Annotated in this window: 47 protein-coding genes (1 of these 47 cut by a window edge); 21 read left to right on the plus strand and 26 right to left on the minus strand. The window is 71.8% G+C overall.

What is annotated here, in order from left to right; all coding sequences use genetic code 11:
* Positions 1-205: 205 nt before the first annotated feature.
* The 4 genes from FHS22_RS01210 to FHS22_RS01225 all read left to right on the plus strand — a co-directional run bounded on the left by FHS22_RS01210 (position 206) and on the right by FHS22_RS01225 (position 4,130).
* Positions 206-1,234 carry an acyltransferase family protein gene (locus tag FHS22_RS01210; RefSeq protein WP_184937523.1) on the plus strand — a complete coding sequence of 343 codons (1,029 nt, stop codon included), beginning with the start codon at positions 206-208 and terminating at the stop codon, positions 1,232-1,234.
* Between the two features lie 191 nt (positions 1,235-1,425).
* Positions 1,426-1,626 (plus strand): hypothetical protein, encoded by a 201-nt coding sequence (locus FHS22_RS01215; protein WP_184937525.1) that lies wholly within the window; start codon positions 1,426-1,428, stop codon positions 1,624-1,626.
* Positions 1,627-1,656: 30 nt separating this feature from the next.
* Positions 1,657-3,159, plus strand: coding sequence for an SPFH domain-containing protein (locus FHS22_RS01220; RefSeq protein WP_184937527.1), 1,503 nt, complete (start codon positions 1,657-1,659; stop codon positions 3,157-3,159).
* A gap of 716 nt (positions 3,160-3,875) precedes the next feature.
* Positions 3,876-4,130, plus strand: a complete 255-nt coding sequence (locus FHS22_RS01225; RefSeq protein WP_184937529.1) for a hypothetical protein — start codon at positions 3,876-3,878, stop codon at positions 4,128-4,130.
* A 314-nt stretch (positions 4,131-4,444) separates the two neighbouring features.
* Here the strand turns inward: FHS22_RS01225 and FHS22_RS01230 are convergent, their stop codons facing one another.
* The gene (locus FHS22_RS01230) at positions 4,445-5,260 is read right to left on the minus strand and encodes an HAD family hydrolase (RefSeq protein WP_221473079.1); all 816 of its coding nucleotides are present in this window, start codon (positions 5,258-5,260) and stop codon (positions 4,445-4,447) included.
* 410 nt (positions 5,261-5,670) lie between these two features.
* On the opposite strand from FHS22_RS01230, the gene FHS22_RS39110 reads away from it, so the two are divergent.
* The gene (locus FHS22_RS39110; protein WP_184937531.1) at positions 5,671-6,471 is read left to right on the plus strand and encodes a DUF559 domain-containing protein; all 801 of its coding nucleotides are present in this window, start codon (positions 5,671-5,673) and stop codon (positions 6,469-6,471) included.
* A 151-nt stretch (positions 6,472-6,622) separates the two neighbouring features.
* Entirely contained in the window at positions 6,623-6,877 is a 255-nt protein-coding gene (locus FHS22_RS01240; protein ID WP_184937532.1) for a hypothetical protein, read from the plus strand.
* Between the two features lie 663 nt (positions 6,878-7,540).
* Here the strand turns inward: FHS22_RS01240 and FHS22_RS01245 are convergent.
* Genes FHS22_RS01245 through FHS22_RS01255 form a run of 3 tightly spaced genes read right to left on the minus strand, consistent with a single transcriptional unit; the run spans position 7,541 to position 9,698 of the window.
* Positions 7,541-8,344: an MBL fold metallo-hydrolase gene (locus tag FHS22_RS01245; RefSeq protein ID WP_184937534.1), complete on the minus strand. Its 804-nt coding sequence runs from the start codon at positions 8,342-8,344 to the stop codon at positions 7,541-7,543.
* Between the two features lie 26 nt (positions 8,345-8,370).
* A complete protein-coding gene (locus tag FHS22_RS01250) occupies positions 8,371-9,108 on the minus strand; it encodes a maleylpyruvate isomerase family mycothiol-dependent enzyme (RefSeq protein WP_184937536.1) in 738 nt (245 codons plus the stop codon).
* A complete protein-coding gene (locus FHS22_RS01255; protein ID WP_184937538.1) occupies positions 9,105-9,698 on the minus strand; it encodes a TetR/AcrR family transcriptional regulator in 594 nt (197 codons plus the stop codon). Before FHS22_RS01255 ends, FHS22_RS01250 begins: the two co-directional genes overlap by 4 nt.
* A gap of 199 nt (positions 9,699-9,897) precedes the next feature.
* On the opposite strand from FHS22_RS01255, the gene FHS22_RS01260 reads away from it, so the two are divergent.
* Positions 9,898-10,704 (plus strand): SDR family NAD(P)-dependent oxidoreductase, encoded by an 807-nt coding sequence (locus FHS22_RS01260; RefSeq protein ID WP_184937540.1) that lies wholly within the window; start codon positions 9,898-9,900, stop codon positions 10,702-10,704.
* On the opposite strand, the gene FHS22_RS01265 is transcribed toward FHS22_RS01260, so the two are convergent.
* From FHS22_RS01265 to wecB, 3 genes are all read right to left on the minus strand, one after another.
* Positions 10,691-11,212, minus strand: a complete 522-nt coding sequence (locus FHS22_RS01265; protein ID WP_184937542.1) for an SRPBCC family protein — start codon at positions 11,210-11,212, stop codon at positions 10,691-10,693. The genes FHS22_RS01260 and FHS22_RS01265 overlap by 14 nt on opposite strands.
* Before the next feature lie 89 nt (positions 11,213-11,301).
* Positions 11,302-13,374, minus strand: coding sequence for a glycosyltransferase family protein (locus FHS22_RS38875; RefSeq protein ID WP_184937544.1), 2,073 nt, complete (start codon positions 13,372-13,374; stop codon positions 11,302-11,304).
* Between the two features lie 61 nt (positions 13,375-13,435).
* Positions 13,436-14,617 carry a non-hydrolyzing UDP-N-acetylglucosamine 2-epimerase gene (gene wecB, locus FHS22_RS01275; protein ID WP_184937546.1) on the minus strand — a complete coding sequence of 394 codons (1,182 nt, stop codon included), beginning with the start codon at positions 14,615-14,617 and terminating at the stop codon, positions 13,436-13,438.
* Positions 14,618-14,674: 57 nt separating this feature from the next.
* On the opposite strand from wecB, the gene FHS22_RS01280 reads away from it, so the two are divergent.
* From FHS22_RS01280 to FHS22_RS01300, 5 genes are all read left to right on the plus strand, one after another.
* Positions 14,675-16,351, plus strand: coding sequence for a glycosyltransferase family 4 protein (locus tag FHS22_RS01280; protein WP_184937548.1), 1,677 nt, complete (start codon positions 14,675-14,677; stop codon positions 16,349-16,351).
* Between the two features lie 129 nt (positions 16,352-16,480).
* Positions 16,481-17,755: a nucleotide sugar dehydrogenase gene (locus FHS22_RS01285; protein ID WP_338047547.1), complete on the plus strand. Its 1,275-nt coding sequence runs from the start codon at positions 16,481-16,483 to the stop codon at positions 17,753-17,755.
* A 20-nt stretch (positions 17,756-17,775) separates the two neighbouring features.
* The gene (locus tag FHS22_RS01290; RefSeq protein WP_184937550.1) at positions 17,776-18,864 is read left to right on the plus strand and encodes a glycosyltransferase; all 1,089 of its coding nucleotides are present in this window, start codon (positions 17,776-17,778) and stop codon (positions 18,862-18,864) included.
* Positions 18,865-18,933: 69 nt separating this feature from the next.
* Positions 18,934-20,769 (plus strand): DUF4434 domain-containing protein, encoded by a 1,836-nt coding sequence (locus tag FHS22_RS01295; protein WP_184937552.1) that lies wholly within the window; start codon positions 18,934-18,936, stop codon positions 20,767-20,769.
* A 19-nt stretch (positions 20,770-20,788) separates the two neighbouring features.
* Positions 20,789-21,463 carry an NUDIX hydrolase gene (locus FHS22_RS01300; RefSeq protein ID WP_184937554.1) on the plus strand — a complete coding sequence of 225 codons (675 nt, stop codon included), beginning with the start codon at positions 20,789-20,791 and terminating at the stop codon, positions 21,461-21,463.
* A gap of 26 nt (positions 21,464-21,489) precedes the next feature.
* Here the strand turns inward: FHS22_RS01300 and FHS22_RS01305 are convergent, their stop codons facing one another.
* The gene (locus FHS22_RS01305) at positions 21,490-22,137 is read right to left on the minus strand and encodes a Uma2 family endonuclease (protein ID WP_184937556.1); all 648 of its coding nucleotides are present in this window, start codon (positions 22,135-22,137) and stop codon (positions 21,490-21,492) included.
* 61 nt (positions 22,138-22,198) lie between these two features.
* On the opposite strand from FHS22_RS01305, the gene hisC reads away from it, so the two are divergent.
* On the plus strand, positions 22,199-23,260 hold the full coding sequence (gene hisC / locus FHS22_RS01310) for a histidinol-phosphate transaminase (protein ID WP_184937557.1): 1,062 nt from the start codon (positions 22,199-22,201) through the stop codon (positions 23,258-23,260).
* A 95-nt stretch (positions 23,261-23,355) separates the two neighbouring features.
* On the opposite strand, the gene FHS22_RS01315 is transcribed toward hisC, so the two are convergent.
* The 7 genes from FHS22_RS01315 to purD form a co-directional block, all read right to left on the minus strand.
* A complete protein-coding gene (locus FHS22_RS01315) occupies positions 23,356-24,315 on the minus strand; it encodes an EamA family transporter (RefSeq protein ID WP_184937559.1) in 960 nt (319 codons plus the stop codon).
* Positions 24,316-24,501: 186 nt separating this feature from the next.
* Positions 24,502-25,791: a GTP cyclohydrolase IIa gene (locus tag FHS22_RS01320; protein ID WP_184937561.1), complete on the minus strand. Its 1,290-nt coding sequence runs from the start codon at positions 25,789-25,791 to the stop codon at positions 24,502-24,504.
* A 224-nt stretch (positions 25,792-26,015) separates the two neighbouring features.
* Positions 26,016-27,284: a UDP-N-acetylglucosamine 1-carboxyvinyltransferase gene (gene murA, locus FHS22_RS01325; RefSeq protein ID WP_184937563.1), complete on the minus strand. Its 1,269-nt coding sequence runs from the start codon at positions 27,282-27,284 to the stop codon at positions 26,016-26,018.
* A 116-nt stretch (positions 27,285-27,400) separates the two neighbouring features.
* Positions 27,401-28,237, minus strand: a complete 837-nt coding sequence (locus tag FHS22_RS01330; RefSeq protein WP_184938381.1) for a phosphoribosylaminoimidazolesuccinocarboxamide synthase — start codon at positions 28,235-28,237, stop codon at positions 27,401-27,403.
* Between the two features lie 22 nt (positions 28,238-28,259).
* On the minus strand, positions 28,260-29,447 hold the full coding sequence (locus FHS22_RS01335) for a HipA domain-containing protein (RefSeq protein ID WP_184937565.1): 1,188 nt from the start codon (positions 29,445-29,447) through the stop codon (positions 28,260-28,262).
* On the minus strand, positions 29,444-31,018 hold the full coding sequence (locus tag FHS22_RS01340) for a DUF262 domain-containing protein (RefSeq protein WP_338047548.1): 1,575 nt from the start codon (positions 31,016-31,018) through the stop codon (positions 29,444-29,446). Before FHS22_RS01340 ends, FHS22_RS01335 begins: the two co-directional genes overlap by 4 nt.
* 260 nt (positions 31,019-31,278) lie before the next feature.
* Positions 31,279-32,511 carry a phosphoribosylamine--glycine ligase gene (gene purD, locus FHS22_RS01345; RefSeq protein ID WP_184937569.1) on the minus strand — a complete coding sequence of 411 codons (1,233 nt, stop codon included), beginning with the start codon at positions 32,509-32,511 and terminating at the stop codon, positions 31,279-31,281.
* A gap of 377 nt (positions 32,512-32,888) precedes the next feature.
* On the opposite strand from purD, the gene corA reads away from it, so the two are divergent.
* Complete coding sequence (gene corA, locus FHS22_RS01350; RefSeq protein ID WP_184937571.1) at positions 32,889-34,007, plus strand: magnesium/cobalt transporter CorA; 1,119 nt, start codon at positions 32,889-32,891, stop codon at positions 34,005-34,007.
* Here the strand turns inward: corA and FHS22_RS01355 are convergent.
* The 6 genes from FHS22_RS01355 to fbaA form a co-directional block, all read right to left on the minus strand.
* Entirely contained in the window at positions 33,974-35,773 is a 1,800-nt protein-coding gene (locus FHS22_RS01355) for an ABC transporter ATP-binding protein (RefSeq protein ID WP_184937573.1), read from the minus strand. The genes corA and FHS22_RS01355 overlap by 34 nt on opposite strands.
* Positions 35,774-35,940: 167 nt before the next feature.
* Positions 35,941-38,700: a class IV lanthionine synthetase LanL gene (gene lanL / locus FHS22_RS01360; RefSeq protein WP_184937575.1), complete on the minus strand. Its 2,760-nt coding sequence runs from the start codon at positions 38,698-38,700 to the stop codon at positions 35,941-35,943.
* Between the two features lie 324 nt (positions 38,701-39,024).
* The gene (locus tag FHS22_RS01365) at positions 39,025-39,966 is read right to left on the minus strand and encodes a glycerophosphodiester phosphodiesterase family protein (protein ID WP_338047549.1); all 942 of its coding nucleotides are present in this window, start codon (positions 39,964-39,966) and stop codon (positions 39,025-39,027) included.
* Between the two features lie 88 nt (positions 39,967-40,054).
* Positions 40,055-41,338, minus strand: coding sequence for an adenylosuccinate synthase (locus FHS22_RS01370; RefSeq protein WP_184937577.1), 1,284 nt, complete (start codon positions 41,336-41,338; stop codon positions 40,055-40,057).
* A 128-nt stretch (positions 41,339-41,466) separates the two neighbouring features.
* On the minus strand, positions 41,467-41,886 hold the full coding sequence (locus tag FHS22_RS01375; protein WP_184937579.1) for a DUF3151 domain-containing protein: 420 nt from the start codon (positions 41,884-41,886) through the stop codon (positions 41,467-41,469).
* Positions 41,887-41,998: 112 nt separating this feature from the next.
* Positions 41,999-43,021 (minus strand): class II fructose-bisphosphate aldolase, encoded by a 1,023-nt coding sequence (gene fbaA / locus FHS22_RS01380; protein ID WP_184937581.1) that lies wholly within the window; start codon positions 43,019-43,021, stop codon positions 41,999-42,001.
* A gap of 206 nt (positions 43,022-43,227) precedes the next feature.
* Here fbaA and FHS22_RS01385 point away from each other — a divergent pair, with 206 nt between their 5' ends.
* Entirely contained in the window at positions 43,228-43,692 is a 465-nt protein-coding gene (locus FHS22_RS01385; RefSeq protein WP_184937583.1) for a hypothetical protein, read from the plus strand.
* Between the two features lie 61 nt (positions 43,693-43,753).
* Here FHS22_RS01385 and pyrE read toward each other — a convergent pair whose 3' ends face one another.
* The gene (pyrE, locus tag FHS22_RS01390) at positions 43,754-44,290 is read right to left on the minus strand and encodes an orotate phosphoribosyltransferase (RefSeq protein ID WP_184937585.1); all 537 of its coding nucleotides are present in this window, start codon (positions 44,288-44,290) and stop codon (positions 43,754-43,756) included.
* A 176-nt stretch (positions 44,291-44,466) separates the two neighbouring features.
* Between pyrE and FHS22_RS01395 the strand changes: the two genes are divergently transcribed.
* The 3 genes from FHS22_RS01395 (at position 44,467) to FHS22_RS01405 (ending at position 49,464) form a co-directional block, all read left to right on the plus strand.
* A complete protein-coding gene (locus FHS22_RS01395; protein ID WP_184937587.1) occupies positions 44,467-47,082 on the plus strand; it encodes a sigma factor in 2,616 nt (871 codons plus the stop codon).
* Between the two features lie 207 nt (positions 47,083-47,289).
* Positions 47,290-48,672 (plus strand): NYN domain-containing protein, encoded by a 1,383-nt coding sequence (locus tag FHS22_RS01400; protein WP_184937589.1) that lies wholly within the window; start codon positions 47,290-47,292, stop codon positions 48,670-48,672.
* A 240-nt stretch (positions 48,673-48,912) separates the two neighbouring features.
* On the plus strand, positions 48,913-49,464 hold the full coding sequence (locus tag FHS22_RS01405) for a hypothetical protein (RefSeq protein ID WP_184937591.1): 552 nt from the start codon (positions 48,913-48,915) through the stop codon (positions 49,462-49,464).
* Positions 49,465-50,005: 541 nt separating this feature from the next.
* Here the strand turns inward: FHS22_RS01405 and FHS22_RS01410 are convergent.
* Complete coding sequence (locus FHS22_RS01410; RefSeq protein WP_184937532.1) at positions 50,006-50,260, minus strand: hypothetical protein; 255 nt, start codon at positions 50,258-50,260, stop codon at positions 50,006-50,008.
* Positions 50,261-50,505: 245 nt separating this feature from the next.
* Between FHS22_RS01410 and FHS22_RS01415 the strand changes: the two genes are divergently transcribed.
* Together FHS22_RS01415 and FHS22_RS01420 are read left to right on the plus strand one after the other, a co-directional pair.
* Positions 50,506-51,594, plus strand: a complete 1,089-nt coding sequence (locus FHS22_RS01415) for a saccharopine dehydrogenase family protein (protein ID WP_184937593.1) — start codon at positions 50,506-50,508, stop codon at positions 51,592-51,594.
* Positions 51,591-52,295: a TetR/AcrR family transcriptional regulator gene (locus FHS22_RS01420; RefSeq protein ID WP_184937595.1), complete on the plus strand. Its 705-nt coding sequence runs from the start codon at positions 51,591-51,593 to the stop codon at positions 52,293-52,295. The genes FHS22_RS01415 and FHS22_RS01420 overlap by 4 nt, the downstream gene beginning before the upstream one ends.
* A 36-nt stretch (positions 52,296-52,331) precedes the next feature.
* On the opposite strand, the gene FHS22_RS01425 is transcribed toward FHS22_RS01420, so the two are convergent.
* Positions 52,332-52,685: a chorismate mutase gene (locus FHS22_RS01425; protein ID WP_184937597.1), complete on the minus strand. Its 354-nt coding sequence runs from the start codon at positions 52,683-52,685 to the stop codon at positions 52,332-52,334.
* Between the two features lie 179 nt (positions 52,686-52,864).
* Between FHS22_RS01425 and FHS22_RS01430 the strand changes: the two genes are divergently transcribed.
* Positions 52,865-54,808 carry a WD40 repeat domain-containing serine/threonine protein kinase gene (locus FHS22_RS01430; RefSeq protein ID WP_184937599.1) on the plus strand — a complete coding sequence of 648 codons (1,944 nt, stop codon included), beginning with the start codon at positions 52,865-52,867 and terminating at the stop codon, positions 54,806-54,808.
* Between the two features lie 75 nt (positions 54,809-54,883).
* On the opposite strand, the gene FHS22_RS01435 is transcribed toward FHS22_RS01430, so the two are convergent.
* Positions 54,884-55,516, minus strand: coding sequence for a response regulator (locus FHS22_RS01435; protein ID WP_184937601.1), 633 nt, complete (start codon positions 55,514-55,516; stop codon positions 54,884-54,886).
* Positions 55,517-55,519: 3 nt separating this feature from the next.
* Positions 55,520-57,671 carry the 3' portion of a HAMP domain-containing protein gene (locus FHS22_RS01440; protein ID WP_184937603.1) on the minus strand. 2,036 nt of this gene lie beyond the right edge of the window, so only the last 2,152 of its 4,188 coding nucleotides appear in the window; its start codon lies beyond the right edge, outside the window; it ends in the stop codon at positions 55,520-55,522.

Below are 57,671 nucleotides of genomic sequence, written 5' to 3' on the forward strand. Positions count from 1 at the left end.
GGTTCGGGGATGAAATGCGCCTCCGGAAGATCGGACAGGAGACTAGCACCGATTAAGGTTTCGGCGCAGTGGAGGATCGGCACATCCTGCGTTCTCCCTGGCAGCGGGCCTGCCGCCGGGTGCGCTCGCCCCGGGGCGGAGTTCCCCGGGGATTCACCCGGCGTTGGCCGGAGGTTCGGGGCGGCCTCGCTAGGGTCCGGGGGCTGTGAGCGTCGCCAGCCCCGTCCGGATGGCCTTCCCGCGGGAGGCCGCCCGAGACCCGTTCTTCGACAACGCCAAGTTCCTGGCGATCACGCTGGTGGTCGCCGGGCACCTGATCGAGGACCTGCGGGACGTGGGGGTGGCGCACGCGGCGTACTTCTACGTGTACGTCTTCCATATGCCGCTGTTCATCGTGCTCAGCGGTTATCTGTCGCGAAATTTCACCTTCTCGTCCGGCAAGGCGCGCAAGCTGATCAGCACGCTCGCCGTGCCGTACGTGATCTTCGAGCTGGCCTACGCCCTGCCCCGCCTGATCATGTACGGCAGGCTCGACATCAGTCTCCTCGACCCGTACTACCTGACCTGGTTCCTCATGTCGCTGTTCCTGTGGCGGCTGTCCACGCCGGTCTGGCAGCAGCTCAGGTGGCCGCTGGCGGTCGCGGTGGGGCTCTCGCTGCTGTCGGGGACGAGCGCGCTGCCCGACGAGCTGTCGATGAACCGCACACTCGGGCTGCTCCCGTTCTACGTGCTCGGCCTGATGCTCAGGCCCGAGCACTTCGCCCGGCTCCGGCTGCGGGCGGTGCGGATCGCGGGAGCGGTGACGCTGGCGGCCGGGGCCGCGGCGGCGCCGGCCGTCCACGACGGGGTGAGGACCGAGTGGATCCGCTGGCGGCACACGAACGCGGCGATCGGGGTGGACGACCTCACCGGGAGCCTGATCCGGCTCGGCATGCTGGCCGCCGGAGTGGTCCTGGTCGCCGCGTTCCTGGCCGTGACCCCGTCCCGCCGGACCTGGTACTCCGGTCTCGGCGCGGCGACCATGTACGCCTACCTGCTCCACGGGTTCGTCGTGAAGGTCGCCGAGCGGTTCTACGGCGACTGGGCCGAGACCGTGCCGGGGGTGGCCGCCGTCGCGGCCGCCGGGGTCGGGCTCGCCGCGCTGCTGTGCACGCCGCCGGTGCGGCGGGTGGCCCGCTGGGCCGTCGAGCCCCGGATGAGCTGGGCCTTCACCCGCCTCCGGCGTCCCGGCTGAGGCGCGGGAGGAAGACGACCGGACGGTCAGGAACGCGGGACGGGGTCCGGTCGTTGTCGGGGCACAGGCGAGAACGGGGCCGGCGGGCCCGGGCTTCTCCTGCTCCGGGGGCACGGTGGGTGGTGGAGCCGGGCATGTCGGAGTAGCGTCCGGTTCGGGATTCTGGTCGGTTACATGACGGGGAGCGTCGGGTGGTCGGTAAGCAGGGCAGGGTCACCGGCAGGATCGGCCCTGGTCTGGTCGGCGAGGTGATGGTGCAGATCCGCGGGGGCGTCGAGGCGTTCTACGCGCATCCCACCATCCCCGACGAGGAGATCTCCGTGGGCTCGATCGTCATCGTCGTGGAGTACTTCCCGCCCCGGACCGTCTACGTCGCCCGCGCGCTCGCCTGACTCCCCCTCTCCCGCACCGTGGAGGTCACGATGCCTACGGAATTCCTCGTCATCGGCGGGGTGGCCGTCGCCGCCGTCCTCGTCCTCATCCTGCTGTTCAAGGCCATCTGGCGGGTGGCCGAGCCCAACGAGGCGCTGATCATCTCCGGCCTGGGCGCCCGGGGGAAGTCCGAACTGGCCGACAGCCTGGGCTTCAAGATCGTCACCGGTAAGGGCACGGCGGTGCTGCCCGGCTTCCAGACCGCCCGCCGGCTCCGCCTCGACAGCCGTGCCGCCAACCTCCAGGTCTCCTGCGTCACCCAGCAGGGCATCCCGGTGGTCGTGCGGGGCGTGGTGATCTACAAGGTCGGCGACGACCTGCACTCCATCGCCAACGCCGCCCGCCGCTTCCTCGACCAGCAGGACTCGATGAACGGCGCGATCCACGAGCTGTTCACCGGCCACCTGCGCTCCATCATCGGCAACCTGACCGTCGAGGACCTCATCCTCAACCGCGAGCGCCTGACCGGCGAGACCCGCGCCTCGGCCGCCGACGAGATGATCAAGCTCGGTCTGATCGTCGACTCCCTGCAGATCCAGGAGATCGACGACGAGACCGGTTACATCACCAACCTCGGCAAGCCGCACGCCGCCAAGATCGCCGCCGCCGCCCGCATCGCCGAGGCCCAGCGCGACCAGGAGGCCACCGAGGCCGAGCAGATCGCCGCCGCGAACAAGGCCGCGGCCTGGCGCGACGCCCAGATCAAGCAGGCCTCCTACCAGGCCGAGATCGACCAGGCCCAGGCCCGCTCCCGCCAGGCCGGCCCGCTCTCGGAGGCCTCGGCCCGCCAGGAGGTCGTGGTCCAGGAGACCCGCGCCGCCGAACTGGAGGCGGCGCTGGCCGAGCAGCGGCTCCAGGCCCAGGTCCGCAAGCCCGCCGACGCCAAGGCCTACGAGACCGTGACCCTCTCCCAGGCCGAGCGCGACGCCCGCATCGCCCAGGCCGAGGCCGAGGCCCGCGAGACCGAGCTGCGCGCCGTCGCCCAGGCGTCCCAGGTCAAGCAGGCCGCCGCGGCCGAGGCGGAGTCGGTACGGCTCCGCGGTGAGGCCTCCGCGGCGGCGACCAAGGCGACCGGTCTCGGCGAGGCGGAGGCCGCGAAGGCCCGCGGCCTGGCCGCCGCCGAGGCGGCCAGGGCGCAGGGTCTCGCGGAGGCCGAGGCGGCCAAGGCGAAGGGCCTGGCCGAGGCCGAGGCGATCCGCGCCCGCTCCGAGGCCCTGGCCGAGAACCAGGAGGCCGTCATCGCCCAGCAGCTCGCCGAGAACTGGCCCAGGATCGTGGAGGCCGGCTCCAAGGCGTTCGGGAACGTGGACCACATGGTCGTGCTGAACGGCGCCCAGGGCATCGAGGAGATGCTCGCCAAGGCCCTGACCCTCGGCGGCACCGGCCTCGGCCTCGCCCGCTCCCTCCTGAACGGCGGCACCCCCGCCGCCGTTCCGACGCCGAACGGTTCCGCACCGGAGGTCACCCAGAAGGGCGTGGACACCGCGTCCTGACCTCCTCGGAGGCCCCGGCCGCCTCGCGCCCCGTGGTGGCCGGGGCCTCCGTATGCCCGGAGCAGCCGTCCTCGCGCTCCTGCGGGGGTCCCGCCCTGCGCTCCGGCGGGGCCTTTTCGCGTGGGAGTGTCACCGTGGCTGCGGTGGGGGCGTCTCGGGGGTGCATGGTCGCGCTCCGCGGGTGGTTGTTCCGGCCGGTTCGTCGCAGCGGGCCTCTGGTACGGCCGGGCGGCGGCCTGCCGGGCGCGCGGGGTTGCGCCTTGGACACCGGCCGGAACAACCACCCGCTCCGCGCTCCTCGCCCGCCGCCGCACCGGGTGCGGGCCGTATGGATGCGGCCCTTTCCCGGACGAGCACGGTGCCCGCCGAGGCTGAAGCGATCCGCGCGGGTCCGGCGCATGGTCGCTCGCCGTCGCCTGGCGGCCACCCGTGGCGGGAAGGAGCTCACGGCGGGCCGCCGCAGGGAGGGCTGCGCCACCGGCGGCCAGGCCCGATCCGCGCCCCCGAACTGATCATCCAGGAGATCGCCCGCATCCTCCGACGTGCCGCCGCCCATCGATCATGACGGCGTGGTGGAATCCCACCGCCGGATTCCACCACGCCGTCATGATCGATGGCAGACCCCCGGAAAATCTTGGAAGGCCGCTGTAACAAACCCTTCCGATCGCGCCTCTTATCTGACGTACCCACACCGAGCAGATACGGGGAGCACGCAGATGAGCGCCGACTTCGACGTCACCACCACCGACTACTACGACACCGACGGCGACGGCGGCACCGACGCCCAGCTCATCGACACCGACGGCGACTACGTGGCCGACGAGGAGCGCTACGACACCGACGGCGACGGCGTCACCGACGTCGTCTACCTCGACCACAACGGCGACGGCTACACCGACGAGGTCCGCGTCGACCTCAACGGCGACGGCGTCTCCGACTACACCGAGTACCAGGGCCCCTTCAGCGTCTGACGCCCGTAGGGGCCCCGCACCGCCTGCCTTCTGCGGGCGGCTCCTCCTGACCGCCCGGTCCCCGAAGAGCCCCGGCCGCCCGACCTCTCCGGGCGGCCTTGCCGTCCGCACCACCGGGCCGGGTTCTTCTGGCCGCCGGCTCGCCCGGCCTCCCTGCGGAGGCCGCCTCTGAATCGGCCCGCACGATGACCGCTGGGCTACGGCGCCCCGCCCTGGGCTCCCAACGAGAGATATCGGGCGGCTGTCGGCGGCGCGGTCCACTCTGCGGTGACGGCTTTTCGCCGGGGCGCGCTCCAGAAGGTCCTGCGGGTTCTTCAACGCCCCCGAATGCCGAACAGTGCTTCAAGCGCCTGGGCCACCCCGTCTTCGTCGTTGGACGCCGTGCGGTGGCTTACGGCGGCGAGGACGGCCGGGTGGCTGTTGCCCATCGCGTGGGGGACCCCTGCCCAGGCGAGGAGCGGAAGGTCGTTGGGCATGTCCCCGAAGGCCCAGACTTCGGCGGGGGTGATGCCCATGCGCTCGCAGAGTCCCGCGAGCGTTCCGGCTTTCGTGACGCCGGGAGCGCTCACCTCCAGTAGCCCTTTACCGCCCGAGTATGTGATCTCCGCCTGTCTCCGGACCGCCTGACGGGCGATCTCGCACATCGCGTCGGCCTCCTGGGACGCCGACCAGGCCAGCAGTTTGACGATGGGATCCGCCTCCCGCAGCACGCGCTCCAGCGTCGGCAGCCTGAACGGGGTCTCACCGTGCACGTCCCGGCCGTCGTTGTAGGAGAGCTCGCAGACAACGCGATGCCCTGTCTCTACCGCGAAGGTGACATCGGCCAGGGCGGTCTTCAGGGAGGCGACCAGTTTCTCTGTCACGTCCAGGCTGAGGGCGTTCGTGCCGATGATACGTCGGCCTGCGACGTCGTAGACGATCGCCCCGTTGCTGCAGACGGCGGTCCCGACGCAACCCACCATCTCCGCGATGGCGTCCACGTACCGGGGCGGCCGGGCCGTCACGAACACCACCTCGGCTCCCGCGTCACGGGCGGCGAGAAGTGCCCGGCGGGTCCGGCCCGAGACCGTCCCGTCGCTGCGCAGGAGAGTGCCGTCGAGGTCGGTCGCGATCATCCGGGGGATCGTCATGATCGAGATTATCCGCGAGGGTGGCCGGTTCACGGCGGCGGCCGAGTGCCGGCCTTGCCTCCGGAAGCCGCCATGGCCGAAATGCGGCCGATCGAGCCAGGCCGGATGCCTGTTCCGCCGGAGCGGGCGATCGATCCTCGGTGAGGAAATCCCCCGATCGACGAGTTGTTCCGATACGGGCCCCTGGCCGGCAGGAGCCGGCCGCACCCTCATGATCGGCTGCCGGAAGTCTCGAATCCGGGGCGGGGTGGCTTCCCAGCTGGGAAACTCTCCGAGTGCCGCGCCGCCTGCGAGTACCCGACGAACTCCGGGAGAGCCCGTTCCGGGGTTCGCGGGCCATGAGGGCAGGACTTCTGACCCGGAACGAGCTGCGCAATCCCTGCTGGACCCGGATATTCACCGATATCTATGTGCATCGCAGCGTTGAGGTCACTCTGGAAGTCCGTGCGGCCGCCGTCGCGCTGCTCCTTCCTCCCGGGGGCGCGATCGGCGGGCGAGCGGGCGCGTGGTTGCACGGCGTGGACCTTCTGCCGGGTGGCGTGTCGGCCGGTGGGAGCGGTACGGCGATGCCGATCGAGGTGGTCATCCCACCGGACGCGGCCATGCGTTCGCGTGCCGGGATCACCGTACGGCACGCCGAGCCGTACCCCGAGGAGATCACCCGCGTCCGCGGCGTCCCTGTCCTGACTCCCCTTCGCATCGCCTTCGACCTGGCCAGGGCCGAACCCGACCTGACGGAGGCGGTCGTGATCGTCGATGCACTGGCCAGGACCAGGATCCGGCGCCACTTCACACCCGCGGCGCTGGCGGCCCTCGCCGCCCGGCACCCAGGGCGGCGCGGGGTGCGGCGACTTCCTGAGATCGTGGCGCTGAGCGATCCGCTGGCCGAGTCCCCCATGGAGACCCGGCTACGGTTGCTCCTGGTGCGCTCGGGCCTGCCGCAGCCGGTCTCCCAGTTCGAGATCTGCGAGGAGACCGGTCTGCTCCTGGCGCGGGTGGATCTTGCCTACCCCACGGCGAAACTCGCGATCGAATACGACGGCGACAACCACGACAAGCGGTGGATGAAGGACGTGCTGCGCCAGAACGAGATCTTCCGGGAAGGCTGGCAGCTCCGCCGCTACACCAAGCAGGCGATGTACGGCGCCCCCGAACTGATCGTCCAGGAGATCGCCCGCATCCTCCGACGTGCCGCCGCCCATCGATCATGACGGCGTGGTGTAATCCGGCGGCGGGATTCCACCACGCCGTCATGATCGATGGCGGACCCCCGGAAAATCTTGGAAGTCCGCTGTAACAAACCCTTCCGATCGCGCCTCTTATCTGACGTACCCACACCGAGCAGATACGGGGAGCACGCAGATGAGCGCCGACTTCGACGTCACCACCACCGACTACTACGACACCGACGGCGACGGCGGCACCGACGCCCAGCTCATCGACACCGACGGCGACTACGTGGCCGACGAGGAGCGCTACGACGTCAACGGCGACGGCGTCACCGACGTCGTCTACCTCGACCACAACGGCGACGGCTACACCGACGAGGTCCGCGTCGACCTCAACGGCGACGGCGTCTCCGACTACACCGAGTACCAGGGCCCCTTCAGCGTCTGACCCCGCAGCTGAGGGCCGCACATCACCCGCCCACACACCGCCCGCCCGCACGGGGTGCAGGCACGGGAGTGCAGGTACGGGGGTGCCGCTCGCACGGGGGCGCGGACACGGCGGTGCGGGCACGGGAAGTGCAGGTACGGGGGTGCGGGCACGGGAAGTGCAGGTACGGGGGTGCGGGCACGGGGTGTCGTCCGCACGGCGGTGCGGACACGGGGGTGCTGCCCGCACGGGGGTGCGGGCGGGTGGTGACTCCCTGCGGCGGCCCGCCGTGAGCTCCTTCCCGCCACGGGTGGCCGCCAGGCGACGGCGAGCGACCATGCGCCGGACCCGCGCGGATCGCTTCAGCCTCGGCGGGCACCGTGCTCGTCCGGGAAAGGGCCGCATCCATACGGCCCGCACCCGGTGCGGCGGCGGGCGAGGAGTGCGGAGCGGGTGGTTGTTCCGGCCGGTGTCCAAGGCGCAACCCCGCGCGCCCGGCAGGCCGCCGCCCGGCCGTACCAGAGGCCCGCTGCGACGAACCGGCCGGAACAACCACCCGCGGAGCGCGACCATGCACCCAACAGACGACCCCACCGAGAACCCAACAGACGACCCCACCGCAGCCGCGACCCCAGCCAGGAGATCGCAGAGAACCCGACCTGCCCACCGCCGGGCCGCGACGGCTCAACCCGCGGGTTCGAACTCGGCGAGCATCTGCTCCAGCGCCTGCTGGTCGGGGCCGACGAACGGCTCGGCGGCCGGCGCCGCCGCGAGCGTGTCCAGGAACTGCGACGTGCGCCCCGCCGCGGGCGGCAGATGGGTGCTGAGGATGACGTCGGGGTCGGCGGCGTGCAGGGGCCGGAGGGTGGCGAGGTAGGCCGGTCGGTCGACCAGGTGCACCCAGGGGCTGTCGACCGCGGCCCAGAGCAACTGGGCGGCGCGCAGTTCGTCGGCGGGGACGTCCCCGGCGTCGTCGCTCGCGGCGAGCTCCGCCGAGGGCAGGGGGGCGCCGAAGCAGTCCGAGCTGAAGCAGGCCCGCGACGCGTGGTCGAAGAAGCCGATGGTGGCCGGGCTGTCGTACAGCGGCGGCCGGAACGCGGTCAGCATGCGGTCGCCCGCGTCGAAGGGCTGGCCGGGGTTGAGCAGGTGGACGCGGTCCGGGGGGATCGGCCGCTCGGTCGTCATGATCCCCATGCTCATGAAGGTGGTCACCACCTTCGCCTGCGGAGCCGCGCGGAGCAGGTCGAACAGGCCGCCGGTGTGGTCCCGGTCGGGGTGGGTCAGCCAGATCCAGCGTACGTCCTCGGGATCGACGACGGAGCCGAGCGCGTCGAGGAGGTTCCGGTCGGGCAGGCTGAGGCCGGTGTCGACGACGACGGGCTCGGAGGCGTGCAGGACGAAGCAGTTCACGGTCAGGAACCCGATCCCGGGCACGGGGAGCGGGTCGCTCAGGACGCTGATGTCGGATGTGAGGCGGTGGATCTCCACGGGTCCGCCCTCCTTGGGTGGTCGTGTCAGAAAGGCACCGGCTGGCCGAGCAGTCCGGACCCGGTGCCGCGGCCGGACAGGATCCGGCAGAACTCGACGGCGTCGAGGGCGATCTCCTCGCCGCCGTCTCCGTCGCGGAACGTGCCGCCCGCCGGGCCGTGCAGGGTGAGGACGTACGGCCTGCCGTGGCGGCGCGCCCACTCGGCGACCGCGTCGGCCACCAGGAGGCCGTCGTGGTCGGCGGTGAGCACCATCTCCCGGCCGGTCGCGCGGGAGATGTCGACGCGGTGCATCCAGGTGTCGCGGGTGAGGATCACGTCGAACAGGTAGCCCAGCCGCCAGTGCTCCGTGACCCCCTCGTTCTCCTGCGGCATCGGGATCCACCGGAGCGGGGCGGGCAGCATGCGGCGGATCCGCGAGGTGCGGGGCGCCGCCTCCGCCAGCCGGGCGAGGAGCTGCTCGCGGGTCAGGTGGGCGCGCTCGGCGACCTGCACCTCGGTCATGCCGTCGATGGCGGGCCGCTCGCCGGCGGCCTTCTCCCCGGCGCGGATGACGTGCACGAACTCCCGCACCGAGCAGGTGAACTCCATCATCCCGAGCACGTGGCCGGTCATCGCGCGGACGTCCCACGCGGGGCAGTCGGTCGGTTCGGACCAGTCGCCGGGACCCAGCGAGCGGACGAGGCCGACGAAGCGCTCGTTCTCGGCGGCGGTCAGGGCCGCCGCCTGCCGGTGCTCGATCTGCGGGGCTTGTGTGACGGTCATGGTGCGTCACCTGCTTTCATGCGTTTCGAGATGTGGGCGAAGTACATCTCCATGGCCTCGTCGATCAGCCGGATCCACCGGTCCCCGCCCGGGTCGTTGGAGATCTGCTGGTCGGCCAGGCCGGTGCCGAGCGCGGTCAGCAGGTCCAGCGCCTCCGGGTCGGTGACTCCGATGCCGGCCAGCATCCCCCGCAGTGCCTTCAGCCCCTCCTCGGAGACGGCGAAGGACTCGGCGGACGGCTCGAACCCCGGGACGGTCCGCTGGAACAGCAGCTGGTAGCGGGTCGGATTCTCGGTGCAGAAGCCGATGAAGTAGCGGGCGACGGCCTTCAGGTCGGCCAGCGCGTCCCCCGTCAGCGCCGTCCGCGCCTGCCCCTCCAGGAACTCCCGGCACCCCTGGGCGAACATCGCGTCGTAGACGGCGTCCTTGGAGGCGAAGTACGAGTACAGCGACGGAGGTTGCATTCCTACCCGGCGGGCCACGTCCCGCAACGTCAGGCCGGCCAGACCTTCGGCGCGGGCGGTCTCCCACGCCGCGTCGAGGATCTCCGCCCTGGTCCGCGCATGCCGTTCGGATTTCCTATCGCGCATCGCTTCTCCTAACACAGTTAGGATTCTCATATCGCGTTAGGAGGATGTCAAGGATGCGGCACCGGACCGGTGCGAGGTCCGAATCCCGCCGGAGTTGCACGTCCGGTGGCCGCCGGACGCGGTCCGGTGATCGAACTACCTTCGAGTCCATGGCCCGCCGTACGGGCGGGAACCCGGTAATGAGCAGGGAGAAGGACTCATGGATCTGCAACTGTCCGGCCGCGTCGCCGTCGTCACCGGGGCGTCCAAGGGCATCGGGCTGGCCGTGGCGGGCACGCTGCTGGCGGAGGGCATGCGCGTGGTGGCCGCCTCCCGCGGGAGGAGCGCCGGGCTGGACGCGCTGGCCGGCGGGAGCCTGGTGCACGTCCCGGTCGACCTGATGGACCCGGAGGCCCCCGGCCGGGTCGTGGCGCGGGCGGTCGAGGAGTTCGGCGGGGTGGACGTCCTGGTCAACAACGCCGGAGGCCCGCCGCCCGGAGTGAAGCTGCCGCGTTTCTCGTTCATGGCGCCCACCGACGACGACTGGCGGGAGATGTTCGAGTTCAACCTCTTCTCGGCCGTCCGCGCGATCCGGGCCGCCATCCCGCAGATGCTCCGGCGGGGCGGCGGGGCGATCGTCAACATCTCCTCGGGCAGCGCCCGGCAGCCCGCCCCCATGAACGTCGACTACGGGGCGGCCAAGGCGGGTATGAACAACCTCACCAAGGCGCTGTCGGAGGAGTTCGGTCCCCAGGGCGTCCGGGTGAACACGGTCTCCCCGGGGCCGGTCCTCACGGCGTGGTGGACCGAGGAGGGCGGCGCGGCCGACATCATCGCGGGCCAGGCGGGGACGGACCGCGAGAGCGTGCTGAAGAGCGTGGCTCCCGAGATGATGGGCCTGACCACGGGACGCCTCGTGGACCCGCAGGAGATCGCCGATGTGGTGGCCCTGCTGGCCTCCCCGCGCTCGGGCAGCACGACCGGCGCGGAGTTCGTGGTCGACGGAGGGTTCCTCAAGGCCGTCTGAGGCTCGTGTCCCGCCCTCTCCGCGGCCGGGCGCCCAGCGTCCGCCGCAGCAGGCGCACCCACGGCGACCAGCGCGCGGGGCGCCCGCCCAGCCGGCCGGTCGCGGCACGTTCGGCGTTGTCGAAGAGGTCGTGGACCAGGGCCTCGTGCAGCCAGCGGATCGCCAGCGGCCACAGCAGCCGCATGCGCCCCCGCGGGGCGCCGTCGATCGTGTGGGTGAGGCGGCAGCGGCCGGGTCCCTCGGCGGTGACGAGGAACTCGTGGTACCCGTCGATTCCCGTTTCCCGGTCGAAGGAGAACCGGACGCGACGGCCGTACTCGTACTCGGTGACGCTGTAGCGGATCGGGCCGTGGCCGCCGCGCGAGCCGGGAGCCAGTCCGGCGTCGAGGATGAGCGGCGGCCAGGCGGGCGCGGGCCAGAGCGGGTCGTCGCCGGTGGCCACCCGGTCCAGGAGCGCACCCAGGCCGTCCGCCGGCGCGTCGATCAGCCGGTGCTGGATGTTCTGCATCTCATCTCCGTACGGAAGCGTATGGTCAGGTCGGACCATACGCTTCCGTACGGGCATGCCGCAAAACGCCCCGGCCGCCGGGGAGGCGGTCAGATCATCACGTGGGCCTCGGGGCGGCCGACGAAGGAGAACTGCGCGCCGCGGGTGAGCTTGTGGTCGTCGGGCTGCCAGGTGTGCATCGCCGGGTCGCCGCTGCGCCAGTAGACGAAGTTGAACCGGTCGGCCGAGTAGATCTTGACCTTGTCCTCCTTCAACCGGCGGACCAGGCGGGTGTCCTCGCCCCGGGTGACGTCCTCGAAGCCGTAGTGCCGGAACATGTCGGCCTTGCCGAGGAACGTGCCGCCCTGGACCAGCCAGGCGTAGCGGTGCTCCAGGCCGGGCATGCGCAGCATCGTGGTGTTGCGGCTCTCGAAGTAGGCGTAGTGCGCGCCCTTGCCGACCAGCTCGGCCTCGGAGTAGTCGAACGCGCGGACCAGGTCCGACAGGTAGTGCGCGCCGTACAGGTTGTCGTCGTCCATCTTGGCGATCAGCTCGCCCTCGGCCGCGGCGATGCCCGTGTTCATGCACGCGCCGAGCGACATCGACGGGTCGGCGGGGAGCACCACGACGTCGGAGATCCCGGCCATGCGGGCCTTGTCGGCGACGACCACCGGGTCGATGTCCATGCCGTGCAGGACCATCACGAGCTGCAGCGGCCGGTGGATCTGCCGGGCCACGGAGGAGATGGCGTGCTCGATCTGGGCGGGCCGGTTGGTGGGCAGCACCACGGACACCGAGCGGGTCCGCGGTGCGACGGGCTTGCCGAGGAGCTGGAGGATCTGGTCCACGCGGTGCGAGAACAGGTGCTTGTCGAAGACCTCGCGCATGGCCAGGTGGCCCTGTCGGGCGCGGAGCTCGGGGCTGTTGACCAGATGCAGGACCTGGTTGTACGACTCCAGCTCGTCGCGGGCGATCGGGACCAGCTCGCCGAACGTCTCCTCGACGGCCCGGGACCAGCCGGAGACGACCGGGGTCGCGCAGGCCGAGAGCTCGAAGACCCGGCGGGCGCACATGGTCGGCGAGTCGAGCACCGAGTTCACGTTGAGGAAGACCTTGTACATCTTGTACGCGGCCAGCATCCGGTCGTACGGCAGCTCGCCCACGATGTGCGGGACGTACTTGGCGGGCCAGGCGTACTTCTCGTCGACCGTGCCGTTGCGGGCGAAGATGTGCAGGCCGAGCTCGCGGATCGGGTTGAGGACGGTCTCCATCTGCTCGCGGCGCTCGGGGTGCTTGTCCCGGAAGTACATGCCCGCGAAGACCACGTCGTGCAGGCGGCCCTGCTTCTCCTGGATGGGGTTGTGCACCCGGGGCTGGGCCGCGAACTGCAGGACGTCGATCCGGTCGTGCCCCAGAATTTCACGATATTTCGGCACCATGTCGCCGTCACACGTGAACACGTAGTCGAACAGCTTGGCCGTGTCGATGAAGAAGTCGAAGTTCGGCGGGTCCTCCTTGTTCCAGAAGACCGTCGGGATCCCCTCCTGGCGGCACCAGTCGATCAGCGCGCGCAGCTCGGGCTTGGGCGCGTTGGTCCCGGTCATCTGGTAGCGCCAGCGGCCCTGGTTGCCGTGCCAGGCCGACTCCACGAACAGCAGCTCGGGCCGGCGCTCGGCGAAGACCTCCGGCCAGTCGCGCAGCCCGAACTCGATCTGGTCCCACTCGTACCTGAACGCCATCCGGGAGAAGTCGTCCAGGATGACCGCGACCTTCATGTCCGGCCGCACGATCGGCCCGGCCGGCCACTTCACCTGGGGCACGTCCACGGCCGGTCCCCGGTCGTCGAGCTCCCTGGCGACCTCCGCCACCGGCCGCGGCGCCGCGGGCCCCTTGCGGGGCCGCATCGCGGCCTTCAGCTTCCGGGGCAGCCGGACCAGTCCCGGCGCCCCCTTCGACCCCGTCAGCGCCTCGGCCACCCGGTACGGGCGCTGGACCTTGGTGGACTCCAGCTTCCACTGCGCGTAGTCCGCCCGGGCCTCGGCGATCGCCAGGCGCCGCTCCAGGTCCCGGACGCGCTCCTCGAAGCGCTCGATGACCTTGCGGTCCTCGGGCAGCCAGTTGACCGGCCCGAGACGCTGGAACGCCGGCTCCTCGGGGGTCTCTTCGCTCGCGGGGGAAGTCATGGGAATCGCCTTCGTCCGGGTCGTGCCAGCGTACGGCGTGCGCCGTACGGAAAAAGGTGTTTTACAGGGATTTGGGCGGTACGGCCTGCGAAGCCGGAGAGAGGTTCTCCCCCGCCAGCCAGGACGCGATCACCCGTGCGATCCGGGGCCCGGCCTTGCCGTCCCAGAGCGGGGGCAGCTCGCCCGAAGGCGTCGCCGCGCCGTCGGCCAGGGCCTTGTCGGCGGCGGCCGGGAGCAGGGCCGGGGTGACCAGGCGGTTGGTGCCGTGGGTCACGGTGACCGGCCGCTCGGTGTTGGGCCGGACGGTCAGGCAGGGCACGCCGAGCATGGTCGTCTCCTCCTGCACGCCGCCGGAGTCGGTGACGACCAGGGTCGCGCCCCGGACCAGGGAGAGGAAGTCCACGTAGCCCAGCGGGTCGACGATCAGCAGGTTCCCGCCGGTCACCAGCCCGGCCGCGGCCAGGCGCTCGCGCCCGCGCGGGTGGATCGGGACCACGATCGGCAGGCGCTCGCCCACCTGCAGGACGGCGTCCACCAGCTCCTTGGCGGCGGCCGGGTCGTCGACGTTGGCCGGGCGGTGCAGGGTGGCCACGCCGTACCGCTCGGGCAGGCTCAGCCGCTCGCGCACCGGCGCCGGGTCGAGGCGGTCGAGCGCGGAGAAGAGGCTGTCGATCATCGGATTGCCGACGAGGTGGACGCGCGCCGGGTCCACGCCCTCGTTCGACAGGTGTGACAGGGCGTCCGGCGAGGTGGCGAAGAGGATGTCGGACAGGGCGTCGGTGACGACGCGGTTGACCTCCTCGGGCATGCCCCGGTCGAAGGAGCGCAGGCCCGCCTCGACGTGCGCGGTCGGGACGCCGAGCTTGGCGCAGACCAGGATCGCCGCCAGCGTCGAGTTCACGTCGCCGTAGACGACGACCAGCGCCGGGCCGTGCTCCAGCACGACCTCCTCCAGGCCGGTCAGCAGGGCCGCGGTCTGGCGGGCGTGCGAACCGGAGCCGACGCCCAGGTTGGCGACCGGGTCGGGGAGCCCGAGGTCGGCGAAGAAGACGTCCGACATCAGCGCGTCGTAGTGCTGGCCGGTGTGGACGATGCCCTGCCGCACCCCCAGGTCGGTGAGGCCGCGCACGACGGGGGCGGCCTTCACGAAGTTGGGGCGGGCGCCCAGCACGTGCAGGACGAGGGGGTTCTCGGGGGCCTTCTCGGGGGCCGGAGCCGCCTGCGACGGGGCTGAGTCCCTCATTGACCTCGCCTTTCATGGGGGAGTGGGGCAAACGTTGCCTATGGTACGGTCACGACCGTGGTACCTGACGCCAGTCGGCCGGAGTCCTCAGCACCCTCGACGGTTTCCGCGAAGTCGGCGCGTGCCGGTCTGCGCGGCCTCCTCAAGGGGTTCGCCCAGCATCCGATCATTGTTTCCCGGGTCGTCGCGACCAAGGTCAAGAGCGACCCCGTGCGCGTCGCGCAGGCCGCCGCGGAGGCGCTTCCGCCGCGGCTGCGCCCCGTCGTGGGCAGCGTCGCCTGGCCCGTCGCGCGCCGTCTCAGGATCACCGTGCGCAAGCTGGGCATGCGCATGGTCCAGGGGCCGTGGAACGAGGCCAAGGAGCACTTCGACGCCGGCCGGATGACCGAGGCCGCCGAGGTGCTCAGGACGCACTCCAAGTACCCGTTCATCAAGCGCAGGGCCGCCTACTACGCCGGCGAGCTGGCCGCGATCCAGCCCAACCCGATCCCGCCCAAGTCCAAGGTGATCGTGGGCGAGCGGGTCGAGGGCCGGGTGCTGCACTGCGTCACCAACGCGCTGCCGTACACCCAGGCCGGCTACACCGTGCGCACGCACCGGATCGTCACGGCGCAGAAGGCCGCCGGCCTGGACCCGCACGTCGTCACCAGCTGGGGCTGGCCGATGATGCAGGGCCACGCCGACGCCACGCCGTACGAGGAGCTCGACGGCATCCCCTACCACCGGCTGCTGCCCAGCGGCGAGGTGCCGTTCGAGAGTCAGGGGCGGATGATCCGCGGCGCCGGCGAGGTGACCGAGCTGGTCAGGACGCTCCGGCCGCAGGTGGTCCACGCCGCGACCGACCACCGCAACGGCTCGGTGGCGCTGGCCGTGCGGGAGCGGACCGGCACGCCCATGGTCTACGAGGTGCGGGGCTTTTTGGAGGAGACCTGGGCCTCCCGCGACCCCAAGCGGGTCGGCAGCCAGCGGCACGTGCTGCAGCGCGACCGCGAGGCGTTCATCATGCGCTCGGCCGACGCCGTGGTCACCCTCGCCGAGACCATGGCCGCCGAGATCGTCGAGCGGGGAGTGCCCCGCGAAAAGATCTACCTCGCGCCCAACGCGGTGGACGACTCGCTGCTGACCGCCTCCTACGACGGCGCGGCGTTCCGCGCGGCGTACGGCATCGCGGACGACGAGATGGTCATGGGCTCGGTCTCCAGCATCGTGGCCTACGAGGGTTTCGCGACGATGATCAGCGCGGCCGCCCTCCTGCGCGACCGGGGGACCCCGGTCAGGGTGCTGCTCGTCGGCGACGGCGCCGAGCGGCCGGCCCTGCTGGAGCAGGTCGAGGCGCTCGGCCTGCAGGACATCGCGATCCTGCCTGGAAGGGTCGGGCCCGACGAGGCCCTGCAGGCCCAGTCGGCGATCGACATCTTCGTCTGCCCCCGCGAGGACCTGCGGGTTTGCCGACTTGTTACGCCATTGAAACCCGTCGAGGCGATGGCGCTCGGAAAGCCCGTCGTGCTCAGCGATCTGCCCGCCCTGTCGGAGCTCGTGGGCTCCGAAGGCGCCGGGCTGCTGGTCGCCCCCGGAGACCCGGAGGCCCTGGCCGAGGCGGTCGCCGGACTCCGCGACGACCCGGAGCGGCGGGCCCTGATGGGCGAGGCGGGAAGGGCCGAGGTCGCCGCGAAACGCACGTGGAGCCGGGTCGCGGAGACGTATCGTGAGCTCTACCGGTCGATCGCCGGTTGATGACGGGGTGACAATCACGGACATCCTTCATGTTTGTGATGCGTTTAGTTGCATCAGGCGTGGCTTGTGCCGAGTTGAGATAACCTTTGCGACCATGAAGTGTTGTTTCCGGCTCCCCAGGGTCTCCCAGTGACCGGCCCAGCGACCGGCTACGACCTGGCCGTGATCGGTCTGGGCTACGTCGGCATGCCGCTGGCCAAGGAGGCCACCGCGGCAGGGCTGCGCGTCGTCGGTTTCGAGGTCGACCCCCGCAAGGTGGACGCCCTCAACGCCGGGCGCTCCTACATCGACGACCTGACCGACGCCGACCTCGAGCACATGCTGGCCAGCGGCTTCACCGCGACGCTGGACGAGAAGGTGCTGGCCGAAAGCCGCACCATCGTCATCTGCGTCCCCACCCCGCTGGACGAGGACCACCGGCCCGACCTGTCCGCGGTGGAGGGCGCCACGGCCACCGTCGCACGCAACCTCTCGGCCGGCTCGCTGGTGGTCCTCGAGTCCACCACATGGCCCGGCACCACCGACGAGGTCGCCCGTCCCCTGCTGGAGTCCTCGGGGCTCACCGCGGGCAAGGACTTCCACCTCGCCTTCTCGCCCGAGCGCATCGACCCGGGCAACCCCAAGTTCGGCCTGCGCAACACGCCCAAGGTCGTCGGCGGCTACACCGCGGCCTGCCGCGACATCGCCGCCGCGTTCTACGCCCAGTTCATCGAGCAGGTCGTCCCGGTGAGCGGCACCCGCGAGGCCGAGATGGCCAAGCTCCTGGAGAACACCTACCGGCACGTCAACATCGCCCTCGTCAACGAGATGGCGATCTTCTGCGACGAGCTCGGCATCAACCTCTGGGAGTCCATCGAGGCCGCGGCCACCAAGCCGTTCGGCTTCCAGAAGTTCCTGCCCGGCCCGGGCGTGGGCGGCCACTGCATCCCGGTCGACCCGTCCTACCTGTCCTACACCGTGCGCAAGCTGGGCTACCCGTTCCGGTTCGTGGAGCTGGCCCAGGAGATCAACGAGCGGATGCCGTCCTACGTGGTGGCCCGCGTGCAGCGGCTGCTCAACCGGCACCGGAAGGCCGTCAACGGCTCCCGGGTGCTGCTGCTGGGAGTCACCTACAAACCCGACATCGCCGACGAGCGCGAGACCCCGGCCCTGCCGGTGGCGCGGGCCCTGCTGGAGCTCGGCGCCGACCTGGTCTTCGCCGACCCCTACGTCAAGGAATGGCAGGTGGACGGCACCCGGGTGCCACGCGAGGAGAACCTCGCCAAGGCGGTCGCCGAAGCGGACATCACACTGCTGCTCCAGCAGCACGCCGCCTTCGACCTGTCGACCGTCGAGGACCACGGCAGGCTCGTGCTCGACACCCGAGGCGTGCTCGCCGAGGGTGAACGCGTCGAGCGGCTCTAGCGACGAAGGGGCTGCGCGCAGTGCACGTGCTCGTCATGACGGTGGTGCATCACCCCGAGGACGCCCGGATCCTGCACCGGCAGATCCGCGCGCTCGTGGATGCCGGTCATGAGGTCACGTATGCCGCGCCGTACACCGCGCGGGGCGTCATGGCGCGATCCTGGGTGAACGGGGTCGACCTGCCCCGCGCGGCGGAGCGCAGGCGGTTCGCCGCCGTGCGCGCCGCCCGCAAGGTGTTCAAGAGCATGCGGGACCAGGTCGACCTGGTGGTCATCCACGACCCCGAGCTGCTGCTCGCGGTGGCGGGCGTGCGCAGGCGCCCCCCGGTGGTCTGGGACGTGCACGAGGACACCCCGGCGACGCTCTCGCTCAAGCCCTGGCTGCCCGCCTTCCTCCGGCCGCCGGTGCGCTTCCTGGCCCGTCTGCTGGAGGGCACGGCCGAGCGCCACCTGCACCTGCTGCTGGCCGAGACCGCCTACGCCGGGCGGTTCCGCGACGCCCACCTGGTGGTGCCGAACGAGACGTGGGTGCCCGACGGCGTCACCGAGCCGGGCGACGACCGGATCGTCTACCTCGGCTGGCTCTCGGAGGCCCGCGGCGTGCACGAGGCCATCGAGGTGGCCCGCCTGCTCCAGCCGTACCGGGTGGCGGTGGAGCTGATCGGCTACGCCGACCCGCAGTCGCGGCCGCTGCTGAACGAGGCGGTGACCGAGGGCCTGCTGGAGTGGCGCGACTTCATGCCCAACGACGAGGCGCTCAAGCGGCTCGACGGCGCGCTGGCGGGCCTGTCGCTCCTGCACGACGAGCCCAACTACCGCCACTCCATGCCCACGAAGATCGTGGAGTACATGGCCCACGGGATCCCGGTGATCACGACTCCGTCGCCGCGCGCGGTGGAGCTGGTCGAGCGCTACGGCAGCGGCGTGGTCGTGCCCTGGCGGGACCCCAAGGCCGTGGCGCAGGCCGTGCTCACCCTCCGCGACGACGTCCGGGAGCGGCATGCCCAGGGCGCCCGCGGGTATGCGGCCGCCCGTGCGAACCACCACTGGCCCAACTCGGCCCGCCGCTTCGTCGCCCAGCTGGAGGCGTGGGCGGGTGTCAAGGGCTGAGCCCGTGCGCGACCCGCACGCCGGTCCTCCTTACGCCTGCCTGATCACCGGAACGGTAGTGTCCTGAACGTGCGCTGGTTCACCGCTGTCCTCGGTGTGGCGATCCTCGCCGCGGTGGCGGCCGTCGTGCTGGTCCTGCCCTCCGACGGCTCCGCCCCGTCCGGTGGGGCTCCGCCGGTCGCGTCCTCCTCCTCCGCCTCGCCCGCCCCCCGGCCGAGCGAGTTCACCGATCCGTGTGGAACGTTCGACACGGAGACGAGCACACCGTACGCGGTCACCGGCTACTGGCTCATCCCGACCGCCGACCACTGCACCTGGCGGCGGCAGTTCCGCGCCATCCACGAGGTCGGCGGCGACACCGTGATCCGGATCGGCTGGGGCCTGCAGGCCCGCGAGGTCGACGGCGAGGGCCGGATCCTCGACTCCGAGGGCGGGATCGACTCCCGGTACGAGCCCTGCCAGGACGACGGCCTGTCCTGCATGGCGGCGGCCGAGCGCGACCTGAAGGCGCTGAACCCCGGCAACCGGATCAGGTGGACGTTCGTCTACCGGACCGACGAGGCGTTCGGCCCGGACATCTTCCGCTGCCCCTCCGTGGAGAAGAAGATCCACACAGGCCGGGCGGTCTTCTACCGGATCATCGCCCCGGCCGACGGCAGCGACGACGCCACCTGCGAGAACCTCAGCTCCGGCGGACGCGAGTACCACATGATCCTGGTCGCCGCGGCGGAGACCGACAGCCTCACCGAGCTGCTCGACCTCGGCGACCGGTTCGGCATGAAGGTCTTCCCCGCGCTGCCGCTGGCCCCGCGCGACCCGGCCCAGATGACCCGCGCCTCGGAGCGGGGCATCGACACCCTCACCACGCTCACCCGGCGCATCCTGCAGGACTACGGCGCCCGCTTCCGGGGGCGGGCCTCGCTCGGCGGCTTCTACCAGGCGTTCGAGCTGCAGATGCGCGACATGGTCTACACCGGCTCGGACGACGCCGAGACCGCGGCCGGCGACCATCCGACGCTCAAGGTCTACGCCTCGCAGCACGAGATCGTCGAGCAGGTGATGCCGGACAAACCCGTCCTGGTCAGTCCCTACCTGGAGGCGCGCAAGAAGAAGGCGTTCAGCGCCACGCCCAGGCAGGCGGCGGCGGGCTTCGAGGCGCTGGCCAGGACCGGGGTCGGGATCATCGCGCCGCAGGACAGCCGGGGCACCGGCAAGGTCGGGCTGTTCTGGCCGGACGAGCGCGACGAGCCGGTGGACGACCTGCTCCGCCCGGTGGTCGGGGAGGGCGTCAGCAACGGCGACGCCTACCACGGCTCGACCCGCGACTACTACCGGGAGATGGCCGGAGCCCGCACCCGGATGGTGGAGCAGGGCCACGACGTGCAGCTCTGGGCCAACGTGGAGGCGTTCGAGCCCTCCGGGGCGGAGTCGTGCGGGAGCCGTACGGGGACCAGGGGCCGCACCTCCAAGGAGCGGCTCGACCGGGCCGTCACCCAGGTCGGCCGGTATGTCTCCAAGGTCGTCTCCTACATGTGGAGCGACTTCTTCACCTGCGGCCGCCCGTCCCTGTCCGAGGAGATCGCCGGCGACCACGACCGGCCGATCCCGGTGGACGCCGTACGGCTCCCGCGCGACATCCAGGACGGCATCGAGATCCGCGGCTACAACCTCGCCGCGGGCGGCAAGGTGACGATCACCTGGGAGGGGCAGGACGCGCCCGGGAGCGTCGCGATCGCCGGGGTGGACCTCGCGCCGCCGCCGCCCGACACGCCGACCGGGATGGGGACGGCCTGGGTGCCGTTCGACTGGACCCGGGTGCCCCCGGAGACCTGGGTGCGCGTCGAGGTCGCCGCGGCCGACGGGCGGAGCGCGGCCGAGCCGTTGCACGTCCGCATCCCCTCCTGATCGGTGTAACGTGCCTGCCGTGACTTCTCCGGTTCCGCGCATCCCCGTCAGCGTGGACCTGGTCGTCCTCACCGTGCGGGCCCAGGCGCTGAGCGCGCTCGTCTGGCTGCGGGACAGGCCGCCCTACGAGGGGCACTGGGCGCTGTCGGGCGGGTTCATCCAGCTCGACGAGGACCTGCCGGCCGCCGCGGCCCGGGTCCTCGCCGAGCGGGCCGGGCTGCCCGGCGCCCCGGTCCACCTGGAGCAGCTGCAGACCTACGGCTACCCCGACCGCGACCCCCGGCAGCGGGTCCTCAGCGTCGCCTACCTGGGTCTCGCCCCCGACCTGCCCGCCTCGACCGAGGCCCACATGAGCTGGCAGCCGGTCACGGCGCTCACGTCCATGGCCTTCGACCACCGCCGGATCATGGTCGACGGGATCGAGCGGGCCCGCGCGAAACTGGAGTACAGCTCGCTGGGGGCGGCCTTCTGCCCGCCCGAGTTCACCGTCGCCGACCTGCGCCGGGTCTACGAGATCGTCTGGGGCCGCCCGCTGGACCCGCGCAACTTCCACCGCAAGGTCACCAACGCCGAGGGCTTCCTGATCCCCACCGGCCGGACCACCACCCGCGACGGGGGCCGCCCCGCCAAGCTCTACCGCCGCGGCCCGGCGGAGCTGCTGCACCCCCCGATGCTCCGCTCCCTCAAGGACTGACCGTCCCGGGGCCCGGTCACCGGTGATCAGATCCGGGTGATCTGTGACAGGTCGATATCGATCGCGAAGGGCACGTCGAGCTTGAGTCTGCCCCGGTGTATCCCGGTGGGGACATAGGAGGTGGTGGCCCGGTCCAGCTCGTACACGTGGACCGAGGGTTCACCGTCCGTGTTCTCCACCAGCCAGAAGTGAGTGATGCCGCTTTCGGCGTAGAGGCGGGGCTTGCGCTCGCGGTCGCGTATCTCCGACTCGGGGGAGACCACCTCGACGGCGAGCACGACGTCCTGCGGCCGGTAGGTCGTCTGCCGCGGCCCTTGTACGGCATCGGCACGGACCACCATGATGTCGGGCTCCGGCCGCTGCCGCCTTCCCAGTGTCACGGTCATCTCGCGGCGGACGGTCAGCCCTCCGGGAACCGTCCGCCGCAGCTCGCTCTCCAGGAGGAAGAGCATCGACATGTGGAAGTTGGTCTGGGGGCTCACGAAGACGAGAGTGCCATCGATCAACTCGGTGTGCGGGGGGATCCCATGAAGTCTGTCGAGGTCGTCGGCGGTGAAGCCGCGCTCCGGCGGGAAGACCCAGTCCGGCAGGGGATCCCACACCGACGGCTCAGAACGGAGCGGCTCGGTCTCGGACAGCGGCGCAGCGCTCATGTCGTCCTCCCGGTCGGGCATGCTCTCACCTCCAGTGTCCCAGGATGATGCCCCATCCGCCCGCTCCTCATAAGGTAAGGCCATGCCTCGTTTCCGTGCGATCCTGGACACAATGCCTGCTTACCGGCCGGGCAAGGCCGTGGTCTCCGCCGACGGCCGGTCCTACAAGCTGTCCTCCAACGAATCCCCCTACGACCCGCTGCCCTCGGTCGTCGAGGCGGTCGCGAAGGCGGCGACGGAGATCCACCGCTATCCGGACCCGGCGGCGACCGCGCTCACCGAGGCCCTCGCCGAGCGGTACGGCGTGCCGGCCGAGCACGTCGCGCTCGGCGCGGGCTCGGTCACCGTGGCCCAGCAGCTCTTCGAGACCGTGAGCGAGCCGGGCGCCGAGGTGGTCTACGCCTGGCGGTCGTTCGAGGCCTACCCGCTCCTGGCCGACCTGGCCGGGGCGACCTCGGTCCGGGTCCCGCTGGCGGAGGAGACCCACCACCTGGAGGCGATGGCGGAGGCGATCACCCCGCAGACCCGGATGGTCTTCGTCTGCAACCCGAACAACCCCACCGGCACGGTCGTGCACGCGGCCGAGCTGGAGTCCTTCCTGAACCGGGTCCCGGAGGACGTGCTGGTCGTGCTCGACGAGGCCTACCGGGAGTACGTCCGGGACGCCGACGTCACCGACGGCCTGGCGGTCTACCGCGACCGGCCGAACGTGGCGGTGCTGCGGACGTTCTCCAAGGCGTACGGCCTGGCCGGGCTCCGGGTCGGCTACCTGGTCGCGAACGAGCCGGTGGCCTCCGCCGTACGCAAGACGATGGTGCCCTTCGCGGTCAACAGCCTCGCCCAGGCCGCCGCGGTCGCCTCGCTCGCCGCCGAGGACGAGCTGCTGGAGCGGGTCGAGGCCGTGGTCAAGGAGCGCACCCGGGTCCGCGAGGCGCTGATCGCCCAGGGGTGGACGGTGCCCGCCACCGAGGCCAACTTCGTCTGGCTCCGGCTGGGCGGGCGCACGCTCGACTTCGCCGCGGCGTGCGCGGTCGAGGGCGTCGCGGTGCGCCCCTTCGCCGGGGAGGGCGCCCGGATCTCCATCGGGAGCCCGGAGGCCAACGACACCTTCCTGGCCGCCGCCGCGGCCTTCAGGGAAGCCTGAGGCCCCGGGAGACCGGAGCCGGTGGGGCGGCGGGGGCACGGAGCCCCTGTCGCCCCTCACCCGGAGGCGGACCCTCCCGACCTGTCGTCCCGCTCTCAGGCGGAGCCGGCGGCCTCGGCGACCGCGGGCTCCCGCTCCTCCTCCGGCACGGCCCGTCTGCGCCGCTCGGTGGAGACCACCAGCGCGACGCCGACGACGATCACCAGGCCGGCGGCGACCATCGAGCCGGTGACCGGCTCGCTCAGGATCAGCGCGCCCAGGACGACCGCCACGACCGGGTTCACGTAGGCGTAGGTGGACACGAGCGAGATCGGCGCGTTGCCCAGCAGCCACACGTAGGACGTGAAACCGACCAGCGAGCCGATCAGGACCAGGTAGACCAGCGCGGCCCAGGACCGGCCCGAGACGGCGGCGAGGTCCAGCCGCTCGCCGATCACGGTGGCCGTCGCCGCCAGCCCGGCGGCGCCCGCCACCATCTCCACCGCGCTCGCGGCGAAGGGGTCGGCGGGCATCGGGATCCGCGAGGACAGGAACGACCCGACCGACCACGACAGCGACGCCAGCAGGATGGTCACGATGCCCGCGGTGGTCCCGGCGCCGCTCCCGCCGCTCAGCGAGAGCGCGGCGACACCGCCGAAGCCGACGAGCACGCCGGTCAGCGTGAGCACCCGGGGCCGGTCCCGCGTGACGATCCGGAAGACCACCAGCCAGAGCGGCACCGAGGCCACCAGCAGCGCGGCCAGCCCGCTGGAGATGTGCTGCTCGGCGACCGCGACCATGCCGTTGCCCGCGGTCAGCAGGAGCAGCCCGACCAGCGCGGCCCCGCAGAACTCCCGCCACGTCATCCGGAAGGCCGCCCGGCCCCGGATCAGGAGGACCGCGGCGGCCAGGAGCAGCGCGGCCACGGAGAAGCGCATGGCCCCGCTGGACAGCGGCGGGATCGTCTCGATTGTGATCATGATGCCGAGGTACGTGGAGCCCCACACCACGTAGACGATCGACAGAGCTCCCCAGACGAGGAGTGATGTGCGCCTGTCAGCAGTGTCCGGACTCATAGCCCATGACAATACCGGCCGAGTCGGACATTCCGTGTGAGGTATCCACCCTCTGGGACGGTCCGTGAGAACGCCGGAGAGGGACCCGTGAGGCCCGGGGGTGCGCGGGCGCCGTCACCGCGGCTCCGCGCCCCCCGCCGGGCCCATGGGGGCGGCCCCACGCGCTCCCATGGGCCCACGGGCGGGTCAGCGGCTGCCGAGCTTCTCCACGATCAGCCGGTAGAGCTGCCGGGGGCGGCCCGGCTGGGGGGTCCGGTTCGGCGGGAGCGGCCACGCGAGTCCCTCGTCCACCAGCGTGCGCAGCAGCCGCCGTGCCGTACGCGAGGTGACGCCGAGCATCTTGCCGGCGCTCTCCGCGTCCACCACCGTGTCCCCGCTCTCCAGCTTGGCCGCCAGCCGGGCCAGCACCTCCACGCCCTTGGGCTTCATCGGCCCCGTGCCGTGCGGAGGCATCCTGGGCGCGGGGATCAGCGCCCTGCCCTCGCGGTCCACGGCGAAGCCCTGCGCCTGCTTGCCCGCCTGGGTCCTGGCCAGCGCCGCCCGGGCGTGCGCCTCGGCGTCGTGGGTGGTACGGCCCATGCCGACGCCGACCTCCACCGCCAGGCCGAGCTCGTCGCGGACCCGGGCGGCGAACGGGAGGACCCGGAAGCCCTCGGTGGCCGAGGCCACCGAGCCGCGGGTCGCGGTGACCATGTAGCTGTGGTCGTCGATCGCGGTCACCGTCGCGTTGATCCGGTTGGCCTCCTGGACCAGCAGCCGGTGCAGCGAGAGCCGGAGCTCGTCGCGCCAGTGCCGCGGCGCGGCCCGGCGGACCGGCTCGCGCAGCGTGGGCACCTCCACCAGGACCACGGTGAGCTGCGACTCCTCCAGCCGGTGGTGCGCGCCGAGCAGGGCGGCGGTGTGCAGTGCCGTACGGACCGCGGCGGAGGTCGGGCGGACCCTGATCACCGGGACCTCCGCGGCACGCAGGCGGTCGGCGACCGCCGGGAGGCAGGTGAGCGCCCCGGTGGTGCCGCCCTGGCGGGCGAGGCGCTCGTGGAAGGCGGCGATCGTGCCCGTGGCGCCCGGCTCGTCGCGGCTGTGCACGTTCTCCACCGGCAGGCCCAGATCGGTGTAGGCCTCCTCGACGTCCGCCCGGCTCAGCACGTCGACGCTGACCCGGCGCGGGTCGATCCGCTCGTCCAGCGCGGCCCTGGCCAGTGCGGCGATCAGCGCGGCCCCGCCGAGCTGGACGTAGGTCGCCGGCATCGTCAGCACCCCCGACCTCCGGGCGAGGTCGTAGGGGACCGGGCTGGCGAACAGGCAGGCGTCCACGCCCGACCCCAGCCGGGTGACCTTGTCCGAGGCCTCCTGCTCGTCCCGGTAGGCGGCGGCCACGAGGCGGCAGGGCAGGGGCGCCGCCGTGTGACCCATCAGCATCACTCGCTCGACGAGGTCATGGGGGCCCACCACACCGATAGTGAGGTCCGGTGTCATGGCACCCGGGCGTGACACTCGTGGAGCTTCCTCTGCCCGCTCGACCAATGTTCGTTCCCATCCTGCCGTCCGTTGATTTCGGCTCTCTTTTGGAACGATCGCTCGTTGGGGCCATAATGTCACGCCCGATTTGATGTCAATCCGCGGCCAACTTCCGGCGGTTAACCCCTAACTCCGCTGTTTACACAGGTCGAGGCAGTTACCGGTGGGTTGAAACCGGTTCATTATGACGATGAAATCTCCTGTGTCACATCCGCGCCCAGAGACTGCATGCGCTCGGCGAGATATGAGTGGCCGCGGTCGATGAGATAACCCGACTCGATCACCGTTTCCCCCTCGGCGGCGAGGGCGGCGAGCACCAGTGCGATTCCGGAGCGCAGGTCGTGCGCGGTCACCTCGGTGCCCAGCAGCGGGGTGGCCCCCCGCACGACCGCGCTGTTCTCCTTGACCTCGATGTCGGCGCCCATCTTGTTGAGCTCCGAGGCCAGCGCGAACCGGCCGTCGAAGATGCGCTCGTGGATGTAGCTGGCGCCGTCGGCGAGGCAGGCGACCGCCATGATCGGCGACTGCAGGTCGGTGGCGAAGCCGGGGTAGGTGTCGGTGATCACGTTGATCGGACGGAGCGGGCGGTCCCGCCGCACGTGGAGCACCGCGCCGTGGTCGGCGAACTCCACCCCCATCTGCTCCAGCTTGTAGCGGACCACGCCGAGGTGGTCCAGGTCGGCGCCGACCAGGTTGACCTCGCCGCCGGTCATGGCCGCGGCCATGGCGAACACGCCCGCGTCGAGCCGGTCGGGCATCACGGTGTGCTCGACGGCGTGCAGCTCCTCCACGCCCTCCACGGTGATGAACCCGGTGCCGCCGCCGCTGATCTTCGCGCCCATCCGGGTGAGCATCTCGATGACGTCGAGGACCTCGGGCTCCAGCGCCGCGTTCTCGATCACGGTGGTGCCGCGTGCCAGGGCGGCGGCCATGATCAGGTTCTCGGTGCCGGTGTGCGAGGGGGTGTCGAGGTACAGCGTGGCGCCGGTGAACCCGGCGGCCTTGACGTGGATGACGGCGTCGCCCTCGTTCACCACGGCGCCCAGGCGCTTGTAGCCCAGGTAGTGGAAGTCCAGGTTGCGGCTGCCCAGGTTGCAGCCGCCCACGCCCTCGATGATCGCCTCGCCGAGGCGGTGCAGCAGCGCGGGGACGAACAGCACGGAGCCGCGGAAGCGGCGGGCGATCTCCGCGGGCAGGATCGGGCTGTTCAGGCCGGAGGCGTCGATGACCAGCGTGCGCTCCTTCTCGTGGAGCTCGACCCTGGCGCCGATGGCCTCGGCCAGTTCCACCGCGCGCCGGACGTCCTCGATGATGGGAACGTTGCGCAGCACCGTGCGGCCCTTGGCGGCGAGCAGCGCCGCGCCGATCATCGGCAGCACGGCGTTCTTCGCGCCCTGGATGAAGGCGGTTCCACGCAGTGCGTTGCCACCGCGTACGCGGTAACGGACCATGCGTCATGCTCCTTGGAAATGGAGAGGTTGTGACTCGTGCGCCGGGGACGGCGGCCGGAGCGTCGGGCCAACAGTAGCCGTTACGCACCTTTCGAACCGGGCACTTCGGGGAGCGACTACCCCGTGAACGACTGACCAGTCAGCTTCTCATAGGCCTCCACATAGCGATCCCGGGTGCGTTCGACCACGTCGTCGGGGAGGGGCGGCGGGGCCTCGCCGGAGGCGCGGTCCCAGCCGGAGGCGGGGGAGGTGAGCCAGTCGCGGACGTACTGCTTGTCGAAGGAGGGCTGCTGGCGGCCTGGTTCCCACCGGTCGAGGGGCCAGAAGCGGGAGGAGTCGGGGGTCAGCACCTCGTCGCCGAGGGTCAGCACGCCGTCGGCGTCCCAGCCCAGCTCGATCTTGGTGTCGGCCAGGATGATGCCCCGCTCCAGGGCGATCTCCGCGCCGCGCCGGTAGACCGCCAGCGTGATCCGGCGCAGTTCCTCGGCCACGTCGGCGCCGACCTCGGAGACGACCCGCTCGAAGCTGATCGGCTCGTCGTGCTCGCCGACGGCGGCCTTGGTCGAGGGGGTGAAGACCGGCTCGGGCAGCCGGGACCCGTCCACCAGGCCGGGCGCCAGCCGTACGCCCGAGACCTCGCCGTCGCGGCGGTAGTCGATCAGGCCGGACCCGGTCAGGTAGCCCCGCGCGACGCACTCCACCGGGACCATCCGCAGCGGCCTGCACAGCACGCTCCGCCCGTCGGGCCCCGGCCCCGCCACGTGGTTGGGGACCACGTCGGCGAGCTGCTCGAACCACCACAGCGACATCTGGGTGAGGATCGTGCCCTTGTCCGGGATGTCGGGGGTCAGGACGTGGTCGAAGGCCGAGATGCGGTCCGAGGCGACCATCAGCAGCAGGCCGTCGTCGGTCTGGTACAGGTCACGGACCTTGCCGGAGTGCAGGTGCTTCACACGCACAAGTGTGACAGGTGGCCTAGACCTCCCTGATGAGGGGAAGGCTCCGCAGCCGTTCGCCGATGTGCGCGGCGACGAAACCGGGCACGGGACAGTCCTGTTCGATCTGGGGCCACGAGCCGGCCATCGCGGTGACGGCATGCCGTACGGTCTCCGTCACCATGTCGGGATCGGCCCCGATCGTCTGGGCGAGGCTCCGGAAGTGGTCCAGCGTGATGTGGCGGGTGTCGGGCTGCCCGGCCGGTGGGAGTGTCAGGACGTCCTTCTGGAAGGCGTCGTAGGACATGACGGAGACGAAGTCGTAGGCGGGCGAGAGCCGTCTCCGCCGACCGTCCGGATACCGGAGCGACCAGTTCTTCAGATGCTCGTCGGTGTTGCCCATCACCACGCACGCCGCCAGTCGCCTGATGTACTCGCCGAGGTCCTCCGGGCACTCCCGCTGGATGATCAGGCCGACATGCTCGGCCTGCCCCCGGTCCTTCTCGTACGGCAGCAGCCCGAAGATCTGCGCGAAGTCCTCCTGATGGACGCGCAGGCCGCTGTCCCGGTCGAAACGCCGGATGGCGAAGGCCGTCCCGGTGAGGGTGGTCAGCTCGGCCGGGACGTTCTCCAGGGCGTCGATGGGGACCAGCGTGTGCTCCGGCACCTCGATCCCCGCCAGCGCCGCCCAGGCCATCATGGCGTGCTCGTTCTCAGGCAGGTGGTCGTGGCTCCGGCTGGGGAACTTCACGATCCAGTCGCCGCCCACCCCGACGTACCGGAAGCCGGTGGGTGTGCGGACCATGGAGAGCTTCACCTGCATTCCGGCGAGGGAGAAGCTCATCTTCTGCGTACCGGGGTGCGGCGTGTCGTCCTCGGCGGGGGCTTCGGACGGGGTGTCCTCCCCGATCACCCGTACGGCTCCCGGAAGGTCCTGTCCGAGATGGGTGAGCAGCGTGAAGTCGCTGACGGACTTGAGCCCGAGCTGGGCGGTGAACAGGCGGCGCAGCCCGGACTCCCGCTCCGGGAGCAGGTTGGCGAACCACGGCGGCAACTGGCCGCCCGGCGCCTTGTCGACCGCGCGCGGGTTGTACTCGTAGTGCAGGCCCAGCACAGGCCGGTCCGGCGCTCGGTCCATGTAGCGGAAGGAGACTCTTCCCGCCCGCTGCTCGAGCTCGCCAACAACGCGGTCACCGAGCACAACCTCGGCGGTTGTCCGGCCGTTCACAGGTCGCTCCCCGGAGTGATCAGGCTTGTGGGGTCGGGCCCGTCGGGAAAGCCGAACAGGGCGTTCTCCTGGACGTGCTCGGCGATGGCCGCCTGGACGAGCTCGGCTCGATGCGCGATGAACTCGTGCCGCCTTCCGGCTGCCAGCAGCTTCAGACCTTGCTCGTCGATGAGATGGCTTTCCAGGACGTCCGGATCGAGATCCCCGGCGGTCAGCCTCCGCCGTATGTCCTCGGACGGCACATCGTGCGGATGAACCAGATGATTGGCCATCGTGCCATGAAGTTCTTCGCTACCGGGCACGATTGTGACCAGCGGTCCCTTGTCATCTTCCATGACGCCCTGGATGTCCACGACCGTGCCGAGGAGATGGTCGGCTTCGCCGCGCTGGGCGAGAACGCGAGGGCGGCGGGACAACATCCCCAGGAGGTTGACCTTCGTCTGAGGCTGGTGAAGACGGACGGCGGACAAGTCGGGGGCCCAGGTCTCGGAGGGTGGAAGCAGCCGAAGCAGACGGTCTGCACTGGCCACGGGATCATCGCGGAGGATGGTGTGAACGTCGATGGGGTTCGGGGAGGTGCCTAGCACCGAGCCCCGCCAGATCCAACGGCGGAGGAGCTCTGCCGCGCGTCCCCCAGGAAAACCAAACAGAATGGTAAAGCGTGTCAAAGCGGGCAAAGCGTCCGAATATGGCAGTAGTTGGAAGTGAGGGATTCCTGCTTCGTGCCGCAAGAAACGGACGACGTCTCCCAGTGCCCTTTCCGTGCTGTGGAGGGCTGCACGCCACTCGTCCTTCCTGCGCGGCTTGAGGAGGAGGTCCAGGTCGGGGCGGATCCCCTGGGCGGCGAACACCGAGAGGAGAACCAGCTCTTCCGGGACTACGCCGAAGCCCGCGCTCCTCACAGTCGAAGCCAGCACGCCGAGGTCCGACATGGCTGCCTGCGTGTGTACGGCGCGGTGAGCCCAGCCGATCTCGTCGTGCCGGAGCGGGATGGCGGAGCTGTTGATTCTCTGGAAGACCTCCGCTTGGCGGGAGAAGGCGAAGTCGTCACCTTCGAGCACGTACATGGCGATGGGGAAGTCGCGCACGGCGGTCACCACCGTGTCGCATCGTGCAAGTTCGGTATCGGTCAGCCATGGGCGATTGCGCTGCCACTCCAGCATCGCGGTGTTGCTCAGCGCCGCCGACATCGGAAACCAGTGTTCGGGCACCGGCCCGCGCCGTTCGGGGGATGCGGGGTCCGGAGAGGCGAAGGCGTTCGATCGCAGATCGAAGAAGATCTCGAACCGTGGATCGTTCGTCTCCGGCGGAGCCGCCAGAGCGCCGACCAGGCTGGTGACGCGTTGCTGGCCGTCGATCACCCAGAACGCGTCCGGCCTGGCTTCTGCGGCGACCGTCAAGGGGCCGATGTGCAGGGTCGCCGCGTCCGCGGATCGTTGCGAAACGATCAGAGTTCCGACGGGGTAGCCCTGGATGATGCTCTCGAAGAGGTTCAGAACATCCTCGCGTCCCCAGGAGTAGGAGCGCTGGAAGGTCGGAATGCGGATGCGGCCGGCCAATGCCCACGCCACGAGCTCGGATGGTCTCGTCTGCTCCACCCTCGGCCGAGTCGCCACGCCCGAGCCTCCCGTCTGTCGGATCAATCGTAAGCGGCGACGCTTGTCCGATCCGGCCTTCGACCGATGGGAACGATTACACGGCGGCTGGGTGGGAGAGCGCCTGTGCGCCGATCGGCGAAGCGGATGACGGGTCCGGGCAAGCGACGGCGCTTACCCGGACATCGAGGCCGGAACCGGCTCACGAGAGATCGGTTGCCGGTCCGGCCACAGTGCTACAGGGCCTGGGCGGCGATGTCGGTGCGGTGGTGGGAGCCGCGCAGCCGGATCCGGCCGGTCAGCTCGTAGGCGGCGGCGCGGGCCGCGGCCACGTCGGGGCCGGTGCCGACCACACTGAGCACCCGTCCGCCGCTGGAGACCACCCGGTCGCCGTCGGAGGCCGTCCCGGCGTGCAGCACGTAGGCGCCCTCGACCTCGTCGGACAGGCCCTCGATCACGTCGCCCTTGACCGGGTCGGCCGGGTAGTTCTCGGCGGCGACCACGACGGTCACCGCCGCGCCGCCGCGGTAGGAGATCGGCCCGAACGCGTCCAGCGTCCCGGTCGCGCAGGCGAGCAGGAGGCCGGCCAGCGGGGTCGCCAGGCGGTCCAGCACGACCTGGGTCTCCGGGTCGCCGAACCGGGCGTTGAACTCGATCACCTTCGGGCCCTTGGAGGTCAGGGCCAGGCCGACGTAGAGCACCCCGGTGTACGGCGTGCCGCGCCGGGCCAGCTCCGTCACGGTCGGGAAGACCGTCTCGGACATGACCTGCTCGGTCAGGCCCTCCGGAGCCCAGGGCAGCGGGGTGTAGGCGCCCATGCCGCCGGTGTTGGGGCCCTCGTCGCCGTCGTAGGCGCGCTTGTGGTCCTGGGCGGGCTGGAGCGGGACGGCGGTGGTCCCGTCGCAGAGCGCGAACAGCGAGACCTCGGGGCCGTCGAGGAACTCCTCGATGACGACCCGGTCGCAGGCGGCGGCGTGCCGGAGCGCCTCGTCGCGGTCGCCGGTGACCACGACGCCCTTGCCGGCGGCCAGCCCGTCGTCCTTGACCACGTACGGCGCGCCGAACTCGTCGAGCGCGGCGGCCGCCTCCTCCGGCGTGGCGCAGGTGCGGGAGCGCGCGGTGGGCACGCCCGCGGCGGCCATGACGTCCTTGGCGAAGGCCTTGGAGCCTTCGAGCCGCGCGGCCTGCGCGGACGGCCCGAAGCAGGGCACGCCCGCCCGCCTGACCGCGTCGGCGACCCCGGCCACCAGCGGTGCCTCGGGGCCGACCACGACCAGGTCCGCCTCCAGCTCCACGGCCAGGGCGGCGACCGCCGCCGGATCGGTCGAGGTCACCCGGTGCAGGGTCGCGACCTGCGCGATCCCGGCGTTTCCGGGAGCACAGTGGACCTCGGTGACCTGGGGGTCTGCTGCCAGCGACCGGCACAGGGCATGCTCACGCCCGCCGGATCCAATCACAAGAACGCGCACGCGGGAGAGCCTATCCGCCTCGGCGCCGCCGGACTCGTCCACAGGCTGTGGAAAACCGTCCGCCCTCCGGGAGCCGGGAACGGCCGTCCGCCGGTGCGCGGGGCCCGGCGCGCCGGCCGGACCCTGGGAGTACGCTTGGAGTCGTCTCCGTTTCCTGTGTGGTAGGTTCGGATGACTTTGCGTGTCTCCTGCTGATTGGAGGTGGTTCGGGATGTCCTCTGGCGATCCCAGCAGTACGTGCTCGCGCACCCTGCTCGTGCGCACTCTCGACCACTTCTCCATATCGGTGCCCGATCGGCCCTGCGCGCTTTCCTGTTCGAACTGAGGTGACATCGCGTCGCGCGTGGGAAAGGCCGGATCGGGCGGGAAGGCATGACATGCGCTCCTCGCTTCTTTTTCCCCGTATCAAGCACGCACGTGCTGTCCGCGCCCCGCACGCCCCCTCTGTTCCGGTCCGCGACCGGCTGAACGGCACCTGCGTCGCGCCGAGCGACTCCCTCGTCGAGTACGCCGCCTACATCGGCGGCAAGAGGATCGAGGCGCTGGGCATCCCCGACGCCCTGGAGCTCGTCCGGGCGCACAACGCGACCCGCGAGAAGGCCGACGGCTTCGTCTGGGTCGGCCTGCACGAGCCCGACGCCCCCGAGGTCGAGTGGCTGGCCGAGGTCTTCGACCTGCACCCGCTCGCCGTCGAGGACGCCGTCAAGGCTCACCAGCGGCCCAAGGTGGAGCGCTACGACGACTCGCTCTTCGTGGTCCTGAAGACCGTCGCCTACCTGGAGCACCCCGAGCTGACCGCGACCAGCGAGATCATCGGCACCGGCGAGATCATGGCGTTCGTCGGCCCCGACTTCGTGGTCACCGTGCGGCACGGCAAGTACTGCCCGCTCTCGGAGGTGCGCGAGCGCCTGGAGGACAAGCCCAAGCTGCTCAACCGCGGCCCGACCGGCGTGCTGCACGCCATCGCCGACCACGTCGTGGACAAGTACCTGCACGTGGCCGACGAGATGCAGGCCGAGCTGGAGGAGGTGGAGGCCATGGTCTTCGCCGACGTCAGCGCCCGCGACATCGGCCGCATCTACAACCTCAAGCGCGAGATGATCGAGATGAAGCGGTCCGTGACCCCGCTCCAGTCCCCGATGTCCACCCTCGCCCAGCGCCGGATGATCCCCTCCGAGATGCGCGAGTACTTCCGCGACGTCGTCGACCACCTCGCCCGCGTCTGCGAGCAGGTGGAGTCCTCCAACGAGCTCTGCAACTCCGTGCTGCAGGCGGCGCTCGCCCGCTCCAACGCCCTCGCCAACGAGGACATGCGGAAGATCTCCTCGTGGGTCGCCATCATGGCCGTCCCCACGATGATCGCCGGCATCTACGGCATGAACTTCGAGCACATGCCGGAACTCGACTCCGTCTACGGCTACCCCGTCGTGATCGGCGTCATGGTGGTCGCCTGCTCGCTGCTCTACCGCGGCTTCCGCCGCAACGGCTGGCTGTAGCGGCCGTTCCCGGTCTGGGCGCGGACCATCCGCGTGTACAGCCCGTCCCGGTCACGGAGCAGGTCCGGGCGGGTGCCCTGCTCCACGACCCGGCCTCCCTCCAGGGCGATGACGGCGTCGAAGCAGTCGACCACGCCGAACCTGTGAGTGATCATCACGGTCGTGCGCCCCCTCCGCTCGGCCAGGACCGCCTCGACGACCGCCTGCTCGGTCAGCGGATCGAGCGCAGAGGTCGCCTCGTCGAGCACGAGCACGGGTGTGTCGGCCAGGAGCGCGCGGGCGAGGGCGATGCGCTGCCGTTCGCCGCCGGACAGCATCGCCCCCCGCTCTCCCACCAGCGAGTCGTAGCCGTCGGGGAGCTCGGCGATCCGGTCGTGGATGCGGGTGATCTCGCAGACACGGACCAGTTCGTCCGCGGTGGCCGAGGGGGCGGCGTATCTGAGGTTGTCGGAGATCGACCCCTGGAAGAGGAAGGGTTCCTGTACGGCGATGCAGATCCTTGCGGGCATGGGCGCCCGGACCTCCGATCCGTCCACCTCGACGGAGCCCTCGGCCGGTGGATGCAGCCCGGCGAGCAGGTGGCCGAGCGTCGTCTTGCCGGACCCGCTCGGGCCGATGACCAGCGTGGCGGAGCCGGCCGGGATGTCGACGTCCACCTCGCGCAGGGCCGGCCGCTCCTTCGCGTCCGTGCCCGGATAGCGGAAGGCGGCCCGGCGGACGGTGAGCGCGCCGGGCCCTCGGCCGGTGTCCCGCCGCGGCTCGCCCTCCGGCCGGAGATCGAGGTACTCGAAGACCCGGGTGAAGGCGCCCAGGACGGACCGGATCTCGGTGGAGACGTTCAGGATCTGCCACAGGGGCTGATGGATCCGCGCCTGCAGCACGGTGAAGGCGGCCAGCGTGCCGGGGGTCGTGCCGTCCGCCAGTCCTGCCGCCAGGAACACCAGGTAGGGGGTCAGCACGAAGAAGAGGTGCCCCGCGCTCAGCACCCCCTGGGCCACCAGCCCGGAGCGCACCCCCAACGCCGCCAGCCGCTCGCTCTCCGCGCCGAACCCGGCGACCTCGTCGTCGCGCCTGCCGTGCACCCTGGCCATGGTGACGCCGCCCAGGGACAACCGCTCGGCGACGATCGAGGCCAGCTCGGCCCGGACGCGCTGGCCGGCGGCCGACAGCTTCTCCAGCGCCCGCCCCGACCGGGAGGCGACCAGGAGGACGAGGGGCGAGAACACCAGGGCGACGCCCGCGAGCACCGGGGACAGAGCCACCATCATGGCGGCCGCGGCCACGAATCCGAACACGCCGGCGAGCACGCCGGGCAGGGTGTCCTTGACCGCGTTCTCGATCTGCGCGGTGTCACCCGCGAGACGCGACTGGATCTCGCCGCCCCGTTCGGTGGCGAAGAAGGTCAGCGGCATGCGCTGGAGGAGAGTGAACATCTCCACCCGCAGCGAGTGCACCACCCGCTGCGCGACCCGGGACGACACCCAGGTCTGCCCGAGGTCGACGGCGCCCACCGCGCAGGCCAGCGCCGCCGCCGACGCGGCTATCAGGGCCAGCAGCGGCAGGTCCGGGCCGTCCGGACCGAAGAGCGCCCGATCGAAGACCGCCTGCGTCAGCAGCGGGACCGCGGCGTTCAGGGCCGAGTAGGCCACGATGAGCGCGGTGATGACGCAGACGGCCGATCTGTACGGCAGGAAGAGCCGCACGATCCTGCGCCGGGTCCCGGGGGCGGAGGGGGACTCCGGAGCGGAGCGGGGGCGATCGCGCACGGCCGGGCCTGTCCTTGTCTGGTGACGGGAGAGGGCCCCGCCCGCCCGGAGAACGGACGGGCGGGGCCGTCGATCAGTTGTCGGTGCAGCCGAAGTGCTTGATGCAGTGGGAGAGCCGAAGCGCCTCGTTGACCGCGGGCTCGAGCTCCTGGAGCGCCTGCAGGTCCTCAACGTCGAAGGACATGGTCGTTCACCTCCTGGTGAGATGCCGGGGGCCGCCTCGTGCGGCTCCCGTCGCCGTCGCCGTCCCGGACGGGAGCGGCGAGTCTGGGGGCGTCGTCCGGCATCCACAGCCGGGGGTACCGGTGACGCAGCCGGAGGAGGAAGGCGAGGGTGCCCGCCGTACCTCCGAGGAAGGTGGGGGAGAAGCGGTCGTCGAGCCCGGGGACGAGCAGCAGGCCGGAACGGTCGGCTGCCCGGAGCTCCAGGCAGCCCGCCAGGTCCCGCGCCCACCGGAGGTAGCGGTCCTCACCGGTGAAGGCGGCCATGTCGAGCAGGAACTCGCCGTCGCCGGAGAGCCCGTGGCACGGGACCGTCCCGGACTGCCAGCGGGTGCGGTGCACCGCCGTCGCCGCCCGGCGCGCGAGGTCCAGGGCGCGCGGGTCACCGGTGGCGTTCCAGTAGCGCACGAGGAAGGAGCCGACTCCGGACGATCCGCTGCACCAGTGCGGTCTGCGCGGGCGCACCGTCTCCGGGTCGCCGCGCAGGGTCGGCCACCAGGCGGTGTCCCCGTCCTGCTCCGCGTACGCGTACAGGGCGCGGGCGGTCTCGTCCGCGGTCGCGGCCCAGTCCGGCCGGTCGAACTCCCGGCTCGCCTGCAGCAGCGCGGTCCCGATCCCGGCGATGCCGTGCGCGAAGCCGATGTGATCGGCTCCGGCGAGACCGGAGTCGAACGTCTCCGGCGTCTGCCACCGCGGGTGCCCGTCCAGGGAGGACCGGGCGTCGTGCAGGTTGCGGAACGTCTCGGCGGCGCGCTCCCGGAGCGCCGGGTCCCCCGACCGCAGCGCGATCCGCAGGACCGCCATGCCGCATCCGGCCAGCCCGTGCGTGACGTCGGGGCTGGGATGGTCCGTCGGCAACAGGCCCGCCGCCCGCACCGCGAACCGGGCGGTGTCGGCGTCGCCCAGGGCCGTCGCCGCGTCGTACAGAGCCCAGACCGCTCCGGATCGCCCGAAGTGAAGGCCGGGCCGCCAGACGTCCTCCTCCTCCAGCCGCCGCCGCAGCCATCCGGAGAGGGCGGTGATCGCGGCGGCGGTCTTCACGCCGTCGGCGGCCGCCGGCAGGGCCTGTGTCAGGACGGCGAGGAAGCCCGCCGCGCCGCCGTTCACCGAGCAGGGATCCACCTCGATCCCGTCGGCGGGATCGGACCAGGGCGACGAGCCGCCGTCGCGCCGGTCCACCGCCGCCGTCAGATGGGCGATCCCGTCGCCGATCAGCCGGTCGATCCGGCGCGGGGGCGGGGCCGCGCCCTCGGGGACGGCCCGATCCGGGGACAGGCCGGCGAGGAGCCGCTCGCACCTCTCCAGCGGCCAGCGCCGCTCCGACTCCGTCGCGAGCAGGCCCTCGGCGAGCGGCCGCAGCAGGGCGAGTGTGGGGTTGGCCGCGGAGACCGCCGCCACCACCGCCGGCACCCCGGCGGGGCCCGGCGGATCCAGGTGGGCACCGGTCGCCAGGAAGTACACCATCGCGCCGAGACTGTAGAGGTCGGCCTCCGGTCCCGGTGCGGGCCGGAACTCCCCGATGCGCCCGGCCAGTTCCGGTGCCAGGTAGCCCTTGGTGCCGCCGACCATGACCGTGCCGTCCGGCACGGTCGCGTGCTCCAGGTCGATGAGACGGAGCTCGCCGCCGGGCAGCAGCATCACGTTGTTGGGCGAGAGGTCGCGGAACACGTATCCCCGTCCGTGCACCGCCTTCAAGAGCCCGACCAGCCGCTCGACGACGGGCAGGACCGCCGCCGCTCCGTTGCCGAACCCGCTCTCGCCCAGCGGTCCGGCGTTCCGGTCCGACCACCGCTGCAGCGTGATCCCCGGCACGAACTCCTCGACGAGGAAGGCGTGCCCGCCCTGCTCGAAGAAGTCCACCACGACCGGCGCGGCCCCGGTGCCGGCGAGCCCGTCCAGGCAGGAGCGCTCCGCCGCGATCCGGTCCCGCGCGTCCGCGCCGCTCAGATCGGCGCACGCGTGCGGGCGGCCCTCCTTGACGACCACCTGCCGGCCGGTCCTGGTGTCCTCGGCGAGATACACTCCGCCGCGGTTGGCGTGCCGTACGGCCTCCCGCACGACGAACCGGTCGTTCAGCATGACCGCGGCCGCTCCGGCGCGGCGGTTCTTCACCGGGGCCTCGAACGGGCAGACCGCGAACGGCGGCGGGGAGAAGCGCGGCTGCCGCCCGTCGAGGACGAGCGCGCCCTGCGGTGACCGGAGCCGGACCTCGTAGAACCCGTCGTTGCCGAGCACCCGGTGCCCGCTGAAGGCGCCGTAGCGGTAGTGCACGATCCCACCCGGGCGGTAGGGGCGGTCGGAGAGGATCACGGGCCCGGGAAGCCCCGGTGTCGCCTCGTCCAGAAGCGCGGCCAGGCGCACCGACTCGGCGTCGTCGCGCGGGTAGGCGGTGACGAACTTCCCGGCCTGGGCCCGGCTGCAGTGCGGTTCGAGGAGCGCCCAGTAGTCGTCCAGCCGGGCGGGGAACTTGAAGGCGCAGCCGGCTGCGATCAGCACGTGCGAGACCCGGGAGAGCACCACGGGGGCGGAGAGCATGGTCGCCGACACATGCAGCTTCCAGCCCTGGTCGGGCAGCGGGTACGCCTCCGGGGTGACCTTGCACCAGAAGCCGTCCTCGGTGACCGACCAGGCCCGGGTGCCCGTGCGGCCGAGTTCGGCGGTCACGATGTCGCGGAGGACGGCGGGATCCTGCGGACGCGCTTTCACCTGGGCTCACTCTCGGTCGGCGCGGTTGTGCCGCGCGGGCGATGAAGAGCGGACGAGCTCCGTCCGGGGGTGTCCGGCGGATCTCGCTGACTGAGCCCTGACATTCGCCGGGCGTCCTTGCAGACCACTTGTGATCCACTTGAACGCCAGGTGAATGATTATCGGCTTATCCGAAATGCATTCTTATTTACATAAAAAGCCCATATTAAGGTCGGGGAATCCTGCAGAGGGGGCCGGGGCGGAGAGGCGGGTGCCGCCGCTTCGCAGCCGCTTCACAGCCGGGGGAGGAGAGGCGCAGGGGCGGGCGGACGCCGGCGGGGCGGCTCAGACGCGGGCGGGGCGGCGGGCCCTGACCGGGGCGGGCAGGGCCAGGCCGCGCTCGGACCACAGGGCGCGCATGCGGTCGGGGTAGTCGGTGACGATCCCGGCCACGCCCAGGTCCAGCAGCTCCGCCGCCCTGCCGGGTTCGTTGACCGTCCAGGCGGCCACCGGCAGCCCGGCGGCGCCGGCCCGCCGCATGAACTCCCCGTCCACCAGCACGTGCTCGGGTGAGACCGTGGTGCCCCCGGCCGCCGCGGCGGCGGCCGGGACGTCGCCGCCGAAGTCCTCCAGGTGGAGGCCGTCCAGCCAGACGCTCTCCATGGTGTCCTGCTCGATCAGGGCGTAGCGCTGCGTCTGCGGGGCCAGCTCCCGGGCGATCCGCAGGATGCGCCAGTCGAAGCTGAGGATCGCCGCGCCGCCGAGCCGGTCGTGCAGGTCGAGCTCGGCGACCACCATCTCGGTGAGCTCGCGCGGGTCGGAGGAGAGGTCCGGCCGGGTCGGGTCGGACTTGAGCTCCACGTGCAGCCGCACGCCGTCGGCCCCGTAGGCGTCCACCAGGCCGAGCACGGCGCCCAGCGTCGGCATCCGGGTCTCCGGGACCGGGACCTGGGTCGCGGCGAAGCGGTCGTCGGGGTGCTGCGGGAGCCGTACGCCGCATTCCAGGGTGCGGAGCTGGGCCAGGGCGAGCTCGCGGACGGGCAGGCCCACATAGGGGTAGAGGGGGTCGCCGGGGAAGGCCGGACGGGTGTCGGCGCTGGTCAACGCGGAGACGGTGAGGTCGTGGGTGAGCACCAGGCGCCGGTCGGCCGTCATCGCGACGTCGAACTCCAGCGCGTCGACGCCCAGTTCGAGCGCGTGGGTGAGACCGGGCAGCGTGTTCTCCGGGCGGAGCCCGCGGGCTCCCCGGTGACCGTGAATCTCGGGACCGTGAATCTCGGTGTGCACACAGGGACCATACCGACCCGGGGCGCCGATCCCCCGGTACGGCTCGCGCGGCGTCCGCCGAGGGTGCGAGCCGTACCGGGGCGGCGGGTCAGATCAGCGGGCGGAGCTGGAGCGTCTCGGTGCGGCCGGGGCCGACGCCGATGGCGGAGATCGGGGCGCCGCTCATCTCCTCCAGGGCCTTGACGTAGGCCTGGGCGTTGGCGGGCAGGTCCTCGAAGGACTTGGCGCCGGAGATGTCCTCCTGCCAGCCGGGGAGCTCCTCGTAGACCGGCTTGGCGTGGTGGAAGTCCGTCTGGGTCATCGGGATCTCGTCGTGGCGCACCCCGTCGACCTCGTAGGCGACGCAGACCGGGATCCTCTCCAGGCCGGAGAGCACGTCCAGCTTGGTGAGGAAGAAGTCGGTGACGCCGTTGATCCGGGTGGCGTAGCGGGCGATCACCGCGTCGAACCAGCCGCAGCGGCGGTTGCGGCCGGTGGTCACGCCGTACTCGCCGCCGGTGGTGCGCAGCCAGTCGCCCGTCTCGTCGGTGAGCTCGGTCGGGAACGGGCCCGAGCCGACACGGGTGGTGTACGCCTTGAGGATGCCGATCACGCGGGTGAGGCGGGTCGGCGGGATGCCCGCGCCGGAGCAGGCCCCGCCCGAGGTGGGCGAGGAGGAGGTGACGAACGGGTAGGTCCCGTGGTCGATGTCGAGCAGGTTGCCCTGGCCGCCCTCCAGCAGCACGACCTTGCCCTCGTCCAGCGCCCGGTTCAGGATCAGCGAGGTGTCGGCGATGTGCGGCTTGAGGCGCTCGGCGTAGCCGAGGTACTCCTCCAGAACCTGGGCCGGGTCGAGCCCGCGCCGGTTGTAGATCTTGGTGAGGATCTGGTTCTTCTCGCCGAGGGCGATCTCGATCTTCTTCTGCAGGATGCCCGGGTCGAGCAGGTCCTGGACCCGCACGCCCATCCGGTAGATCTTGTCGCCGTAGGCCGGGCCGATGCCCCGGCCGGTCGTACCGATCTTGGCCTTGCCGAGGTAGCGCTCGCTGACCTTGTCGATGGCCTTGTGGTGGGGCATGATCAGGTGCGCGTTGGCGGAGATCAGCAGCCGCTCGGAGGAGACCCCGCGGGCCTGGAGGCCCTCGATCTCGCTCAGCAGCACGCCGGGGTCGACGACGACGCCGTTGCCGATGACCGGGACGACGTTCGGCGACAGCACTCCCGTCGGCAGGAGGTGAAGGGCGTACTTCTGGTCGCCGATGACGACCGTGTGGCCCGCGTTGTTGCCGCCCTGGTACCTGACGACGTAGTCAACCTGGTCGCCGAGCAGGTCGGTGGCCTTACCCTTGCCCTCGTCGCCCCACTGGGCGCCGAAGAGAACGACAGCCGGCATCGTTATTCTCCCACTGCAAAAACGAAAACCCCTGGCGCAATCGCGACAGGGGCTCTTGCGAGGAGAGAATACCCGACCGGGTCCGGAACGGGGATCTCCCCCCTCGCGGAGGGAGACACCCGCCGGTGTCAGCGGCCGGTCAGCGCGGCCGCGGCCTCGGCGCTGGAGTCGCGCAGGAACTGCAGGCAGCGCTCGGCCTCGTCTTTTTCGCCGATCGCCTGGGCGGCCCGGGAGAGCGCGAACAGGCAGCGCAGGAACCCGCGGTTGGGCTCGTGGTCCCAGGGGATCGGGCCGTGCCCCTTCCACCCGGCGCGGCGCAGCTGGTCCAGCCCCCGGTGGTAGCCGGTGCGGGCGAACGCGTAGGAGGTCACGGCGTGCCCGGCGGCGAAGTACTCGTCCGCGAGCGCGGCCCACGCCGCGGGGTGGGCGGGGAAGCGCGCGGCGACGTCGGAGGCCTGGGCGCCGGCCTCCATCGCCTCCCTGGCCTCGGTCATGTCCGGCAGCAGGGTGGGCGGCGGTCCGGCGAGCAGGTTCTCGTGCGAATCCATGTGGGATGTCCTATCTGATGCGCCTGGGTCAGGCCGAGATCGGGCACGGGCGCCCCGGGGGCCGGGGGGGCCCCCCCCCGGGGGGGGCCCCCCCCCCCCGGGGAGGTGCGGCTCAGGAGAGCCTGGTGCCCGCGGACTTCAGGTTCTGGCAGGCCTCGACGATCCGGGCCGCCATGGAGGCCTCGGCGGCCTTGCCGTACGAGCGCGGGTCGTAGGCCTTCTTGTTGCCGACCTCGCCGTCCACCTTGAGCACGCCGTCGTAGTTGGCGAACATGTGCGCGGCGATCGGGCGGGTGAAGGCGTACTGCGTGTCGGTGTCGATGTTCATCTTGACCACGCCGTAGGAGATCGCCTCGTGGATCTCCTCCAGCAGCGAGCCGGAGCCGCCGTGGAAGACCAGGTCGAACGGCTTGTCCTTGCCGTACTTGGCGCCGACGGCGTCCTGGATCTCCTTGAGCACGCTCGGGCGGAGCTTGACGTGCCCCGGCTTGTAGACGCCGTGCACGTTGCCGAAGGTCGCGGCGAGCATGTAGCGGCCCTGCTCGCCGACGCCCACGGCCTCGGCGGTCGCGATGGCGTCCTCGGCGGTGGTGTAGAGCTTCTCGTTGATCTCCCCGACGACGCCGTCCTCCTCGCCGCCGACGACGCCGATCTCCATCTCCATGACGATGTTGGCGCGCGCGCACTTCTCCAGGAGGTCCTTGGCGATCTCCAGGTTCTCCTCCAGCGGTACGGCGGAGCCGTCCCACATGTGGGACTGGAAGAGCGGGTCCCGGCCGTTCGCCACCCGCTCCAGGGAGACGTCGATCAGGGGCCGCATGAAACCGTCGAGCTTGTCCTTGGGACAGTGGTCGGTGTGCAGCGCGACCGTCACGGGGTACTTCGCCGCGACGATGCGGGCGTACTCCGCCAGTGCCACGGAACCGGTCACCATGTCCTTCACCGTGGTGCCCGAGAGGAACTCGGCGCCGCCGGTGGAAACCTGGATGATGCCGTCGCTCTCCGCCTCGGCGAAACCGCGCAGCGCTGCGTTCAGGGTCTGGGACGAGGTCACATTGATCGCCGGATAGGCGAAACCGCCCGCCTTGGCTCGGTCGAGCATCTCGGCGTAGACCTCTGGGGTGGCGATGGGCATCGGTGTCATCTCCCTTAAGACAGCTGGTTGCGGGTCAGTAGGGCGGACGGAGCCTGGCAGGGCACGGCCCTGCGGCCAGTATTCCTGGTTCCCTCCCGCCCCGGTAGCTTCGCCACCGCTCCGTCACGGTGAGAAAGCGAGGCGGTCGTGAAATTCCTTCACCTACCGCTAACCTCCACTGTGTGGGACGCCACAGGTCTGATCCGATGGGTATCGCACGCCTCGTGCTCGCCGCGCTGGCGGGGCTGGCGCTGCTCTCCCTGATCGTGTTCGGGATCCTCTCGCTGGTCGGCGCGCTCGACACGGAGCCCGCGCCGGGTTCCTCCTCCGCGCCCGCGGCCGTGTCCTCGGCGGGGTCCGCCGCCGATGGCTCCGCCGGGTCCTCGGAGTCCTCCGCCGCCACGCCCGGTCCCTCCGCCGGGAGCGGGCCGACCCCCACGGTGCGCGTCGAGTGCGTGCAGGAGAACTGCCCCAGGGTCTTCCTGAAGGTCGCGGGCGGAGACGTGCTGTTCGACCGGGAGATGGCCCGGGGGGAGGTGGCCCAGTCCGCGGAGGAGAAGGTGGACGTGGTGCTGACCGACGCCTCGGCCGTCCGCGTCCAGGAGAACGGGGCCGCGCGTCCCCCGGGCGGTGCGGGGGAGCGGCAGGAGTTCACGGTCACCCGCGAGTAGCCGGGCGGGCCCGCCCGGCGGCCCGGGGCCCGGCCGCGGCCGGACGGGCGCCCGGGAGCGGTCAGGCCAGACCGAGGTCGGCCAGGTCGTAGGCGGTCAGGTACGGCAGGCCCGCCGCGGCGACGGCGGCGGCGGCGCCCCGGTCCACGATCGTGGCCACCGCCACGACCTCGGCGCCCGCCTCGCGCAGGGCCTCCACCGCGGTCAGCGGGGAGCCCCCGGTCGTGGAGGTGTCCTCCACCGCCAGCACCCGGCGCCCGGCGACGTCCGGCCCCTCGATCCGGCGCTGCATGCCGTGGGCCTTGGCCGCCTTGCGCACCACGAACGCGTCGAGGGTGCGGCCCCGGGCCGCCGCCGCGTGCAGCATGGCCGTGGCCACCGGGTCGGCGCCCAGGGTCAGCCCGCCCACGGCGTCGTAGTCGAGCTCCGCGGTGAGGTCCAGCATGACCCGGCCCACCAGCGGCGCGGCCTGCCCGTCCAGGGTCACCCTGCGCAGGTCGACGTAGAAGTCCGCCTCCTTGCCGGAGGAGAGCACGACCTTGCCGTGGACGACGCCCTTGTTCTTGATCTGGGTCAGCAGGTTCTCGCGATCGCTCATGGGACCAAGGTTAGGACCGCCGCGCAGCAGCGCCGATCCGGCCCGCCCGGACGGCGCCGGGGCCGCGGGACCGTCCGGGCCGGGGGAAGTAAAGGCGCCCTCGCGGTTTAGCCATGGCACGGAGTGCGGAATGAACCGGCTTGGCAACGGTCGGTAATCGTGAGGTCACAATGAGTATGGAAGCGTCCCAGGACGACGCCGGGCTGCTCGCCGCGATCCGGAACGGGAACGCGGCGGCCTACGTCGGCCTCTACGAGCGGCACGCCTCCGCGGCCCGGGCCCTGGCCAGGCGGCTCGTCCACGACCCGGCCGAGGCCGAGGACGTCGTGGCGGAGACGTTCACCAAGATGCTCGACCTGATCAGGCGGGACGGCGGCCCCCGGGAGGCGTTCCGCGTCCACCTGCTCACCGCGCTCCGCCGCACGGTCCACGAGCGCAGCCGGAGCGAGGGCGGCGGCACGGCGGAGATCGAGCTGTTCGACCCCGGGGTGCCCTTCGTCGATCCCGCGCTGACCGGCCTGGAGCGCTCGCTGGTCGCCAGGGCCTTCCTCTCGCTGTCCGAGCGGTGGCAGCTCGTGCTCTGGCACGTCGAGGTCGAGAGAGCCGGTTTCGCCCAGGTCGCCACGCTGATCGGCGTGACGGCCGACAGCATGGAGGCGATCTCGTACCAGGCGCTGGAGGCGCTGCGCCAGGCCTGCCTCCGCACGCACCTCGACGAGGAGCCCGAGCAGGACTGCCGCTCCGTGCTGGCCAAGATGGCCGCCTACGTCAGGGGCGGCCTGGCCAAGCGGGAGAGCCGGCTCGTCGACGGGCACGTGGCGGACTGCACCGACTGCCGCGTCGTGTTCATGGAGCTGACCGACGTCAGCCAGGGCATGCGCGTGATCGTCGGCCCGCTGATCGCCGGTCCCGCCCTGAACGGGTATCTCACGGCGCTGCACCGGGGCGGGCTCTCGGAGGGGTTCCTCGGCACGGTGATCGGCTGGGGCCGGGAACCGGCGCGGCGCGGGCGGTTCGCCGCGTCGGCCGGAGCCCTCGTGGCGCTCGCCGCGGCGGTGATGCTCGTGGTGATGGTGGTGGCGGACCCGGTGGTCCGGGACCGGTCCGATCCGTACTCCACCCCGTTCCCCGCCCCGATCGTCACGCCGTCCGGCTCCCCCCGAGATCCGTCGCCCGTGCCGGAACCGAGCCGGCCGGCGGTCGCGGCCCCGCCGCCCGGGCGGAGCGCGACGCCCCGGCCGGTGCGGCGGCTGGTCCCCCGCCTGGTCGCCAGCATCGACACGCTCGGCGCGCTGGTCAGGTCCGAGTCCGGCATGGTGGCGGTACGGCTGCGCAACGCGGGCACCGGCCAGAGCGCGGAGATCGTCGCACGGATCGGCCTGCCCCGCGGGGTGACGCTGCCGCCCGCCGCCCGCAGGGGACGGGCGGTCGCCGCCGGCGGGCCCGTCGCCGCGGCGGGGACCGCGGGAGGAGGGAGGCCCGCCGGCACGACCGACGGCTGGTCCTGCCGGGCCGTGGAGAACGGCGCGCGCTGCGTCCGCGGCCCGCTGGCCCCCGGCCGGTCCACCTCTGTCTTCCTGCGGGTCCTGGTCTCGCCCCGGGCCGCCGAGGGCAGGGCGCTCTCGGTCCGGGTCAGCGGAGCGGGCGCGAGGGTGACGGCCACCTCGGCGGGCGGGGTGCAGGACACCGGGGCCCCGGCGCGCTTCGCCACCGACGGCCGGGTGGTGACCGCGGCGATCGGCAACACCCTCCTGGCGCCGGACTCCCCTGCGGCCCGCCGCAGGTGCGAGCGGGACCGGCGGGGGAGCGGCGGCGGGCCGGAGGTGCGGGGAGCCCGGGTGGCGCAGGTGGTGGAGAGGGGCCCGCGGCCGGAGGGAAGCCGTGGAGCACCGGCAGCACCGGGGAGGCAGGGAGCACCGGGGAGGCAGGGAGCACCGGGGACGTCGGGGGTGCCGGAGGCGCCGGGAACGTCGGGGGTGCCGGGAACGTCGGGGGTGCCGGGGGCGCCGGGGGCACCGCAGCCTCAGGGGGCCCCGGGGGGGCCGCGCCTCCTCGACCGGGACCGGGACCCGTCGACGAGGAGTTCGAGCGCGGCCCGGCTGGCGCTGCCGCCCCGGAGCAGGATCGTCTGGGCCGGGCTCTACTGGTCGGGGAACGCGCCCGCCGCCGGTCCGGTCCGGTTCAAGGGGCCGGGCGACGAGGGCTACCGGCTGGTGCGGGCCTCGCGGACGGCGGAGGGAACGCTGGCGTCCGGCCGGGTGTACCAGGCGTTCGCCGACGTGACCCGGCTGATGGGCCGGCTCCGCGGGCAGTACTGGGTGGCCGACGTGCCGATGGGGGACGGCCCGGGGGAGGACGGCACGGCCCGGCACGCCGGATGGAGCCTGGTGGTCATCGCGGCGGACCCGCGCCGGCCGTACAGCCGGGCCGTCGTCGTGGACACCGTCACCGCGGTGGACCGGGGCAGCCCCGCGCGGGTCCCGCTGGACGGGCTGGCGCCCGTCGCCGCGCCCGCCCGGGTGGACCTGGTCGCCTGGGGCGGCGCGGCCGGGATCCGGGGCGACCGGGTGGCGCTGGGACGCCGCGCGCTCCGGCCGGAGGGCGGCGGGCGGGACGCGGGCGACGCCTTCGACGGCTCGTCCACGGGGGCGCTCGGGACGGGCGCCACCCTCGGGGTGGACGTCGACGGGTTCCGCGCGCTCCTCGGCGGGAGGCCGGTGCTGAGGGTGAGCTCGCGGCGCGATTCCGTGATCTTCGGGGTGGCGGTCGTGAACGTGCAGGCCCGTTCGTAATGAACGGCCTCAAGAACGGGACAAACTGGTACGGTCTGCGTGAACGCTCCGGCAGATGGTCGGACGAGGGTGGAATCGTCGGGATTCGCCTTCGGATGATCAGCTACTTGATTACCCTGGGACAGGGCCGCCTGCCCGGTCTCCCAGGGGCACTTTCAGGCTTGTCTGAGCCGTACGGTCGGGCCCACGTAGGAAGGGCGGTGTCGCGTGGATCGCTGCGCGCTGTTCGTGGACGCTGGCTACCTTCTGGCCGACGGCGCCATGGCCGCGCACGGGACCCGTCGCCGTGAGGCGGTCTCGTGGGACTACGCGGGCCTGCTGCAACTGCTCACCGACCTGTCCAGGGAACGCACCGGGCTGCCGCTGCTGCGCTGCTACTGGTACGAGGCGACGGTCGAGGGCCGGCACACCCCCGAGCACGACGCGCTGGCCGACATCCCGGGGCTCAAGCTCCGCCTGTCGCGCATCCGCCCCGGCCGCCGCGAGGGCGTGGACGCCCAGGTCCACCGCGACCTGATGACGCTCGCGCGCAACAACGCGATCTGCGACGCGGTCGTGGTCAGCGGTGACGAGGACCTGGCCCAGGTGGTCTGCGACGCCCAGGACCTCGGCATCCGGATCACCGTCGTGCACATCGCGGCCGACGGCGGCTGGGCGGTCTCCCGCTCGCTCCGCCAGGAGTGCGACGACCTGATCGAGATAGGCGGCGGCCACCTGCGGCCGCACGCCACCCTCACCACCGGGACCACCGAGCTCCCGGCGCTGGGCGCCGGATCCTCCTCCGGCGGCGGCGCCGTGCAGGGCGGCGTCCCCGTGCCGATCGGCAACGGACTCCCCGCCGGGAACTACGCCGCCCCGGGCGGCGGCTCCCCGGCGGGCGGTCACTCCGCGCCGGGCGGCGCCGCTCCGGCGGGAGGCTACGGCGCGTCGAACGGGAGCGTCTCCGCGGGTGGCCAGGCGGTCTCCGGCAACGGCGTCGCGCAGGGCGGCGCCACCACTTCGGGCAACGGGGCCGCGCCGGGCGGCTCCGCGTCCCCGCCGCCCTCCCGCTCCAACCCGTCCTCTCCCGCGCTGCCCGCCTACCCCGGCTACCCGCAGGAGTCGCCGGGCACCTCGCCCGCCCAGGCACTCCCGCAGGCCTCCGCTCCCGTCCCGGCGCCGGCCCCGCCCGCCGCGAGCCCCAACGGCCCGACCGGTCCCACCCCGCAGTACACCTCGGGCGGCACCGGCGGCATGTCGAGCTACCAGCCCGTCGGCCCCTACACGGGCCCGCAGCCGATCGGCGCCTACACCGGCCCGCAGGCCGCCCCGGTGCCCGTCCAGCACACCCCCACCGGCGGCGCGACCACGCTCTCGGACGCGGTGAAGGCCGCGCACAAGGAGGGGCACGACTTCGGCGAGTCCGTCGCCAAGGACGCTCCGGCGCTGTGGCTGGAGGCGGTGCTGGCCCGCAAGCCCCGGATGCCGTCCGACCTGGAGGCGCGCCTCCTGCAGGGGTCCTCCCTGCCGATCGACTTCCTGCTGCACGACGAGGTCCGCCACGCGCTGCGCCGCGGTTTCTGGGACGCCCTGGAGCAGGCGCGCCACTGAGCGGGCGTCACCGTCCGGGACGGGTTCTCCGGGTCTTCTCGCGGCCGGATGGCCATAATCTGGGCATAAAGGATCATTTCAGGTGTTTATGGGCTTCTAAGCAGGCCTTTTGCGGGATATTTCAATAAATGGGAGGATGCTCAGCCACGGGCGGGGTCGGGGGGACCGTGACACGTCTTGGGCATGCACGACGAACCCTGGGCGGGACCGCCTTGTGTTGATCCGTGAATGGAGTCGCTCGTGTCCCGATTCAACTTCCGGCCGGTCGCGGCGTCCGCGCTGGCGACGGCCCTGACCTTCTCGGCCCTGACCGTCGCGGCCACGCCGGCCGAGGCCGCACCCTCCACGAAGGCGTCCGCCGCGGCGGCCGCATCCGCCGCCCGGCCCTATGCCAAGGTCACTTGGCACAAGCGCCTCCGGTACGGCAACCCGGTCACCTACAACTGGCGGGTGACCGACAGCCACCAGCTCGCGGGCTCCGAGCTCGTCATGTACACCCGGGTGAACCGGAAGGGCATCAGCAAGATCCGCATCACCCGGAAGGCCCCGGGCGGCCGCTGCGGCGTGGAGCGGGACGGCTCCGACTACAACATCTACTGCATCCTCAAAAACCCCGAGGACTGGAAGAAGTTCTACATGAGCTTCAAGGTCTGGCAGCGCGGCTACTCCAGCCTCATCGCCGACCACTACTGGCGCGCCGTGGAGCTCGGCGGCGGCTCGGTCCGCGACTACACCAGCCTGATCTCGTCCAGCGACCGCATCGGCCGGTCCACGACGAGGTTCTACAACTAGGCACCGGGCCACGGCCGGTCGCACGGGCCGTGGTGATCCGAGGAGCGGCCGGCCGTACGGCGCCGGCCGCTTCTTCTTTTTGCGGTCGTGTTCCGCGTGGGTCGGTGGTCGCCGTGGCTCCGGTGAGGTCTTCCCGCTGGGTGAGACCGTGGCTTCGGCGGGGGTCGTCCGGCCGGGTGTCGTCGGGTTTCTGTGGGGCTGCTGTCCTGCGCATGGTCGCGCTCCGCGAGCGGGTATTCCGGCCGGCTCGTCGCAGTGGGCCTCTCGTACGGCGGGCCTGTCGGCTGGCGGGCGCGCGGGGTCGCGCCTTTGACGCCGGCCTCCGTACCCGCCCGCCCCCAGCACCCCCGTGCCGCGACGGTGCCCCCGTGCCCGCAGCACCCCGGTGCGGGCGGTCCCCCGTACCCCAGCACCCCCGTACCCCAGCACCCCCGTACCGGGGGTACCCGCCTGCTCGCGGCGCCCCCTCTGCGGACGGTCCCCGTGCCCGCATCATCCCCCGGAGAACGGGCGGGCGGCCGTGCGGCCCTCACCTGCGGGGTCAGACGCTGAAGGGGCCCTGGTACTCGGTGTAGTCGGAGACGCCGTCGCCGTTGAGGTCGACGCGGACCTCGTCGGTGTAGCCGTCGCCGTTGTGGTCGAGGTAGACGACGTCGGTGACGCCGTCGCCGTTGACGTCGTAGCGCTCCTCGTCGGCCACGTAGTCGCCGTCGGTGTCGATGAGCTGGGCGTCGGTGCCGCCGTCGCCGTCGGTGTCGTAGTAGTCGGTGGTGGTGACGTCGAAGTCGGCGCTCATCTGCGTGCTCCCCGTATCTGTTCGGTGTGGGTTCGTCAGATAAGAGGCGCGGGACGCGGGGTTTGTTACAGCGGCCTTCCAAGATTTTTCCCGGAGTCCCTTCGCGCTCGTGCCGGACCGTGATCGCCGGGTCTTCGGGGAACGGGGTGCCGCCAATCGTCCATACCTCGACTTCTCCGCGCCCCGCCGCTCCGTCAACGGGAACCGCCCTCCCATTTATAGGTCGAGTGACCTATAGTGGGGCCATGAACGATGATCTCCAGTTCGACCCTGAGGGCCCGGTGCTGTTGGTGGGCGGATACGGCACGGTCGGCGCAGAGCTGGCCAGGCTGGCCGCGCCGTACTGGCCCCTGCTGCTGACCGGCCGCTCCCCGGAGCGCGGCGCGGCCCTGGCGGAGGAGACCGGCGCGTCGCTCCGCCGCTGGGACCTGGCCGACCCGGCCCCGTTCGCGGCGGCCGTGCGTGCCGTCGTCGGCGTCGTGAACGATCCCGGCGACCGGGTGCTGCGCGCCGCCGTACGGGCCGGGATCCCCTATGCCGACGTCACCCGGTGGACCGCGCGCCTGCAGCGGGCGGTGACGGTCGCCGCGGTGGAACGCCCGGCCGCACCGGTCCTGCTCTCGTCGAGCTGGATGGGCGGGGTGAGCAGCCTGGTGGCCGCGGCGCTCGCCACGGAGCTGGGCGGGGCCGAGACCGTCGAGATCGCCGTGCGCTGGGACGCGAAGGACCGGGCGGGGGCGGACTCGGTGGAGTTCATGGACCGGCTCGGCCTGGACTACGAGATCACCGAAGGCGGGCGGCTCCGCCTGGTGGCCCCGCTCAGCGACGTCCGCCACGTCGTGATCGGCGCCTCCCGCACGCGCGTGGCCCGCATCGACACACCGGAGCAGTTCACCCTGCCGATCACCCTCGGCGCGAGCACGGCCGTCACCCGGATCGGCTTCGACTCCCCCGCCATGACCTCGGCGCTGCTGGCCGTCAAGCGGTCGGGGTTCTTCCGGTGGGGGCGCGGCGACCGCTGGACGGCGGCCCGCCGCGCCCTGCTGTACTCGCCGGGGGAGGGCGGGACCGCGCAGGTGCGCGTGGACGTCACCGGCCCCGGCGGGGCGCGCACGGCGACGGTCACCGACCCCCGGGGGCAGGCCCGCCTGACCGCGGTCGGAGCCCTGATGGCGCTGCGCAGGATCCTGGGCGCCGACGGCGCCGCCCCGCAGGCGGGGATCGCGTTCCCGGAGGCGACCCCGCGGCCGCAGGACGTCCCGGCCTTCCTGGAGTCCCAGGGAGTCACGGTGACCGTCACGGACACGGAGACGGCCACCGGGCGGGCCGCATGACGCCGCCCGGACCGGGCCTGTCGAAGGACCGCCCGGTCCCGCCGACCGCCAAGGGCGGCGACCGGCGGGAGAAGCTGCTCGACGTCACCGAGGACATCCTGGTGACCAGGGGGAACGCCGAGCTGTCCCTGCGCGCTGTCGCGGCCGGGGCGGGGGTGCGTCTCGGCCACCTGCAGTACTACTTCCCGTCGCGAGCCGACCTGATCAACGCCGTGCTGGCCCGGGTCCTCGAACGCTCCCTCCGGCAGGTCTCCGAGATCACCGGCCCGGAGGCCGAGGGGGATCCCGTGCGTCGCCACGACCCCGTACGGCCGGTGCAGGATCCCGTGGAGGAAGACGACCGGCCCATCCGTGATTCCGTACGGCCGGTGCGGGTTCTCCTCATGCAGCACCAGGACGGTCGGCTCGTCCGCCTGTTCACCGAGATCTGGGCGATGGCCGCTCACGACGAGGGCGTCGCCACCGCCGTCCGGGCCTTCTACCGGGACTACACGGGACACGTGGCGGAGTTCGTCCACCGCCTGGCTCCCGGGCTGCCGCGGCAGGCCTGCCGGGCTCGGGCGGAGACGTTCGTCATGCTGGTCGAGGGCGCCGCGCTGTTCCGCTCGGGCATCGCGTCGGAGGCGTCGGCCGAGACGGACGCCGAGCTGCTCAGGACCGCCGTCGCCCTGCTCGGCGGGGATCCGCCGTCCGCGCCGTAGCGTGCCCGGCCTCAGGTCGCCGAGGCGCTTGCGGCATCAGCCGCCGTTTTCCGCCGTCCCGTTCCGGGCGGCGGCGATCATGGCGTGATGCCGCACGACCTCCTGAATGACGAAGGCGAGGAACTTCTCCGCGAAGAGCGGATCCAGTTGCGATTCCATCGCCAGGCGGCGCAATCGCCGGATCTGCTGTCTCTCCCTTTCCGGGTCGGCGGGCGGCAGGTTGTTCGCCGCTTTCAGCCTTCCCACCTCCTGGGTGCACTTGAAGCGCTCTGCCAGGAGAAAGATGAGCGACGCGTCGAGATTGTCGATGCTCTGGCGGAGGACCGACAAGCGCTGAGCCACCTCGGGACCGACGGATCGCGGAGTTTCTCCGAAATTCGACTCGTTCACTCCGGTCCCTTGGTCGCTGCATTCGGCATATGGCTACATTAACGGAACAACGGATCGTTCCAGCCGATCCTCGGTGTGGTGGACTCCGCCGTCGCCGGCCGCCGCTCTGGCAGGATGGCGTCCACCGTCGTTTCTCTGATCAAGGACGACCCGGCCGACCGGGTGAGAAGAGGTGCGCAGTGCCCGGCCCGCTGGACGCAGGCGATCCCGAGCGGATCGGCGGTTACCCGCTGGCCGGGGTGCTGGGCGAGGGCGGCCAGGGAGTCGTCTACCTCGGGCGGTCGCCGTCGGGCCGGCAGGTGGCGATCAAGGTGCTGCACGCGCGGACGGCGGCCGACCCCAAGGTCCGGGAGCGCTTCCTGCGGGAGGCGGAGGCCGGCCGCAGGGTGGCGGCCTTCTGCACCGCCAGGATCCTCGACGCGGGCGTCGCCGGAGGACGGCCCTACCTGGTCAGCGAGTACATCCCCGGACCGTCCCTGCACGCCCTGGTCACCGGCGACGGGCCGCGGACCGGCAGCGGCCTGGACCGGCTCGCGGTCACCACGCTGACGGCGCTGGGCGCGATCCACCGGGCCGGCATCGTCCACCGCGACTTCAAGCCCAAAAATGTGATCATGGGGCCGGAGGGCCCGGTGGTCATCGACTTCGGCATCGCGCGTGTGCTCGACCGCACCGGCACGACCTCGGAGCTCGTCGGCTCTCCCGCCTATCTGTCGCCCGAGCAGCTCGGCGGGGAGGACGCCGGTCCGGCGTCGGACGTGTTCGGCTGGGCCGCAACGATGGTCTACGCCGCCACCGGCCACCCGGCCTTCCCGGGAAACATCCAGGCAGCGGTGATGAACGCCGTCCTGACCCGGGAGCCCGACCTGTCCGGCGTCCCCGCCCACCTGCGTCCGCTGCTCGCCGCCTGCCTGGCCAAGGACCCCGCCGCCCGGCCCGCGGTCACCGCCCTGCTCGCCGACCTCACCGAGCAGGGGCCGCCCGCCGGGGAAGGCCCCCTTCCCCGGCGGGAGACATCCGCCCGGCGGGTGCGCTCCGCCGCGGCCGCCGTGTCCGCCGCCGCCCTCCTGCTCGTCGCGGCCTTCTGGCTCCAGGAACCGGACGTCTCAGGGGAGGCGGCGTCTCCTTCCGGGACTCCTCCGGCCCGGACCTCCTCCCCTGGAGGCGGTACGCCATCGCCCGGGGGAGACCCGGCGTCCTCCGTGCTGCCGCCGGCGCACTCCGCCCCGGTCTGGACGGTGGCGGCGGCGCGCCTGGAGAGCGGCCCCGTCCTCGTCTCGGGCGACGGCAGCGCGGTGCGCGTGTGGGACCCGGCCACCGGCGAGCCGGTCGGCGAACCGCTCACCGGCCACACCGACGGCGTCTCGTCGGTCGCGGTGACCGAGCTGGACGGCCGCCCGGTGGTCGTCTCCGGCGGAGACGACCGCACCGTCAGGCTCTGGTACCCGGCCACCGGAGAACAGCTCGGCCCCCCTCTCACCGGCCACACGGGCTGGGTCGAGTCCGTGGCGGTGACCGAGCTGAACGGTCACCCCGTCGTCGTCTCGGGCGGTTACAAGGGCGCCGTCCTGGCATGGGACCTGGTCACGCGCAAGCCGGTCGGCACGGCGATCGACCACCCCGGCGGGATCGAGTCGGTGGCGGTGGCCGAGCTGCGGGGCCGCAAGGTCGTCGTCGCGGGCAGCCGCGACCACACGGTCCGGACCTGGGACCTCCTCACCGGCAGACCGGCCGCCGCCCCCCTCGCCGGCCACGGCCACGAGATCCACACCGTGGCGGTGGCCGAGCTGGACGGCCGCCCGGTGGCCGTCTCCGGCGGCCACGACCACACCGTCAGGCTCTGGGACCTGACCACCGGCAAGCCGCTCGGCCCCCCTCTCACCGGCCACACCCGCGAGGTCATGGCGGTCGCGGTGGCCGAGCTGGACGGCCGCCCGATCGTCGTCTCCGGCGGCCACGACCACACCGTCAGGCTCTGGGACCCGGCCACCGGCAAGCCGCTCGGCCCCCCTCTCACCGGCCACACGGGCGGAGTCGTGTCCCTCCTGGTGACCGAGTGGCAGGGCCGCCCCACCCTCGTCTCCGGCAGCCAGGACAGGACCCTGAGAACCTGGCCCCTCTGACGGACGCCCCCCGGAGGAGACCGGCCCTGAGCTCCTTCCCGCCGCCGGAATGCGGCGGCGGAACCCCCGCACCCCTCAGGTGAGCGCGTCGAAGCCGGAGCGGAGGTGGTTGACGCGGTCGGTGAGGTCGGACAGGGGGCCGGTGATGGAGGGGTCGCCGGTCTTGCGGGCGAGCTCCCGGACCCGGGTGAGCTCGTTCTCGACGGCGGTCAGGCGGCTGGACAACTCGGGGAGCACGGCCGCCTGGTCGCCGGATCTCCCCGGGGGGAGCTCGGCGGCGAGACGCTCGCGGAGCAGGGAGGCCTGCTCGGACAGGCGCCGGTTCATGTTGTACAGCTCGACGAAGACCGAGACCTTGGCCCGCAGCACCCACGGGTCGAACGGCTTGGTGAGGTAGTCGACCGCACCGGCCGCGTAGCTGCGGAAGGCGTAGTCCGGAGCGCTGTCGACCACGGTCAGGAAGATGATCGGGATGTTCCGGGTCCGCTCGCGGCGCTTGATGTGCGAGGCGGTCTCGAAGCCGTCCATGCCCGGCATCCGCACGTCCAGCAGGATCAGCGCGAAATCACTGCTAAGCAGGGCTTTCAGCGCCTCTTCGCCGGACCGCGCCCGGACCGGGACCAGATCGAGGGAACTGAGGATGGCCTCGAGGGCGATCAGGTTCTCCTCCCGGTCGTCGACCAGGAGGATCTTGGCTCGGTCGGGCATCGATCACGCCCCTTCACGGGAGTCAGCGGCCGGCGTCCGGCCCCGGGAGAGCCAGCCGCGCAGGCGTTCGAGCAGACGGTCGACGTCGACGGGCTTGGGGACGTAGTCGGAGGCACCGGAGGCGATGCTCTTCTCCCGGTCACCCTGCATCACCTTGGCGGTCAACGCGATGATCGGCAAGTCGGCGAACTGCGGCATCTGGCGGATCGCCGAGGTGGTCGCCCAGCCGTCCATCTCCGGCATCATGATGTCCATCAGGACCAGGGCGACGTCCTCGTTGCGTTCGAGCTGCTCGATGCCCTCCCGGCCGTTCTCGGCGAAGACCACCGTGGCGCCGTGCCGCTCCAGCACGCTGGTCAGCGCGAAGACGTTGCGGATGTCGTCGTCCACGATCAGGATTTTGGCGCCGCCGAGGGGGTCGTCGCCCGTCCAGTTCTGGCCGCCGTTCTCCGATGCGTGCGGGACCGGCAGGGCCGTCTCCTGCGCCGACGGGATCTGCGGCAGCTCGGGGAGCTCCCCCGGGGCGCCGATGACGATCTGGTCGCGGGCGGCCCCGGAGTTCGGGATGGCGGCCCCGCCGTCGCGGGAGGCCAGCGGCCCCCCGTAGGACGGCGGCAGGTAGAGGGTGAACGTGCTCCCCCGGCCGACCTCGCTGACCACGTGGACCTCGCCGCCGAGCAGGCGGGCGATCTCGCGGCAGATGGACAGGCCCAGGCCGGTCCCGCCGTACTTGCGGCTGGTGGTCCCGTCGGCCTGCCGGAACGCCTCGAAGATGATGTCCAGTTTGTCGGCCGCGATGCCGATGCCGGTGTCCACCACCTCGAAGGCCAGGATGCCGTCGGAGCCGCGCAGGGTCTCGTCCATGAACGGGGCGTCCCGCTGGGAGTGGATCACGCGGAGCCGTACCTCGCCCTTGGGGGTGAACTTGATCGCGTTGGAGAGCAGGTTGCGCAGCACCTGCTGGAGACGCTGCTCGTCGGTGCGGAGCTCCTGCGGGACCGACGGGTCCACCTCGACCGCGAACGACAGGCCCTTGTCCCGGGCGAGCGGGGCGAAGGTGGCCTCGACGTAGTCGACCAGCTTGGGCAGGGAGACCTGCTGGGGGTGGATGTCCATCCGCCCGGCCTCGACCTTGGACACGTCCAGGATGTCGTTGATCAGCTGGAGCAGCGCGGAACCGGCGCCGTGGATGGTCCGGGCGAACTCGACCTGCTGGGCGGTGAGGTTGCCCTCGGCGTTCTCGGTCAGCAGCTTGGCCAGGACCAGCAGGCTGTTGAGCGGCGTGCGCAGCTCGTGCGACATGTTGGCGACGAACTCGGACTTGTAGCGGGAGGAGACCGCGAGCTGCTCGGCCCGCTCCTCCAGCGTTCGGCGGGCCTGCTCGATCTGGAAGTTCTGGATCTCGATGGCCCGGTTCTGCTTGGCCAGCAGCGCGGCCTTGTCCTCCAGCTCGGCGTTGGAGCGGCGCAGTTCCTCCTGCTGGCGCTGGAGCTCCTCGGAGCGTTCCCGCAGCTCGGTGGTGAGGCGCTGCGACTCGGTGAGCAGGTCCTCGGTCCGGGAGTTGGCGATGATCGTGTTCATCGTGACGCCGATGGTCTCGACGAGCTGGGTCAGGAAGTCGTGGTGGACCTCGCTGAACTCCTCGAACGAGGCCAGCTCCAGCACGCCCAGCACCTGGTCCTCGAACAGGACCGGCAGCACGACGATCTGCGCCGGGACCGAGGTGCTCAGGCCGGTGTCCACGGTGAGGTAGCGGGCGGGGACGTTCCTCAGGATGATCCGCTTGCCCTCCATCGCGGCCTGCCCGACGATCCCCTGGCCGGTGGCGAAGCGCTGCCGGGGGCCGGTCCCGGCGCGGGCGCCGTACCCGGCGATGAGGTGCAGGTCGTGGTCGCCGGCGGGTTCGGCGAGGTAGAAGGCGCCGTAGTGGGCGGAGACCAGCGGGGTCAGCTCGCTCATGATGAGCTTGGCGACCTCCATCAGGTCGCGGTGACCCTGCATGAGCCGGGAGATCCGGGCCAGGTTGGACTTGAGCCAGTCCTGCTCCTGGTTGGCGGTCGTGGTGTCGCGCAGCACCGCCACCATCGTGTTGATGTTGTCCTTGAGCTCGCCGATCTCCCCTCCCGCGTCGACGGTGATCGAGCGGGTCAGGTCG

Origin of the sequence: Thiemannella venezuelensis, assembly GCF_014203605.1 — a bacterium.
In the GTDB taxonomy this organism is placed as follows: domain Bacteria; phylum Actinomycetota; class Actinomycetes; order Streptosporangiales; family Streptosporangiaceae; genus Planomonospora_A; species Planomonospora_A venezuelensis.

Bases quoted from the DNA above. Each gene is read 5' to 3' on its own strand.
- FHS22_RS01320 (WP_184937561.1), bottom strand. From the start codon at position 25,791: ATGACACCGGACCTCACTATCGGTGTGGTGGGCCCCCATGACCTCGTC.
- FHS22_RS01395 (WP_184937587.1), top strand. From the start codon at position 44,467: ATGGAAGCGTCCCAGGACGACGCCGGGCTGCTCGCCGCGATCCGGAAC.
- FHS22_RS01385 (WP_184937583.1), top strand. From the start codon at position 43,228: ATGGGTATCGCACGCCTCGTGCTCGCCGCGCTGGCGGGGCTGGCGCTG.
- FHS22_RS01375 (WP_184937579.1), bottom strand. From the start codon at position 41,886: ATGGATTCGCACGAGAACCTGCTCGCCGGACCGCCGCCCACCCTGCTG.
- FHS22_RS01230 (WP_221473079.1), bottom strand. From the start codon at position 5,260: ATGACGATCCCCCGGATGATCGCGACCGACCTCGACGGCACTCTCCTG.
- pyrE (WP_184937585.1), bottom strand. From the start codon at position 44,290: ATGAGCGATCGCGAGAACCTGCTGACCCAGATCAAGAACAAGGGCGTC.
- hisC (WP_184937557.1), top strand. From the start codon at position 22,199: ATGCCTCGTTTCCGTGCGATCCTGGACACAATGCCTGCTTACCGGCCG.
- FHS22_RS38875 (WP_184937544.1), bottom strand. From the start codon at position 13,374: ATGACTTCCCCCGCGAGCGAAGAGACCCCCGAGGAGCCGGCGTTCCAG.
- FHS22_RS01240 (WP_184937532.1), top strand. From the start codon at position 6,623: ATGAGCGCCGACTTCGACGTCACCACCACCGACTACTACGACACCGAC.
- FHS22_RS01420 (WP_184937595.1), top strand. From the start codon at position 51,591: ATGACGCCGCCCGGACCGGGCCTGTCGAAGGACCGCCCGGTCCCGCCG.
- FHS22_RS01225 (WP_184937529.1), top strand. From the start codon at position 3,876: ATGAGCGCCGACTTCGACGTCACCACCACCGACTACTACGACACCGAC.
- FHS22_RS01265 (WP_184937542.1), bottom strand. From the start codon at position 11,212: ATGCAGAACATCCAGCACCGGCTGATCGACGCGCCGGCGGACGGCCTG.
- FHS22_RS01435 (WP_184937601.1), bottom strand. From the start codon at position 55,516: ATGCCCGACCGAGCCAAGATCCTCCTGGTCGACGACCGGGAGGAGAAC.
- FHS22_RS01255 (WP_184937538.1), bottom strand. From the start codon at position 9,698: ATGCGCGATAGGAAATCCGAACGGCATGCGCGGACCAGGGCGGAGATC.
- FHS22_RS01315 (WP_184937559.1), bottom strand. From the start codon at position 24,315: ATGAGTCCGGACACTGCTGACAGGCGCACATCACTCCTCGTCTGGGGA.
- FHS22_RS01410 (WP_184937532.1), bottom strand. From the start codon at position 50,260: ATGAGCGCCGACTTCGACGTCACCACCACCGACTACTACGACACCGAC.
- wecB (WP_184937546.1), bottom strand. From the start codon at position 14,617: ATGAGGGACTCAGCCCCGTCGCAGGCGGCTCCGGCCCCCGAGAAGGCC.
- FHS22_RS01260 (WP_184937540.1), top strand. From the start codon at position 9,898: ATGGATCTGCAACTGTCCGGCCGCGTCGCCGTCGTCACCGGGGCGTCC.
- FHS22_RS01370 (WP_184937577.1), bottom strand. From the start codon at position 41,338: ATGCCGGCTGTCGTTCTCTTCGGCGCCCAGTGGGGCGACGAGGGCAAG.
- corA (WP_184937571.1), top strand. From the start codon at position 32,889: ATGCGCTCCTCGCTTCTTTTTCCCCGTATCAAGCACGCACGTGCTGTC.
- murA (WP_184937563.1), bottom strand. From the start codon at position 27,284: ATGGTCCGTTACCGCGTACGCGGTGGCAACGCACTGCGTGGAACCGCC.
- FHS22_RS01305 (WP_184937556.1), bottom strand. From the start codon at position 22,137: ATGCCCGACCGGGAGGACGACATGAGCGCTGCGCCGCTGTCCGAGACC.
- fbaA (WP_184937581.1), bottom strand. From the start codon at position 43,021: ATGCCCATCGCCACCCCAGAGGTCTACGCCGAGATGCTCGACCGAGCC.
- FHS22_RS01415 (WP_184937593.1), top strand. From the start codon at position 50,506: ATGAACGATGATCTCCAGTTCGACCCTGAGGGCCCGGTGCTGTTGGTG.
- FHS22_RS01220 (WP_184937527.1), top strand. From the start codon at position 1,657: ATGCCTACGGAATTCCTCGTCATCGGCGGGGTGGCCGTCGCCGCCGTC.
- FHS22_RS01250 (WP_184937536.1), bottom strand. From the start codon at position 9,108: ATGACCGTCACACAAGCCCCGCAGATCGAGCACCGGCAGGCGGCGGCC.